Source organism: Psychrobacter okhotskensis, from assembly GCF_013248965.1.
Classification (GTDB): domain Bacteria; phylum Pseudomonadota; class Gammaproteobacteria; order Pseudomonadales; family Moraxellaceae; genus Psychrobacter; species Psychrobacter okhotskensis.
In genome coordinates, this window is the sequence record NZ_JABRVQ010000019.1 from 1 (window position 1) to 57,671 (window position 57,671).

General features: G+C 43.4%; 48 protein-coding genes (1 of these 48 running past the window's edge). 17 read left to right on the forward strand and 31 right to left on the reverse strand.

Annotation, left to right across the window (positions count from 1 at the left end; translation table 11 throughout):
• The first annotated feature begins 212 nt into the window (after positions 1–212).
• Both HQR03_RS09795 and HQR03_RS09800 read left to right on the forward strand, forming a co-directional pair.
• The gene (locus HQR03_RS09795; RefSeq protein WP_173240044.1) at positions 213–437 is read left to right on the forward strand and encodes a hypothetical protein; all 225 of its coding nucleotides are present in this window, start codon (positions 213–215) and stop codon (positions 435–437) included.
• Between the two features lie 347 nt (positions 438–784).
• The gene (locus HQR03_RS09800) at positions 785–1,228 is read left to right on the forward strand and encodes a PACE efflux transporter (protein ID WP_173240045.1); all 444 of its coding nucleotides are present in this window, start codon (positions 785–787) and stop codon (positions 1,226–1,228) included.
• A 116-nt stretch (positions 1,229–1,344) separates the two neighbouring features.
• On the opposite strand, the gene HQR03_RS09805 is transcribed toward HQR03_RS09800, so the two are convergent.
• The gene (locus HQR03_RS09805) at positions 1,345–2,142 is read right to left on the reverse strand and encodes an enoyl-CoA hydratase/isomerase family protein (protein ID WP_173240046.1); all 798 of its coding nucleotides are present in this window, start codon (positions 2,140–2,142) and stop codon (positions 1,345–1,347) included.
• 352 nt (positions 2,143–2,494) lie between these two features.
• Between HQR03_RS09805 and HQR03_RS09810 the strand changes: the two genes are divergently transcribed.
• Entirely contained in the window at positions 2,495–3,310 is an 816-nt protein-coding gene (locus tag HQR03_RS09810) for an alpha/beta fold hydrolase (protein ID WP_101211511.1), read from the forward strand.
• Positions 3,311–3,676: 366 nt separating this feature from the next.
• Here HQR03_RS09810 and HQR03_RS09815 read toward each other — a convergent pair whose 3' ends face one another.
• The 7 genes from HQR03_RS09815 to HQR03_RS09845 all read right to left on the reverse strand — a co-directional run bounded on the left by HQR03_RS09815 (position 3,677) and on the right by HQR03_RS09845 (position 12,199).
• On the reverse strand, positions 3,677–4,777 hold the full coding sequence (locus HQR03_RS09815; RefSeq protein ID WP_025650984.1) for an HpcH/HpaI aldolase/citrate lyase family protein: 1,101 nt from the start codon (positions 4,775–4,777) through the stop codon (positions 3,677–3,679).
• 84 nt (positions 4,778–4,861) lie between these two features.
• Positions 4,862–6,061 (reverse strand): cysteine protease StiP domain-containing protein, encoded by a 1,200-nt coding sequence (locus HQR03_RS09820; protein ID WP_173240047.1) that lies wholly within the window; start codon positions 6,059–6,061, stop codon positions 4,862–4,864.
• Positions 6,062–6,139: 78 nt separating this feature from the next.
• The gene (locus HQR03_RS09825; RefSeq protein WP_173240048.1) at positions 6,140–6,958 is read right to left on the reverse strand and encodes an HAD hydrolase family protein; all 819 of its coding nucleotides are present in this window, start codon (positions 6,956–6,958) and stop codon (positions 6,140–6,142) included.
• Positions 6,959–7,011: 53 nt separating this feature from the next.
• Entirely contained in the window at positions 7,012–8,277 is a 1,266-nt protein-coding gene (locus HQR03_RS09830) for a phosphoribosyltransferase domain-containing protein (RefSeq protein ID WP_173240078.1), read from the reverse strand.
• 28 nt (positions 8,278–8,305) lie between these two features.
• On the reverse strand, positions 8,306–9,670 hold the full coding sequence (locus tag HQR03_RS09835) for an NYN domain-containing protein (RefSeq protein ID WP_173240049.1): 1,365 nt from the start codon (positions 9,668–9,670) through the stop codon (positions 8,306–8,308).
• 81 nt (positions 9,671–9,751) lie between these two features.
• Positions 9,752–10,984 (reverse strand): S1 family peptidase, encoded by a 1,233-nt coding sequence (locus HQR03_RS09840; RefSeq protein WP_025650989.1) that lies wholly within the window; start codon positions 10,982–10,984, stop codon positions 9,752–9,754.
• A gap of 63 nt (positions 10,985–11,047) precedes the next feature.
• On the reverse strand, positions 11,048–12,199 hold the full coding sequence (locus HQR03_RS09845; protein WP_173240050.1) for an ATP-grasp domain-containing protein: 1,152 nt from the start codon (positions 12,197–12,199) through the stop codon (positions 11,048–11,050).
• A gap of 436 nt (positions 12,200–12,635) precedes the next feature.
• Here HQR03_RS09845 and HQR03_RS09850 point away from each other — a divergent pair, with 436 nt between their 5' ends.
• Positions 12,636–13,910, forward strand: a complete 1,275-nt coding sequence (locus HQR03_RS09850; RefSeq protein WP_101210981.1) for a TerD family protein — start codon at positions 12,636–12,638, stop codon at positions 13,908–13,910.
• 128 nt (positions 13,911–14,038) lie between these two features.
• Here HQR03_RS09850 and HQR03_RS09855 read toward each other — a convergent pair whose 3' ends face one another.
• From HQR03_RS09855 to queC, 12 genes are all read right to left on the reverse strand, one after another.
• Entirely contained in the window at positions 14,039–14,647 is a 609-nt protein-coding gene (locus HQR03_RS09855; RefSeq protein ID WP_025650992.1) for a TerD family protein, read from the reverse strand.
• Between the two features lie 189 nt (positions 14,648–14,836).
• A complete protein-coding gene (locus HQR03_RS09860) occupies positions 14,837–15,589 on the reverse strand; it encodes a TIGR00266 family protein (protein ID WP_173240051.1) in 753 nt (250 codons plus the stop codon).
• A 196-nt stretch (positions 15,590–15,785) separates the two neighbouring features.
• Positions 15,786–16,361, reverse strand: a complete 576-nt coding sequence (locus HQR03_RS09865) for a TerD family protein (RefSeq protein ID WP_025650995.1) — start codon at positions 16,359–16,361, stop codon at positions 15,786–15,788.
• A gap of 457 nt (positions 16,362–16,818) precedes the next feature.
• Positions 16,819–17,886 (reverse strand): DUF475 domain-containing protein, encoded by a 1,068-nt coding sequence (locus HQR03_RS09870; RefSeq protein ID WP_101210979.1) that lies wholly within the window; start codon positions 17,884–17,886, stop codon positions 16,819–16,821.
• A gap of 299 nt (positions 17,887–18,185) precedes the next feature.
• Positions 18,186–18,761: a TerD family protein gene (locus HQR03_RS09875; protein WP_025650997.1), complete on the reverse strand. Its 576-nt coding sequence runs from the start codon at positions 18,759–18,761 to the stop codon at positions 18,186–18,188.
• A gap of 526 nt (positions 18,762–19,287) precedes the next feature.
• Entirely contained in the window at positions 19,288–21,627 is a 2,340-nt protein-coding gene (gene rlmKL / locus HQR03_RS09880) for a bifunctional 23S rRNA (guanine(2069)-N(7))-methyltransferase RlmK/23S rRNA (guanine(2445)-N(2))-methyltransferase RlmL (protein WP_173240052.1), read from the reverse strand.
• 698 nt (positions 21,628–22,325) lie between these two features.
• Positions 22,326–22,853 carry a peroxiredoxin gene (locus tag HQR03_RS09885; RefSeq protein WP_173240053.1) on the reverse strand — a complete coding sequence of 176 codons (528 nt, stop codon included), beginning with the start codon at positions 22,851–22,853 and terminating at the stop codon, positions 22,326–22,328.
• Between the two features lie 256 nt (positions 22,854–23,109).
• Positions 23,110–24,297: a mechanosensitive ion channel family protein gene (locus tag HQR03_RS09890; protein ID WP_227674993.1), complete on the reverse strand. Its 1,188-nt coding sequence runs from the start codon at positions 24,295–24,297 to the stop codon at positions 23,110–23,112.
• A gap of 116 nt (positions 24,298–24,413) precedes the next feature.
• On the reverse strand, positions 24,414–25,910 hold the full coding sequence (locus HQR03_RS09895; protein ID WP_173240055.1) for a dihydrolipoyl dehydrogenase: 1,497 nt from the start codon (positions 25,908–25,910) through the stop codon (positions 24,414–24,416).
• Positions 25,911–26,040: 130 nt separating this feature from the next.
• Positions 26,041–26,538: a peroxiredoxin gene (locus HQR03_RS09900; RefSeq protein ID WP_173240056.1), complete on the reverse strand. Its 498-nt coding sequence runs from the start codon at positions 26,536–26,538 to the stop codon at positions 26,041–26,043.
• A 158-nt stretch (positions 26,539–26,696) separates the two neighbouring features.
• Complete coding sequence (locus tag HQR03_RS09905; protein WP_025651003.1) at positions 26,697–27,026, reverse strand: hypothetical protein; 330 nt, start codon at positions 27,024–27,026, stop codon at positions 26,697–26,699.
• Positions 27,027–27,531: 505 nt separating this feature from the next.
• Complete coding sequence (queC, locus tag HQR03_RS09910) at positions 27,532–28,248, reverse strand: 7-cyano-7-deazaguanine synthase QueC (protein ID WP_198015410.1); 717 nt, start codon at positions 28,246–28,248, stop codon at positions 27,532–27,534.
• Positions 28,249–28,735: 487 nt separating this feature from the next.
• On the opposite strand from queC, the gene ttcA reads away from it, so the two are divergent.
• Positions 28,736–29,827, forward strand: coding sequence for a tRNA 2-thiocytidine(32) synthetase TtcA (gene ttcA, locus HQR03_RS09915; protein WP_413772491.1), 1,092 nt, complete (start codon positions 28,736–28,738; stop codon positions 29,825–29,827).
• A gap of 287 nt (positions 29,828–30,114) precedes the next feature.
• On the opposite strand, the gene HQR03_RS09920 is transcribed toward ttcA, so the two are convergent.
• The 6 genes from HQR03_RS09920 to ccoN all read right to left on the reverse strand — a co-directional run bounded on the left by HQR03_RS09920 (position 30,115) and on the right by ccoN (position 36,236).
• Positions 30,115–30,696, reverse strand: a complete 582-nt coding sequence (locus tag HQR03_RS09920) for a FixH family protein (protein ID WP_173240058.1) — start codon at positions 30,694–30,696, stop codon at positions 30,115–30,117.
• A gap of 175 nt (positions 30,697–30,871) precedes the next feature.
• On the reverse strand, positions 30,872–32,281 hold the full coding sequence (gene ccoG / locus HQR03_RS09925; RefSeq protein ID WP_173240059.1) for a cytochrome c oxidase accessory protein CcoG: 1,410 nt from the start codon (positions 32,279–32,281) through the stop codon (positions 30,872–30,874).
• 507 nt (positions 32,282–32,788) lie between these two features.
• Positions 32,789–33,928, reverse strand: coding sequence for a cytochrome-c oxidase, cbb3-type subunit III (gene ccoP / locus HQR03_RS09930; protein ID WP_173240060.1), 1,140 nt, complete (start codon positions 33,926–33,928; stop codon positions 32,789–32,791).
• Positions 33,925–34,107: a cbb3-type cytochrome oxidase subunit 3 gene (locus tag HQR03_RS09935; RefSeq protein WP_173240061.1), complete on the reverse strand. Its 183-nt coding sequence runs from the start codon at positions 34,105–34,107 to the stop codon at positions 33,925–33,927. Before HQR03_RS09935 ends, ccoP begins: the two co-directional genes overlap by 4 nt.
• Positions 34,107–34,745: a cytochrome-c oxidase, cbb3-type subunit II gene (gene ccoO, locus HQR03_RS09940; protein WP_173240062.1), complete on the reverse strand. Its 639-nt coding sequence runs from the start codon at positions 34,743–34,745 to the stop codon at positions 34,107–34,109. Before ccoO ends, HQR03_RS09935 begins: the two co-directional genes overlap by 1 nt.
• A 9-nt stretch (positions 34,746–34,754) precedes the next feature.
• On the reverse strand, positions 34,755–36,236 hold the full coding sequence (gene ccoN / locus HQR03_RS09945; RefSeq protein WP_173240063.1) for a cytochrome-c oxidase, cbb3-type subunit I: 1,482 nt from the start codon (positions 36,234–36,236) through the stop codon (positions 34,755–34,757).
• Between the two features lie 863 nt (positions 36,237–37,099).
• On the opposite strand from ccoN, the gene HQR03_RS09950 reads away from it, so the two are divergent.
• Positions 37,100–37,489, forward strand: a complete 390-nt coding sequence (locus HQR03_RS09950) for an SCP2 sterol-binding domain-containing protein (RefSeq protein WP_173240064.1) — start codon at positions 37,100–37,102, stop codon at positions 37,487–37,489.
• A gap of 321 nt (positions 37,490–37,810) precedes the next feature.
• On the opposite strand, the gene HQR03_RS09955 is transcribed toward HQR03_RS09950, so the two are convergent.
• The gene (locus HQR03_RS09955; protein ID WP_173240065.1) at positions 37,811–38,791 is read right to left on the reverse strand and encodes a hypothetical protein; all 981 of its coding nucleotides are present in this window, start codon (positions 38,789–38,791) and stop codon (positions 37,811–37,813) included.
• Between the two features lie 448 nt (positions 38,792–39,239).
• Here HQR03_RS09955 and HQR03_RS09960 point away from each other — a divergent pair, with 448 nt between their 5' ends.
• The 3 genes from HQR03_RS09960 to HQR03_RS09970 all read left to right on the forward strand — a co-directional run bounded on the left by HQR03_RS09960 (position 39,240) and on the right by HQR03_RS09970 (position 41,882).
• Positions 39,240–40,475, forward strand: a complete 1,236-nt coding sequence (locus tag HQR03_RS09960; protein WP_025651290.1) for a lipoprotein-releasing ABC transporter permease subunit — start codon at positions 39,240–39,242, stop codon at positions 40,473–40,475.
• A 149-nt stretch (positions 40,476–40,624) separates the two neighbouring features.
• Complete coding sequence (lolD, locus tag HQR03_RS09965) at positions 40,625–41,305, forward strand: lipoprotein-releasing ABC transporter ATP-binding protein LolD (protein WP_101210967.1); 681 nt, start codon at positions 40,625–40,627, stop codon at positions 41,303–41,305.
• A 268-nt stretch (positions 41,306–41,573) separates the two neighbouring features.
• The gene (locus HQR03_RS09970) at positions 41,574–41,882 is read left to right on the forward strand and encodes a hypothetical protein (RefSeq protein WP_025651288.1); all 309 of its coding nucleotides are present in this window, start codon (positions 41,574–41,576) and stop codon (positions 41,880–41,882) included.
• A 34-nt stretch (positions 41,883–41,916) separates the two neighbouring features.
• Here the strand turns inward: HQR03_RS09970 and HQR03_RS09975 are convergent, their stop codons facing one another.
• A complete protein-coding gene (locus HQR03_RS09975; protein WP_025651287.1) occupies positions 41,917–42,492 on the reverse strand; it encodes a DUF2062 domain-containing protein in 576 nt (191 codons plus the stop codon).
• Between the two features lie 472 nt (positions 42,493–42,964).
• Between HQR03_RS09975 and HQR03_RS09980 the strand changes: the two genes are divergently transcribed.
• From HQR03_RS09980 to HQR03_RS09995, 4 genes are all read left to right on the forward strand, one after another.
• On the forward strand, positions 42,965–46,009 hold the full coding sequence (locus HQR03_RS09980) for a ComEC/Rec2 family competence protein (RefSeq protein WP_173240066.1): 3,045 nt from the start codon (positions 42,965–42,967) through the stop codon (positions 46,007–46,009).
• A gap of 199 nt (positions 46,010–46,208) precedes the next feature.
• Positions 46,209–47,264, forward strand: coding sequence for a signal peptide peptidase SppA (sppA, locus tag HQR03_RS09985; protein WP_025651285.1), 1,056 nt, complete (start codon positions 46,209–46,211; stop codon positions 47,262–47,264).
• 458 nt (positions 47,265–47,722) lie between these two features.
• The gene (locus tag HQR03_RS09990; protein ID WP_173240067.1) at positions 47,723–48,610 is read left to right on the forward strand and encodes an alpha/beta fold hydrolase; all 888 of its coding nucleotides are present in this window, start codon (positions 47,723–47,725) and stop codon (positions 48,608–48,610) included.
• Positions 48,611–48,713: 103 nt separating this feature from the next.
• The gene (locus HQR03_RS09995) at positions 48,714–49,505 is read left to right on the forward strand and encodes a CPBP family intramembrane glutamic endopeptidase (protein ID WP_173240068.1); all 792 of its coding nucleotides are present in this window, start codon (positions 48,714–48,716) and stop codon (positions 49,503–49,505) included.
• Positions 49,506–49,544: 39 nt separating this feature from the next.
• On the opposite strand, the gene dusA is transcribed toward HQR03_RS09995, so the two are convergent.
• The 3 genes from dusA to HQR03_RS10010 all read right to left on the reverse strand — a co-directional run bounded on the left by dusA (position 49,545) and on the right by HQR03_RS10010 (position 53,789).
• Positions 49,545–50,516: a tRNA dihydrouridine(20/20a) synthase DusA gene (gene dusA / locus HQR03_RS10000; RefSeq protein ID WP_173240069.1), complete on the reverse strand. Its 972-nt coding sequence runs from the start codon at positions 50,514–50,516 to the stop codon at positions 49,545–49,547.
• A gap of 99 nt (positions 50,517–50,615) precedes the next feature.
• Positions 50,616–51,917 (reverse strand): MFS transporter, encoded by a 1,302-nt coding sequence (locus HQR03_RS10005; protein ID WP_025651281.1) that lies wholly within the window; start codon positions 51,915–51,917, stop codon positions 50,616–50,618.
• A gap of 219 nt (positions 51,918–52,136) precedes the next feature.
• Entirely contained in the window at positions 52,137–53,789 is a 1,653-nt protein-coding gene (locus HQR03_RS10010; RefSeq protein ID WP_173240070.1) for a phospholipase D family protein, read from the reverse strand.
• 421 nt (positions 53,790–54,210) lie between these two features.
• On the opposite strand from HQR03_RS10010, the gene HQR03_RS10015 reads away from it, so the two are divergent.
• The 4 genes from HQR03_RS10015 to HQR03_RS10030 all read left to right on the forward strand — a co-directional run.
• Positions 54,211–55,500, forward strand: a complete 1,290-nt coding sequence (locus tag HQR03_RS10015) for an O-succinylhomoserine sulfhydrylase (protein WP_025651279.1) — start codon at positions 54,211–54,213, stop codon at positions 55,498–55,500.
• Positions 55,501–55,608: 108 nt separating this feature from the next.
• Positions 55,609–55,938 (forward strand): YbaB/EbfC family nucleoid-associated protein, encoded by a 330-nt coding sequence (locus tag HQR03_RS10020; protein WP_025651278.1) that lies wholly within the window; start codon positions 55,609–55,611, stop codon positions 55,936–55,938.
• A gap of 152 nt (positions 55,939–56,090) precedes the next feature.
• Entirely contained in the window at positions 56,091–56,684 is a 594-nt protein-coding gene (gene recR, locus HQR03_RS10025) for a recombination mediator RecR (protein ID WP_025651277.1), read from the forward strand.
• A 157-nt stretch (positions 56,685–56,841) separates the two neighbouring features.
• On the forward strand, positions 56,842–57,671 hold the 5' portion of the coding sequence (locus HQR03_RS10030; protein ID WP_173240071.1) for an HRDC domain-containing protein. The gene runs 493 nt beyond the window's last position; only the first 830 of its 1,323 coding nucleotides appear in the window; it begins with the start codon at positions 56,842–56,844; its stop codon lies beyond the right edge, outside the window.

A 57,671-nucleotide genomic window follows, 5' to 3' on the forward strand; every position in this document is an offset into this window, starting at 1 on the left:
GTTTACTGAGTATAGTTTGTTTACGTTCTTCACTATAACGTGGCATGTTGTGTCCTTGTTGCCCCCATTTGGATTATTCTTTAGGGGTGACAACTATCCTGCCATAGGGGGAAACTCTCAGAATCAAAACTTCAAAAGATCGTCCCATAAGTCGAGTCTACTTATTTGGATTGTCTAAGACTGCCGCAAGAATGAATGGATATGGTTATTATTTGAAATCTAACAAAATTGCTATAACAAACTGGTCTATGTTTGCAAGGTTAAGAGGTGAGTTAGGTCCAACTGAAAGAGTATTCCATGACTTGCATACTATAATTAAGAAAAAAGAAAATGAGGAATACAAGTCTATACCGATAGAAGTGAATGTTAAAACTAAAAACTACATATTTGAATTCAAAGATTTGTGGAGCAAACCAGAAATTGAAACTGGCATTTAACAATATAGCTATCATATTACAAGTAAAAATTTAATTTATAATAAAAGCAGGTACGCGCTTGCTAGTGCGAACACTATCATACGATATAAAGAGTGAGCATGGGTTAAATGAGTTTGGGTATGCATAATATGAGCCGCGTCGGTATTGCTGTATGTTCTCAGAAAGTTGAGACCCCGGCAACCACGAACACGAATCGGTTTAACCCTTTCTAATAACATTATCTTATGTATAATAGAAATGCAGGCGGAAACCGTGGCTCTGCACTTTTTTCTCCTTTTTTCTCTCGGGACGGACCGATACTTTGATAGGCACTTTTTTGTTTACGCTCAAGTGCTTTGGAGTCTTGGTTGATTACTTTATCCCCACTCAAACGTCGTATCCTCTATGTGACTGTCTTTGAGCTTATTGCTATTATTTCTTCTACTTTTATATTGATGAAACTAAGCGGTGGTGAAGCGGCAGAGTCTTTACCAGTCGCTGTCATGGTGTCATTTGCCGCTGTCGTCTGGAACTTTTTATACAATACTGTTTTTGAAGCGTGGGAACGTCGCAAGCAGGTGACAAAGCGCACGTTATTGATACGCAGTGTGCATGCATTTGTTTTTGAAGGCGGCTTGGTGCTGATTTGCTTACCAATTTATATGATTTGGTACGATGTTGGTCTAATAAAAGCCTTTATGCTGGAAGCCGCGCTGCTGTTATTCTTCTTGGTTTATACCTTCGTTTTTACCTTAGGTTTTGACAAGATATTTACCTTACCGCATCACTATAAAACAGCCTCTGCTCCTTAATGATTAATGCTATTAATAACAACGATATTGACGGTTATCTATGTGATTTTACCCAAAAAAAGCTGCCTAATGGCAGCCTTTTTGATGATAGTGCATAACAGAATATTATAAGGCTTTTATTTACCCTGATAAACGGGCTTACGTTTTTCCATAAAAGCGGTAATACCTTCTTTAAAGTCATCGGTAACAGCCATCATGTTTTGTTGTTCAACTTCCATATCAAGCGCTTCATTAAGACCAGAAAAGGCATGGACATTAATCATATGCTTCATTGAAGCAAGCGCTTTACCCGGTAAGTTGCTTAGGCGCGTCGCTAATGCCTGTACAGTGGCATCTAGCTCGTCCGCACTAACGACGTTATTTACTAGATTTAGACGTGCGACATCGTCCGCTTTGAGCTTATCACCAAGCATAACGAGCTCAGTGGTTTTGGCAGCACCAATCAATTGATTGAGTAAATAAATACCACCAGCATCGGGAATCAGACCAATATTAACAAAGGCTTGCACAAACTTTGCATTGTCAGCGGCGATACGGAAATCACAAGTCAGTGCTAGATTCATGCCTGCACCAGCGACTGCACCTTCCAATTTAGCAATAATTGGCTTATGGATATTACGTAGCTTTAAGCTCACTTCCGCGACTTCACGTAGCATAAAATCAAGCTTTGCGACCAATGCCTCAGACTCCATACCGTTCTCTAGCATTTCACCGATATGACCGCCACTAGAGAAATTTTGACCGCTGCCTTGCAAGACAATCGCACGTACGTCTGCATCGCTATCTGCTTTATCAAGCGCATCCATAATGGCGTTTTTTAATGGCGTGCTAAAGGCATTCAGCGTTTTTGGATCGTTCATAGTAATGGTGGCAATGTGGTTTTCGCTTTGGTACTCGACGAGAGACGGTGACATCTTGGCTTTCCTTAGTTAAATTAGTTAGGTAATAGGCGATTCAAAATAAAGGCTGAGCAGGTTTTGTAACAAATCATTCACTATTGATTACTATAGCAGCTTGCTATGATTATAAAAGCAAGTTTTGTGGGCGCTTAGGACAAATCGCCAGTGTGGTTTAATCTGTCTCGCTGTGTTAATTCCTTAGGATGCACCGATAAAAACGGCTCATTCAGAAATAAGACTGTCAACTGAGTGGCTGGTGAATTATGCTAAAAGATCAGTAGAAGAGGTAAAGCGTTAGAAAGACAGGGCTAAAAAGAAAAAGCAGTCATATGCTTGATTTTTTAATCGATTATACAAGGAAGTTGTTATGCCAACTATTGAAGTCAATAATGCTAATATCAATTACGAAGATAGCGCACCAAACGATACGCAGAAACCTGTCATGGTCTTTGCTCATGGGCTACTTTGGAATACGAGAATCTATGACAAACAAGTCGAGCACTTTCAGGACCGCTATCGCTGCATCGCTTTTGACTTTCGCGGACAAGGCCAGTCGCAAATTACTAAAGACGGCTACGACATGGACACCTTGGCAGATGATGCTATTGCTCTCCTAGCAGCGCTCGATATAGACAGCTGCCATTATGTCGGACTATCGATGGGCGGCTTCGTTGGACAACGCATCGCTATTAGAAGACCAGAGCTGCTAAAATCCTTGACCCTAATAGACACTTCGGCTGATGCGGAAGACCCTGACAATATTCCCGGCTACAAAAAGCTCATGACGGCTATTCGCTGGTTGGGGATGAAAAGGGTGAGTAAAAAAGTCATGCCTATTATGTTTGGTAGTACTTTTTTAGAAGATAAATCGCGTAAAGCGGATCAAAAAGAATGGTTGGCAATGCTCAATGGTAATCGCAAAGGTGGGGTCGTCAAAGCCACGATGGGAGTCATCGAACGCGACGCTATTTATGATCAAATCGATCGCATCACGACGCCTACTCTAATCATCGTGGGCGATGAGGATGTCGCCACTCCTTATGCCAAAGCTGAGCGTATGCACTTCGCCATCGATGGCTCTAAGCTTGCAATAATCAAAGGCTCTGGACATACTTCGACGGTAGAAGAGCCTGAACAGGTCAATAAAGTGCTGAGTCAATTTTTGACGAGCTGTGTATCATAAGTATGACTAGGGCGTGTCCTCAATTCAATTGATCATATCTAAACGGGCTAAAAATGGCTAAATTTTGCCAAACATCGTTAAATAGCTGGTTAATATCCCGATATTATCTGCGTTATTTTCCTTGTTTGACTGCAATTTATCTCATTTTTATCACCATTTTTAAAATGAGGACACGCCCTAATTAGGGCATGCCCCTATATAGTCATTCCACTATAAAAATATTACTGCGTTGACCTCGCTTGAAGTATCACCTATACATCTACACTCGGTTGCCTTGTACTACTTTTAAATTGAATCGACTATACTAAAAAGACGCCATTATCATTGCTATGATAACGGCGTCTTTGGTTTTGGTATAAGAGGTGCTTACAATCGTGATGTATAGTCACTATTGCCGTCATCGATAGTGCCAAAGGCATCGGCACGATTGACGATTTCGGTCGCCCATGCGCGATGTGTGGCAGGCTCTAGCATCGTATTATTATATTTAAATACCGCTTTGGCTTCGCTATGTAATATGGCTTGCGCCTCATCTAATGTGCTCATTGGCACGCAGTAGGCTTGCTGAACTAAAGCGATTTGGCTAGGATGAATAACTGTTTTGCCGACTAAGCCCAAACTGACGTCGCGAGTCAGCTCTTGCATAAACAGCGTTGGCTGATCTAAATACTCAAAGACCGGTGCGGTGAGATAAAAGCCGTGCGGCACAAAGCAGCCGAGCAGCTGATAAGCAAGCGTGCCGATAGGGGTATCATAGACGATACTGTTCTTCGGACGGCGCAGACGCAGCGCGGCAAACAGATCATTGCCGCCGATGCGCAGCGCAAAGACTGGCTGGCTAAAAGCTTCTTTAAAACCAATGGCCAGTTCTTGATTGTGATGTGGGTTAAATAATGCTGCGGTCTCAAGCGTCGGCATTAATAAATGATCGATGCTGAGATTCTGGCAGGCCATGCGCCAATTGGATAAGCTATACATATCGACTTTGGGCATGACGAAGCCGTCGATGAGATCGATATGAGCGTAGTCTGCCAGTTGTTGCAGCATCATCGGATTGCGCGGACGTATAAAGACCAAGGGCCGCGTGGGATGCTGGTTTTTTTGCTCTGATTGCTGATTCGATTGCTGATTCGATTGAAAGCCAGATTCTCTTGACGGATCATTGATACTATCGACGTGTATCGCCCAAGTATGAAGCAGGGTTTGCAGCCGTGTCAGCGCCAGCTCGACATCATTGTGGCTAACGGCATCTTCTAAGCAGATGATAATGCTATTAATCGTTGGTAATTTATCGCGCTTGATGACTTGCCAGATATCTTGGCGAGTAGCAGGCATATAAAGGCTTGCACCCAGCTGATACGGATGATGGGTATTGGGCCTAACCATCGCATGACGCTCAGTGATGAGATGCGCATAAGACTGGGTATGGCTATAAATGTTTGATTCGTTATTTGGCATATCTGGCATAATCGGCATCGTAAATAGTGATAAATTGAATGGTCGTAAAGGGTTATAAAAGACAGAACGTATGAATTGATCAGCAATAATAGCTTAGCTGTCTTTGCTACGCTGCTTGATCAGCGTGATGGCTTGATAGGGTAGTATTTTAGCACCTAATACCTTGATATTGATATTTCGTTCGGTACATAAATGGCGCAATAATACGGTATCGGGATGATCAGCAGTGGCCAGTAGAATGCGCTCGGGATCGCGGCGTAATATGGCGCGTGTCGCCTCTGCAATCGTCGGCTTAATGCGGTTACGATTGGTGATTTGATAGGTTTTTGCCAATTCATTAATTAAATCAGCAGTCTGATAGCGTGGTTGTTTAAAAGTTGGCAAACGTTGCAAAGGTATCGTTAATGCACGTCGTGCAGTATCGATGTGATCGATAAACGCCAAGCTATGATCTGCCTCTACTAAATTATCATAAAAAACACTGCGATGTAGACCTGATTGCGGCTCAGTATAAAGACTACGTGAAATCAGTCCCGACACCGTGCTATTTAATAAACCTGATGGGATCAACCAGTCTTCTTCACTAGCAGCTAGCCATGCTACGCCCGCTGGATCAGCAAGTGTCAGTAGCGGGATGGCGTCTTTTCCTTGATGAAAAATATTGGCAAAATTGGGATGGCTAGGGTCACTAAAGACTTCTAAGCTATGAGCAAGCTCTTGATAGATGGCACCTTTACCTGTCCAGCCATCAACGAATACGATGGGGCTGTCTGGGTAAGCGTCCAATATCATCTGTAAAGCGACTGGATCAAGACCGCGGTCACGAATGATACTAATACCGTAATGCACACTTGGCAAGTTATAGTCGCTATCGGTATCTGACCTTTCATTATCTGACCCTTTCTTATCTGATAAGGCACGCTGCAATAACACGCCAACTGGTAAACCTGCTCGTACTAAGCTGACCAATACTAATGGGCGCTCAGCACTAACCGTTTGCTCGAAAGTATGGTGTAACGTATGCGCTAAATTAGCGATATCAGTCGCGGTTCTATTTGTACCTTGCTCTAATGCCTGCGCGTATAATTGCTCGTGCATCGCCGTTGGTGCGGTCTCTAAGGTCAGCATGTCTGAATAATGCCGTTGACCGCTTTGAATCAGTGCTTCTTTTTGGCTGACTGGCACGTCTGCAACCGCGTCTTTATCAACGATATCGAGTAGCACTGTTACATCGCTGGCAAGGTAACTGCCTGAGCCGTATTTATCGAGTTTTTGAATATTGGGAGTGGTCATAGGAGGTTTTTTACTCGTATAAGCTGCTGTCGTTATTATAATTATTGATATTTAAGAGTTGTTAAGAGCTGAGAATTACTAAGAACTAAGATTGTCGTGCAGTTGACCATGATTGGGCATGCCATACCAGTCTAGCAGTTGCAGAAACGGCAAATCTGCCAGGCTGTCACCAAAGCCAAAACTTGGGCGCTGACTGTCTAAATGATGGTCTAATAAAAACTGTACCGCATGATGCTTATGAACCGCATGTGGCAGTATCGCTAGATTGTTAGCGTTAACATGGACATAGAAATCCTGATCAAAATCACGTATTAGATTAGGTAACTGTGCAGCTAATTCTGCCAATGCTTGATGATCTTTTTGCGCGTGTTTAATAGCCAGATAAATGGTCAATTCTTCATTAACAGAACCATTATTAAAACTATCAATATGCGGTGTAAATACTAGCTGACTGTTATCGTTTCTACTGTGACTCGCGAATAATTGGCTCAGTTGGTTAAGTTTGTCTTGCAAAGGACTCAACTGTTCATACATACGCTGTTGCCATGCGCTTAACAGCTCGCCATTAGCTGTCAAAATAATTGCACCGTGAGTCAAAACTTGCCAACTGTCAAAAGGCAGCTTTACACGTTTGATTTCGCTACGGTCGCGTGCCGTCACTACGATTAGATCAGTGCTTACAAGTAGCCAGTTAAAAAATGTGGCTTGGCGCTGACTCATAAAACTTAATGGCTCGCCTTGTTTGTTAACGGTTGCGCAAATCAAGTTTTTAGCTTCAGTAGTGGGTAATTTCCACGCATCAATTTTACGCTGGGTTTGAAATAGGGTATCGTCTAGATCCATTAGCGCGTAAGGTTTGATAATGTTGGAGTCGCTCTTGAAGAATGGGATGGTCATAAAAGTGTCCGTAGTAATAGATTTGAAAATCAAATAGTGGCTTAGAGGCTAAGTTAAATCGAAGGACTCACCACCAATACATTATCCAAACCTTTCCACATGTCATCAACGCTATCCGCTGATGTTTCAACGCACAAAACAATTAAGTCCCAATCGTTAGGCTCAACATTATAAGCAAAGTTGGTCATACCAAGCCCATAGTTATCGCTAAAACTTAGCATAGTGATAATTGCGCCACCAAGGGCGATCGGTGAACGTGTTAACGCACTAAAATTAACGGTAGCATTTTGAGTTTGCGTCTCAAGCCATTCCGCCAATAAAAACGGCAACCACACAAACTCATTACTACCCAATACTAAAATCCGCTCAGGTAATTGCTTTTTATCAAACGGTGCTTGCTCACTAAAACGCGTAAATGCGGATTGAAACTTCGCCAAATAATTACCAAATCCATCTGTGCTATCTAGCGTTGGGAAGCGTCCCCAATTACCAGTATTGCCTAGTGGTTGACTGCCAGCCTCAGTCGTATCGACCGACGGCATAGTAATCGGCTCAGGGTTGGGCGCATCCGCCCATTGCCACGCACCAGATAATAGGTGATGACGATGAAAGTCAATGTTAGGCAAACGTGCAGATATATTGTCGTCTACGTCAGATTGAGCTTGGTTCTGATTTAGAGACCAATCAACCAAAGTGGTCAGATGTACTTGCTCTAATTGATCAAGCCCTGCGTTACGTAAGGCCGTGACGACATTGACGCAAGTATTGCCCGTTGATGCTTCGTCATCAACCATAATCAATGTTTTGCTCGCTAGTAGCTGTGCTTGGATAGCTTTATCTGCACTTTGATAAATCAGATGCTGGCTAGCGTGACTGTGATCTTCGCTAAAAGTCGTTAGCAAGGTTTCAGAATTATCGTCGTTATGTTGTGCGTGACGGGTAGAGTTCAGTAGTAAGGCATTGGGATAACGCGTTTGTAGCGCTTGATGCACCCCAGCAGATAACCCAACGGCAGTCTCTGCCATACCGATGACCAAAATTGGCTCGGGCAAATCGCTCGGCACTAGGCTTGCCAAATCAGTAAAAGCATGTCGCATGGTGTTAGGGGCGACTGGAATATGGCGACCTAAGACTTTTGACACAAACAAAAATGCGCGTTTAGGATTAATGCGCTGCGCAAAGCCAAGCAAGTCTTCTAATTGATAACTGTCACTTTTTTCTAAGTCATTATTATGAGTTGCAGAATTAGTCTGATAGGTGAGATCAAGGGTACCGCGTGGTAGGGTGATGCTGCGTTTATACATAGTATTAGATATCATGGTATTAAGTATTGTGTTATTTTTAAGATCAGTCATCGCTTATTTCTATCCCATATTTTTCACAAAGATAACGTAGGTCGCCATCTATATTTTGATGCCTTGGCATAAATTGCCATTGTTTGCCTGCTCGGTTTAATGTAAATAGAATCAAACTTTTGCCTGACTTATCTTTTATGTCAAATTCACCTGAAAATAATAATGCATTCTGTTGCTTGTCAAGGATGCTCAGCTGAATAGGTGTTTGTGGAGGATCAGTCGCTAAGTTCTCAAGCTCACTTGATAAAGCAAAGTTAAGTTGTTCAATATTGGCAGGCTGAAGGTTTAGATCACAACTAAATTCAGATATGGATTTCTCAGATTCAAGTTGTTGATCCAGTTCGACTGCACCATCTTCACTATGGGTCTGTCCGTAAAATATCATGTCTTCATCGCCACGTACTTTTGCAGTGGCATCTACTCTAAACAATACAGCATTGATAGTAGGTGCCGTTGTTATTTTGACAATAATGAGTGCAGCGGCAAAGAGGTTGGATGCTGATTTAGAAATTTGTTTTTTATGAATGGTATTATTAGTTTGTAAGTCTAACGCTGATTTACTGTTAGTCATCACAGAAGATGGTGTAGTTTTTTTACTTTTTAATTTAATTAACATAACCTTATTTTCACGGCGCACATCGTATAGACGTAGTGTCGTAATAAGATCAGAGAATTTTTTATAGCCATATTTATCTAGTTTGATATTTTCATGGTTTTTATGAATTTGGCTAGCAATATAAGATAGGTTTGACCAACCATCTTTAGCATTAGGATTTTCATTGATTAGTTTATTTATTACGCCAATAAGATGATTTTGGGTATGTAATTGCTTAGTCGTCCAACGTTCTGATGCAATGTTTGAAGATGGGGTATCATTCTTATTCGGTGTAGGACTGACTGTAATGGAGTCGTTTTTAGCAGTTAATAAATCCTCTACATAAAAGAATTTATCACAAGCCTGTGAAAACGCGCTAACCGTATTACGCTTTCCAAAGCCAAATACTTTTACATGGTTTTTGCGGATACGTAGCGCTAATGAAGTAAAATCACTATCACTTGAGATCAAACAAAACCCATCGTAATTATCACTGTATAGCAAGTCCATTGCTTCTATAACCATGCCGATATCAGTGGCGTTTTTGCCTTTCACATAAGCGAAATGTTGCATAGGGTCGATGGCGTATTTAAGCAATGCTTCTTGCCAACTCTGGATATGCGCATTGCCCCAGTCGCCATAGATTTTTTTACAAGTGACATGTCCAATATTCTCTATCTCTTGCAGAATATGACCAATATTTTTTGCTGAGGCGTTATCGGCATCAATAAGTACGGCTATACTTTTGAGTTTAGCAGTCATCTATTTTCCTTAACACACTTTGTTAAAGTGGCTATTTTTATATTAACTTGATTTTATATTAACTTGCGTTGCTTAGATATTTTAACCCTGACAGCCGACCAGCCAAAGCGATCCGCGACTTTGTTTACTAAGCTGCGGGGTAGTCAGTGCAGCAGTTGTAGAGCTAGATGTGGTAGACGAGCTAGCCAAACTAATGCCAGCGCTCGCGAGTAGGGCAGATAATAACTGGAACTTCACCGCATAATTCATGTTTTGCGCATGCTCATGGACGAGGCTAGCAGTCACCATGCCGATGACTTCACCTGTCGGCAAGAGCAGCGGACTGCCACTAGAGCCGGGCTGAATCGGTGCGGTAAATTGCATATAACGAATATCATCACTTAAGCCTGTTAATCCTGAGATACAGCCTTGTGTGACTTGTAGCTGGCTACTGAGTCCTGATAGCGGAAAGCCCAAAGTGGTAATGGTCTCGCCCAAGATATCCGAACACTGCTGCGCTAATGGTAGGTGGCAAGCCAAAGGCTCGTTTACTCTGATAATGGCAGAATCGCTACCGATATCACTAAGTACCACTTGCGCCTCACGGTCAGGCTGGCCCTGCTGGCGCACACCAATCATCGCCGCCGACTCAATGACATGATAGCAAGTCAATAGATGATAAGGGTCAATAGCAAAAGCCGTGCCTGTCCATGTTTCACCAGCTTGGACTTGGCGGGGCGGGCGAGAGTCGCTATCTGGGTAACCACGCTGCTGCTGCTGCGCCGCTTGAATGAGTGCATGAGTATCTGGCGGACGAATATCAAGACTGACTTGCACTCGTTGCTCAAGGCTTGTCAGTCCTTGGGTCGAGCTTTCACCAAGAGCGCGACATTTAAACTGCCCATTACGCTTGTAAATCTCAAAAACAATAGCGGCTTTGACATGGCGCTCGCTTGCTATGAAGTCATAGTGAATAGCACCATTGTTTAAAGTTAGGCTTATATTTTTTAATTCGACAGCGGGCAAATTAAGTGTCGGCTCCTGATAAGTATAAGCGATTAGTTGTAAGAAGCTCACCCCTTGCGTGTCAAATAACGTGAGTAAATCCAGCTGCCATTCGCTGGGACTGTCATCATCGTCTAGCTTTGCCCAGTCTTTAGGCTCATGCAAATAGGCGGGGCTACAGACTGCCTTGCGCTGCTCATTTAAAGGTAGCCATAATAGTCCAAGCTGCTGCCCAAACCTAAGCGAATTTGAGGTCGTAAAAGCAACAATACAGCGCTCTTGAGTGATCACCGTGTTTGCGCCTAATACTAATGTGGTCTGTGCTGTCATCACCCGCCCCCTCATTGACTTTATAATGGCTCAGTATATTTTTATTATCCTAAGATATTTTACTTATTCAACGATGTCTTCTTCAATTTTTACACTTACCATCAGCGAGCGCACCTGACAAGGTTTAATTTTTTGAGCAATGTTTGCTAACTGTGGCTTGTCCGTTAAGCCCAGCCAATAGGCAAACCCCAGTTGTGTGAGATCGATCCCGCTATGCGCCGTATAACCGATGCCACCAGAAGGGCGACTGTTAATTTCAAGCACACGGTGCTGACCATCATCATCTGCTTTAGTTTGAACACTGACGATACCATCGCAGCCAAAGACTTTGATTAATGGTATCACCACCTCCATGACGTCCTGCTCGTAACCGACATGCTGGATTTTTCCCGTTTTATGACGAGTAACGGCTGCCAGTACTTCACCATATTCACAGACCACATCGATAGAGTATTCTTGTCCTGATAGATAAGGCATCAGCAGCATAGGAATAGGGCGCTCACGTATCATTTGGCTGTTTGTGTAAGCATTGACAAACTGCGCTGTATTAATTTTTTTCTCTTCGGTAAAGTATAAATGCTCAAAGCTATCGTACTGCTCGCCATTGTCTTTGGCCAAATCAAGCCGCCAAAAGCCTTGTGCAAAAATACCCGTGACCGGTTTGACACATAAAGGCTGATGACCATGCTCGCTAAGTAGGGCCTCAAGCTCAGCAGTATTGTCAAAGCGCCACGCGTCTGCCACTGGAATATCGTGGTGATGACACTGCTGCATAAAGGCAAATTTGTCATCGATACACTCTAGGGCTGCGACGCTGGTTGCTCCTGTTAATAAGCGAATACCAACAGCATCAAATGCTTCACGCTGTGCTTCATAATCGATACCATTACGACCAGTCAATAATACTTTTACATTGTGTTGCTTGGCTTGCTCCAGTACAAACTGCCAACGCGGTGTGACGGGTCCAGATATGACTTGCTCATCGCTGTCGAGCGCCGTTGCAGACGGCTCAATATATACGCTGTCGGCAAATTCAAAAATCTCGGGTCTGTCATGGCGGTGTGAGGCGATGATATTAAAGGGCGAGTGCGTTTGTGCTTTTAGGGCTTGCAAGCTGGCTAACATATCGCGTTGGCTAGACTGACCTTCGGCCAACCAAGCAGCTGGCGTTATAAGGTTGTCATTGGCAAGGCTATCGTTAGCAAGGTTACTCATAATTCTCTCAGCATTATTATCAATGTTATAGATAAGGGTTATAGGTATTGGATAACTGGGTGTGATTGTCGCACGTTTCATATCAAGATGGTCAATACTTATCTGTTGCCAAAAAAGCCACGCTGCGCCGCCGTTGATAGCAAAGTCTATTATATAGAAATGCTACGCTCTAGGGCGTGTCCGCATTTAAAAAATGGCGATAAAAATGAGATAAGTTGTAGTCAGACAAGGAAAACAGCGCAGATGATATCGAGATATTAGTCAACTATTTGATATTGTTTGGCAAGATTTAGCCATTTTTAACCCCTTTAGATGACCATCGATTGAGTTGAGAGCACGCCTTAGTGTGCTGATTAAAAGTCTGGCATTATCCATGCTACTATATAACGATAGTGAACATAAAAAACGCTAATATAATAAATTTAAAGGATATAAGATGAGCCAAACCGAACCACAAAAGCTGATTGCTGGTGCCAATGCGCCACTACCGACTGACAGTATCAGCATCCGAATTTTAAGTCAAAACGCCATCGATTGTGCCGCTTATCGTCTGACTACTGATGGTAAAGTGCGCGGTGATGGCGATATGATATTTTATGGGCAGACGCGTAGTGATGACGGCAATGTCAGCTTCCGAGGTCACGACAGTGATGGGTTTTTCGACATTAATTTAGCAGCGCAACCGGCGAATATTGATAAAATTGCCTTGGCATTTTCTAGTACGCAGACATTGGCGCAAGTTGGCGATGTAGATATCCAAGTATTGCAAGGCAGCCAAGTGCTGATGACTTGTCAGCTTAGTAGTGCTGGGCGTAATGAAAAAGCCATTATTTTAGCAGAATGCTATCGTCGGCAGGGCAGCTGGAAGTTTCGCTTTATTGCCCAAGGTTTTGAAGGTGGCTTAAAGCCTTTGTCCGAACATTTCGGTGTAGAGATTGCCGATGAAGCACCAGCGCAGCCCCCATCTCAAAATAGCAATCAGGCTCAACCTATCAATACTCAACGTCCAATCAATACGCAAAAGGCGGGCAGTGCCACTCAAGCAAGCGCGCCGCCACCGATTCCAGCCAGCCCTTCGATCAACTTGAGCAAAATTACCTTAACCAAAAACCAATCCAGTATCAATCTTAAGAAGCGTGATGACTTTGGCAAAATCTCGGTCAACCTAAACTGGAACCAACGTCCAGATATGGATAAGCAAGCACCGAAAAAAGGCTTGTTAGGTGACCTGTTCAAACAGCATAAAGCGGGCGGTATTGACCTTGACGTCGGGGCAATGATTCATCTAAAAAACGGCGAAAAAACTTTGATTCAAGCCTTGGGCAATCGCTTTGGTAGTTTGCAGTCAGCACCTTACGTCTGTCTGCGTGCTGATGATAGGACAGGACAAGTGAGTGGCGGGGAGTGGCTCGATATCAATGGTCAGCAGTGGTCGCAAATTGAGGAAGTATTTATCTTTGCTTTCATCTACGAAGGTGCGCCGAACTGGGCAAAAACGGATGGGGTAGTGACCATTCATGTGCCCGATCAGTCGCCGATTGAGACGCGTTTAACAGAAGGCACAGGCAACTTGCCAATGTGTGCCATTGCGCGTTTGGTCAACCAACAAGGCAGTATCAATGTTGAACGTATCAATCAATACTTTAAAGGCCATCAAGAAATGGATAAAGCCTTTAATTGGGGCTTTAGCTGGAAACGTGGTAGTAAGTAAGTGCTTGAATAGCATCCATTAATACAAAAAATCAGCCCGTCTATTATTAATAATAGACGGGCTGATTGCTTTTAAGTGTTAACGTTTTAAAGCGTTACAAGTAAAAACTGTTTAGACTTTATAGGCCTTTAAGCATGTGGCGTAATAGCAGGCATCAAATCATGGAAAGTACGACCTGAGGCAGTTTCGCCAATGGCATGCATTTTCCATTCATTGTTATGACGATAGACTTTTGCCATCACCATCGCTGTATGACTGCCTTGCGCTGATAGGTTATAGCGTGCGACCTCTTGGTTATTATTGGCGTTCACGATACGGCAAAAAGCGTTTTCTACTGTTTCAAACGTTTGACCAGTGAAGCTATTGACGGTAAATACCAGCGAGACGACATCAGCAGGGATTCTTGAAAGATCGACGTTGATAACTTCGTCATCGCCATCACCGTCGCCAGTACGGTTGTCGCCTGTGTGGACGATACTGCCATCTTTTGATTTAAGCTGGTTGAACCAAATGGCATCGACTGCTTGTTTATTGGCATCAAACATGATGCACGAAGCGTCTAAATCGATAGAATCGCCGCCGCTGCCACCTCCAAACAACTTGCCTAAGAAGCCCCCTTTTTTCTCTTGCGGTCCTTGTGCTACGTCCCAACCTAAACCCAATTTTACTTGAGTCAGATCGCCACCGGCTTCTTTGCTTAGGGATATCTTTTGTCCCTTTTGTAAACTAACTGCCATGATAAAATCCTTATATCACTCTCAAAAAATACGGTTAGTGGTGTCAAACTAGCTTAGTCTACAGAGCGTAGTACTTGCACTTGTTTTACTTGCTACTCGAATTTTCGTAAATGATATGATAATAATTGTGAGTGGAATACTGCAACGTTCAGTGATATTTTCAGTTGTTCATTTTGGTTAAAAATCGAGCTATAAAATATTATCTAAAAAGCCGCCACCGCCACCACGACCTCCGGAGCTACTGCCCAAGATGCTTTGTAGCCAGCCTTGATAGCTATCACGATTGCGCGAACAGATAATGACTTTACCAGTGCCAGAGAAGTTCAACACCATACCTTCGCCACTGGTGACCGAGTTAATGATGCTGCTCATGATACCTTTCTTCTTGCTGGTTGAGACCGACAGCTTGTACTCAAGATTTGAGTCCCAGCAGACCACATGACCATTATCGATGATGACGTCTTTGTCTGGGGTGACATCAATCTCAAACAACGAGCCAAAGCCAGATACCACGACCTGACCTTGACCTTGCGTCTGCATAACCATAAAGCCACCAGTATCACCAAACACCGCGCCGCCGAGGTTACGCTGAATATTGGCTCTGATATCGACACCCGTTTGTGCAGCGACGAAAGCGCCATCGCTCAAGGTATATTGCTGAGCGCCGCAATCGATAATTTGCATATCACCATCGAGCGTCGGTGCTAGCAAACAATCGCCTTCACCGCCCGTCGCCTCAATCTGCTGCTGAAACAGTGATTCGTCATTAGCAAAGCGGCGCATCAATGACTGCATAAGGCCACCTTGCAGCTTACCTTTTAGCTCAAGGTTAGATTCCATCATGACCATGGCATTGGCTTCACAATAGATCGAGTCACCCTTTTTGAGGTTGCAATGTAAAAAAGGCTCAATGGTACCGATTAAGCTAAATGTTGCGGACATGGGTGCAAATCCTTATTCTAATGCTTTGACATATACTTTGAAATTCGATAGATATTCTTTTGATAAGTTGTTTTTCGATTTTAGAGGAGCCATTAAATTTAAAGCCATCAAATGCTTTAAAAAGGCACACTTGATAGCTTATATAGCGGGCAATCAGCTAGCTGACTGCCACTGTTAACGATCTAAACGATCTAAATTAGACGTTTACGCCATAAGAGGCAGCTAATGGTCCAAGACCACCGCTGAAGCCTTGACCAACGGCGCGGAATTTCCAATCGCCGCTATGACGATACAATTCGCCAAAGATCATCGCTGTTTCAGTGCTACCGTCTTCTGATAGGTCATAACGAGCGATTTCAGTATCGCCATTGTCGTTTACGACACGGATATAAGCTTCGCCTACTTGACCGAAGTTTTGGTTACGGCTTTGACCTTCATAAATGATGGCGCAAATAGCAACTTTGCTGACGTCAGCTGGGATGCTAGCAAGGTTGATTTTGATTTTTTCATCATCGCCATCACCTTCACCAGTGCGGTTATCGCCAGTATGCTCGACCGCGCCATTGTCTGACTTTAGATTGTTAAAAAAGATAAAATCTTGATCGTTACGTACTTTGCCGGCTTCATTGACCAAAAAGCCAATCGCGTCTAAGTCAAACTCTTGACCGTCAGTGGCGCGTGGATCCCAGCCAAGACCGACCGTAATATTGGTTAAACCAGGCGCTTCTTTTGATAAGTTTACGTTGCCGCCTTTCGTTAAGCTAATAGCCATATAGATATCCTTTAGATTAATAATTAAGTGGATTGGGTTTTCGAAAGAATGAATTAAAAATTATGCAGTTGTGGTAGTGTTGGTATAAAAGTTAAATGAATATACCTGTATGCCACGTCCTGCATATCATTACGTTTTACTATACTAAGCGAGTGCTCACTAAGCAAGGTCTATTTTGTGCGCTTACTAGATGGTTACTAAGGGACATATCAGTGCTGTAACTCTGATACTTTTTAACAAACTGAGCAACAGTGGTTAAGATATTGTTATCGCAAAGTATTTTACCAATCGCCAGTAATTAACCAAAGAGCAGGGCGATAAACAGCTAAAATACTTTGTAAAAGTTGCATGCCGTAAATAAAAAATGCTCATAAACGAAAACAGGTTATACCAACTTTTTGGTATAACCTGTCATTAAAACAATATGATGCTTACTACGCTTCAAACTTGCAGTTTATCAGCTAATCGATTTTGCTTCTTGCTTGCGATAATTGAGTGAGGCCACGAACGCCCAACCAATAAAGGCAATACCAATCAGACCAGTGATAATTTCTGGCACATGGAATTTCACTGACAATAGCATGATAATCGCTAAAGCACCGATAGCATAATGCGCGCCATGCTCAAGGTAAACAAACTCATCAAGCGTGCCTTTATCGACTAAGAATATCGTCATCGAACGCACAAACATCGCACCGATTGCTAGACCCAGCATAATAACGATAACGTCATTGGTAATCGCAAATGCGCCAATCACGCCATCGAAACTGAATGAAGCATCAAGAACTTCTAGATATAAGAAGCCGATAATACCGCCTTTCATAATCGCGCTGGTCGCCGCAGCGCCCGAGCCATTTTCTTCATTTTCTAAATCTGCTTCAAGGTCACCTTCAAGCATACCCGAAACCACTTGTACGCCAAGGTATACCAAGATACCCCATACGCCTGCAATCAATACCGCTGCTGACTGCTCAGGGTTAGCAAATGATACCGCAATCATCAACACGATAAGCGCCACAAACACACTCATGGCATCGACTTTACCCAGTTTTGCCAAACGGCTCTCAAGCCAATCAAACCAATGTACTTCTTTATCGTCAAAGATAAAGTTCAAGAACACCAGTAATAAGAAGATACCACCAAATGCTGAGATTTCAGCATGATGCGCCAATAATCTGGCTGAATATTCTTTAGGATCGTTTAACGCTAGGTCGACCACTTGCATAATACCCAAGTCAGCAGTAACCGCAACGATAACGATAGGGAATACCAAGCGCATACCAAATACAGCAACTAAAATACCAACCGTTAAAAATATCTTTTTCCAAAACTCATCCCAGCCTTTGAGGACTGAGGCGTTGACCACCGCATTATCAAATGATAATGAAATCTCCATGACGGCCAAAATAGCAGTAATAGATAGGGTGGTTATCAAGCCGCCCATACCACCATGTGAATATCCCCACCACGCCGCGACCGCTAAGGCAATGGCCGTGAAGATAAAGTCTAAATAAAAATGTCTCATGACACATCCTGTCTGGTTGCGTAAAGCTAAGGTCGGTCTATTATAGACTCAAACCACAAAAAAAGTGGCTATTGCTAACCACTTCTTAGTGCATAATTTTAAACGAAACATAAAGCATTATTGGTCGTTTGGCTATCAATAATTGTGGCTATTTTGCAACTAAAAGTACGTTGTAAAGTTACTCGATAATTCGCCCATAAAATTATTTTGTATAACTGGCTAATAAAGCTGCTTTAAACGCTGGTTTTAGTCGTGCTAATCATCCCAACCATGATGACGATACCAACCTAAATACGGCTTTAGATATCAACGCCGTATTGCTGACACATGGCTTGCAAGCCACCAGAGTAGCCTTGACCAACGGCGCGGAATTTCCACTCACCGTTATGGCGATAGACTTCACCAAATACCATCGCGGTCTCAACAGAGTAATCTTCTGCCAAATCAAAACGTACCACCTCGGTGCCGGTTTCTTCATTAACGACGCGAATAAAAGCGTTGGCTACTTGACCAAAGTTTTGACTGCGAGCCGCTGCATCATGGATAGTGACAGTGACGACGATTTTGTCGACATCAGCAGGTACTTGGGTGAGGTTTACTTTAACGACTTCATCATCACCGTCGCCTTCGCCCGTACGGTTATCACCAGTATGCTCAACCGCGCCATTGTCAGATTTGAGTTGGTTGTAAAAGATAAAGTCATGATCGCCGCGCACTTTGCCTGCGGTGCTAAGCAAAAATACACTGGCATCAAGATCAAACTCAGCACCAGAGGTTGCGCGCTCATCCCAACCAAGACCAATAAGCAACTTGGTTAAATTTGGGTCAGTTTTCGTTAGCGATAAGTTACCGCCTTTATTAAGTGATAAAGCCATGGGGCTGTCCTTGTTATTAGAGTAAATTAAAGTTATTAGAGTAAATTAAACGTTTTTTTTAAAAGTTTGATATTAGGGTTTGTTGAACATTCAAATCTGGCACTGGCAGTGGCTATTTTTTAGACAATACGCAGTGAAATTTTTGACGCCTAGTCATTCTAGGTTAGACAATTTCGCCATGTATTGGCAAAAAATAGCCCTGCCCTGAAAGGCTGATACTGAAATCACCCCAAACGTTGTTGTAAACCTAGCTAAGGTCTCGACATTATCGTCGGTTTACGCCTAGTTTGATAAAGGGTTTGGGACGATTTTAGCAATCAGCAGTCCTAATATTTGAATGTTCAACAAACCCTAATTTTATAGAAGTAAAAGCGTTGCTAGAGTCAGAATTATCCCGAGACCAACGCTTAATCACGCTCTATCATAACAACAAAAAATGACCCAATCAAAGTAGATTGAGTCATTATTGTTTTTAAGTAAAATTTGGTCATTTTACTGAGCGTTAGAAGGGTTGCAAGGCTTTCATTTACCCTTGACGATGACGAATCTCAAAACTTTGATGAATCGGCTTTTTGATATTAAAATCGAAGCCAATGGTTTTTTGTGTGATATCAACGATGTCATAGCGCTCGATTAATTGCTCATCGAGCTCAAAACGGGTAAAGTTGTTTGAGAAATATAAGACGCCATCAGCGGTTAAGCGATTCATCGCGCGATTAATAATAGCAGCATGATCTCGCTGCACATCAAAAGTACCTTGGAACTTTTTCGAGTTTGAAAAGGTCGGTGGATCGATAAAGATAATATCGAATTGCTCGGTATTTTCCTTAATCCACTCAAAGATATCGGCAGCAACGAATTGATATTTATTGCGGCTGACGTCCAAACCGTTGAGCACAAAGTTTTGCTTGCCCCAATCGAGATAGTTCTGTGACAAGTCAACGCTGGTGACTTTTTTGGCACCCGCCAATGCCGCATGCACACTTGCCGTACAGGTATAAGCAAATAAATTCAGTACTGATTTATTACGACTGTTGTCTTTAATCCGTGCGCGCATATTACGATGGTCAATAAACAAACCGGTATCGAGATAATCGGTAAAGTTGACGTAGAAATATGCACCATCTTCGCGAGCGACATGAAACTTGCCGCGCTTTTCTGTGGTGTTCTGTTTGCTATATTGATCATTGCCAGATTGGCGTGCCCGAGTTTTGATAAAGATTTGTTCGCGGTTAATATCGAACACTTCACGAATACCCATCAAAGCTAGATTAAAGCGTTTTTTAGCGGTCTCGGGTGGTATGGTTTTCGGCGGTGCATATTCTTGCACGTGCGCGTAGTCACCATATAAGTCGATAGCCACTTTAAAATCTGGCAGGTCAGCGTCATAGACACGGATATTACTGACATTGTCTTTTTTAGCCAGTTTTTTTAGCTTGGCAAGATTTTTTTGTAGGCGGTTAATAAAGTCTTGACCGTCTTCTACTTCAATCTCACGCTTTTCAAAACGGCTCACAAGATTGCCTGTTTGCCCAGCAATCAACGTGCCATAGCGGAAATAAACGGTAATGGCACCATTATGACAGCGTAAGGTTTTTGGCTCTTTAATCGGCAAGATATCGACTTGCTCGACATGAGAGGCCAATATACCAAGCATCGGATCAATGCCGCTACCGGCAAAGCTGTCTTGCAGAATAAGCCCAATCGCTTGATACAATGGCTTAATCATCTCTTCATCACCCAAACGCTCACCATAAGGTGGGTTGGTGATAATTAGAGGATTGCTCAATCGACCATCATCGACCAACGGCTTTAGCACACTGCTTAGACGGTCAAGTGCGCGTGTTTCGATGTCGAGTAGCGGTAGCAAGTCTTGTAGGCCAGCGGCAATCAGGTTTTTTTCTGTGGCGAGAATCGCGCCACTATCCGCATCATAACCCAAGATTAGTGGTAGGGTATCTGGCTGCTCGTTAGCAATTGCTAAGGCTTCGCGGAAACGTGTTTGGGCATCATCAATCATCTGTTGCCATAACGCATCATCATGATGCTGCCATTGATAAAAGCCAAATTGATTGGCGGCTTTATCAATACCCACTGCGTAATCACAATGCATGAGTAGTGCTTCAATAATAAAGGTGCCTGAGCCACACATTGGATCGATTAACGCATTATAAAAAGGTGCATCGCCAGCGTCGTTCTTCTTATGCCAGCCTGCACTATAGAGCAAAGCTGCTGCCAAGTTTTCTTTGAGGGGCGCTTCGGTCATTGCCACGCGATAACCACGGCGATGCAAGCTAGTACCTGATAAATCTAAATACAATTCGGCTTGCTTGTCATTAACGGTCGCGAAAATAGCAAAATCTGGGTGCTTGCTATCGACGTTAGGGCGGCTGTCATAAACTTCATTAAAGGTATCAGCAATCGCATCTTTGATACGTAGCATGGCAAACTGCTGGCTGACAGCGACGCGTTTGTCGACAGACAGACGAATGGCAAAGGTTTGCTCAAGTTTAAACTGCTCCGTCCAATTGACCGACTTCGCTAAGCCATAAAGCTGCTCTGCCACATCATACTCGGCGTTGATATTTCTGCGTTTAATCAGCATCAATACCCGCGATGCCACTCGCGACCACAGACAAATCGTATAGAGATCACGCAATGTACCCGTAACGGTCAGACGGCCGGTACTTTTGATGTCACTTGCAATACCAAAACTCGTCAGCTCAGTCTGTAGCGGTGCCTCAAGCCCATCGGCACAAGTGATAATCAGCTCAAGTGACAACTCTGCTGAGAGCGCTGGTGAAAGTGCTTCTGACAACGCTGGTGAAGATGCGGCGGCAAGGGCTGGCGCGGTTGTTTCGGTCATACGGATACCTGTGGGCTAAATTGATAAATATTGATAAATAAGGCACATCATAAGATAAGATGTTTAACCGTCAATTTTACCATAATTACGCTATGGATGGTTTAAGTGGCTTTGATTAAAAGATGGTGTTTAAAATTTTGGCGTTAAGGCATTATTAAAATCAGTACTATAGTCAAGGAATTTTAGAATCGCTATAAGGCGACTGACCGCAGATAGTACATCGAGTACATCTAGGGCGGATAACACCGTAGCGGTTTAAAAGTGCTCTGACTATATCTATAGTGAGTGAAAAGTCACACAGATACATCATGCACTGCTGATATCCATTTTTCTTGCTTGCTGTGCCTGCGCCGACAGAGGCTACAAAAAATTGATATCAGCAATACCGTCGTGTTTTTAGGATATTTTGGCTATAGCGTCAGATTAAAAAAATGGCTCATTATTGGTTTTTAATCTAAAGCATGTCCTCATTTTAAAAATGGTAATAAATATGAGATAAATTGCAGTCAAATGAGGAAAATAACACCGCTCAGCAATAGAAATTCTGGTAAAAAATATAAAAAAACTGCATAGCCCTTATGTTCAAAGACTATGCAGTTTGGTAGTTTGGCAGTTCGACAGTATTCGAGCCTCAGTATTTGAGTATCTATCGACTTCTGACAATAGAAGTCAAGAGCCAATGTACTTAAGCATTGTGATTAAGCGTTACTTTTCAAATAATTTAACATAGTGTCTGCATCTGATACTTCAAATGGGTCTATTGGACAGTTGTCGCCGAAATCAGCTTCCTTAAACACTTTTTTGATGGCTTTGTTGTCGACAAGCATCGAATAACGCCATGAGCGCATACCAAAGCCAAGATTACTCTTATCAACCAGCATGCCCATTTTACGAGTGAACTCACCATTGCCATCAGGCAGCAAAAAAACGTTTTCACGGTTCTGCTTTAGGCCCCACTGGTACATGACAAAAGCATCGTTGACAGAAACGCAAACGACTTCATCTATACCTAACGCTTTGAACTCATCATAAAGCTCCTCATAACGAGGGAGATGGCTGGTCGAACACGTTGGCGTAAAGGCACCTGGTAGTGAGAACACGACCACTTTTTTATTGGCAAATAACTCATCTGTGGTGAGGTCATACCATGTGAATGGGTTGTCTCCTCCGATAGATTCATCACGAACACGAGTTTTAAAAGTCATATCAGGTACATGGGTAATCATTATTTACTCCGATTTAGGTTATTGTCTTTTGTTTTCAAAATGCTGCAGTTATATGATAATAGTTATAGTAATCCATAAGCAAATCTTTAGGCTTATATTCACAAGATAAGCTATCAAAATATATGAGATTTTTTTAGACTTTGCAAGCTACGCTAGCTGCTTTGGCCATATTCTAGAGAGCCATGTTTGGAGTGGTCTCTGTCGCTTAAAGCTTTTGAGCTTACGTTTCCAGATTAGGGACACCCCTTAATAAACGTTATTTATTACCCTTGGTTAGCGGTAGTTTTTCTGATACTACCTGCGTTGTAGTCGCAAAAGGTTTGGTCGCGATAGGATAATCCACGTCTTTTGGCATCAGCAGGCGCATATGCGGATAAGGGGTGGATATATTGGCCGCATCAAAGGCACGCTTGATATCTTCTCTTAGACCTTCTTTAATCTTGGGCATACGCGCAACAGCGGCCGGTTTTACCCAAAAACGCACGATAAAGAATACCCCATATTCGCCAATTTCATCGACGGTTGCTGAGGTTTCAGGACGATTAAGCACCACGTCATTGTCGGTAAGTACCTGCAAAATCTCTTTGCGGGCGTTATCAATGTCATCTTCAAACGCAATACGCACACGGACATCAAAGCGGATAAAGTTTTTTGAGGTTAGATTGGTTACCTCAGAGGAGGCGACGTTGGAGTTTGGAATAATGACAGTGATGTTGTCTCGAGTCAAAACGTGAGTGGTACGTAGGGCAATCACCACCACACGACCTTCATTATCATTGATATTAACCCAGTCGCCTACTTGAAAGGACTGCTCAAGCAAGATCGTAATGCCAGCGATAAAGTTGGCAAGCGTCGATTGGGCAGCAAAACCAACTGCTAAACCAGCGATACCGAGACCTGCTACTAAAGACACAATATCAAAGCCAAACTGCGCCATGACGCTGGCAAGCCCCAATACCAACAATAATACCGACAAGATGTTTTTAAGCAGCTGCTCAATAGAGGCATTGAGGCCGTAATGCTGCAATACTTTGTGAATGATTTGTCCAGAAGACGTCCACAGCACGTAATAGATGCCCGCCCAAGTACTGGCCTTAGCCGTGGCTTTGATCGTCTCTGGTTCAAAGCTAATCTGACTCATAATGGCAATCAAGCTGGCAACGATCCAAATATAACGCAAAACTGAGCGCACTATTTTTGACCGGCGTTCATTCAGACGGATTCGGGATTTGCTTTTTTTGACAATATAAATAGCCAACCAATAAAAAAACCCTAATACCGCAAGCAGTATCAGGATTTTAATACCCGTGCTGGTCAGCTCTACCGCTTGCGACGTCCAATCGAATGACTCCTCATCGATTGAGCCGCCGAGAGCAAGGTAAAGGCTAGTATGTAAGTCACGAATGATCTCTTGAAAAAACTCGGTAATACTAGCGATTGCCATTGTGTCGTCCATGCAAAGTGTTTTTAGATGACCTCAAGTCGTGACAATCAATACAACACGACATGAGCGAAGATTGGTACTAAGCATAATGTTTAAAAGCGCTACTATTTAGGTTATTAAGAAGTGCTTTCTTGAGTGTCCTGAGACTGAAAAGGTATCTTCATTTTGTGTTGGACATCGCGTAGCGCGGTACGCAAACCTTCTAGGATAGTCGGATGATAAAAAGGCGTGTCCAGTAATTGCTTAATACTTAAGTCATTGGTGATAGCAACCGCCAATATATGACCGATATATTCGGCATCGGGACCGACCATGCTCGCACCTAGGATTCTGTCTGTTTTTTTGCAGCCATAGATATGTAGCAGGCCACAGTTGACGCCCATGACTCTGCTGCGTCCTTGGTTGTCGAAACTCACGCTGCCAACCACGTGTTCTAGCTCTTCATCCTCTTCTATTTCGGGGAGAGACTTACCGACGTTGATGATTTGTGGCGAACAAAATACGATAGAGAAGGGTACAGCTGGTGGGCGAATATAAGCATTTTTTACATTGTCACAGACCATATTGCCCGCACTAAATCCTTCATCACTGGCCACATGCAGCAGTGGAATATGGGCATTGGCATCGCCAACGATAAAGACATTTAAATCACCAATTTGACCGGTCTTTTTACTCAGATTCTTTGGACGATTTTTGTCATCGAGCTCAACCCCTAGGTTTTCAACGCCTAACTGCTCAATACTATTACGGCGACCCGTCGCAACCAGTACATATTCACCTTGCCACTGCTGTGTCTCACCTGCGCTGTCTTCATAATCAATAAAGGCGAGCGCTCCTTGACTACCTTTAGCCGCTTGCGTGCCAATATCGTTGATTTTACTGCCCAAGTGCATCGTCAACTCACGGCTTAAGCAGTCGATGGCTTTATTACTAATGTCTGAGTCTTTCAGTCCGGCTACCTTTTTAACACGGTTAAATAGTGTCACATCTACACCCAAGCGATTAAATGCTTGTGCAAGCTCTAAACCAATAGCACCAGCGCCAACCACCGCCATAGATTTTGGTAAATCTGGTAGCTCAAAAACGGTATCAGACGTCAGTAAAGTCTCGCCCAGTTTATCGGCCCAACCTTCTGGAATAAAAGGAGAGCTGCCAGTGGCCACGATGATTTTATCTGCTTCAATCACCTCGTCATTGACCTCAATGAGACCTTGCTCATTGATATGAGCGCGACCCGCTATTTTTTTGTGGTCAGGCCAGCTATCGACTTGTTTTTCAATATAGCTTTCAAAATGACTGCGCTCAGTACGGACGCGTTCCATGACTTGTTTGCCATTTATCTGAGCGCTGCCATGAATCCCAAATTCCGCAGAGTGATTGGCATCATGAGCGCGGTCGGCTGCGGCAATGAGCAGTTTGCTGGGCATACAACCGACCGCAATACAGGTGGTCGTCCAAAAGCCATCATTAATAATGACGATATCATCTTTGGTTTTACTGGCTTGGCGAAAGGCATTCTGTCCTGCTGTCCCTGCGCCAATGACGGCAACCGATACCTTGCGCGTGACTTGATGGTATGTACTAGCGGCAGTGCTGTCTGACTGGTTATTCATATTATTCTCAAATAGTTATATTTTATATGATGTGAGTGACTGATAAGATGTTGGCTTTTAATCGTTTGTGCTTAGCGTCTCAATAAGCGCTATTCTATGACGATGTTAGTGCCAATAACCATAATAAAAGTTATGGCGCTAACATCGTCAGTAAGCGCTCAGTATAGTCTTTAGCACGTAGATTACGCTGCGCATGAGTAAGATTGCCGTCTTTGTCAAATACGAAGGCCGAGCGTACCAGACCTAACGTAATCTTACCGTACATGTTCTTTTCTTTAATGACGTCAAAGTACTGGCATAGCTTTTCGTCGTTATCACTGATCAGTGGAATCTGTAAATCATATTTTGCGATAAATTTTTCATGAGATTCGGCACTATCGCGGGACACCCCAACGATATCATAGCCTAAGCCATCGAACTCATTAATGTGCGCTGTGAACTCTGTCGCTTGTGTGGTGCAACCTGGAGTATTGTCTTTTGGATAAAAATAAAGGATCAGTCCTTTGTCAGTATGAGCAACCAAGTCTTTTAAGCTAATATCATCATGAATAAAGTGACCATCTAGCTCACGTACCATTGTCACTGGGAAGTCGGGCAGGGCAATAGTCTCTGTGGTTGGCTTAGCCATGGTAAAATCCTTAATTGTTTTATGGTTTTTTTAGATTATGGTGCTCTTATTATAGGCAGATTAGCAGAAATAAATACTCAGTTTTACACTTCACTTATTCATTCGCAACAAAAAAGACTGGCCATTGCCAGTCTTTTTTGTATTAACCCATTTATTGCTTATGCAGGTTTTTGTGGTTGCTTTAAGTCTAGGCCAACAGTGCATTGCTGCAAGTCTTTTTGCATTTTCTTTACATAGGGTAGGCCTGACGGGTCTTTTTTGTCTTGGGCATAGCTCTCAATTTCCCACATTTGACCGATTGTCATGTTGCTACGGACATCAATAGTGCAATTGCATAGCTTGGTCGCGTTGCTCTTGTCAGCGACTTTATACTTGACGGCACCGCTCACGCAAGTATTGATATTGTTTTGCTTAATATCGATAGCATTGGCTTGTGGCATGGCAAACAGCGCAGCGAGGGCTAGGGGTAATACGGGCAATAACTTCATAAATATCCTCTCAAAGGTGGCGGCAATTTTGTAGATTTTTACGCAGAGCAAAATAAAATGACGGTAGATAAAAAATGGAGATAAATAGCACTTTTTCTCTACCATTTGTCTATTTAATGACAAATATAATCGTTCATACCATAGCAAGTATCACAATTAAAATACAACGGCGGCGTGCTGTGTTAATGCAAGCGAATGTTTCGCTAATGTTTAGTCATGGCGTCCGCTGCTATAGTCGAGGCAATTTTGAGTCAGTACAAAGCAACTGAGCACAGATATGACAATAGTAAATCATGCGAGGTTATCACCGTACCAATTTACAAATGCTTTGGTTATATATAGTCGATACTAAATAGAGTAGAGACACAACATGAAGGTGTGTGACTGTTACAAATTTTTCTTGCTTGCTGTGCCTACGCAGACAGAGGCGGCAAAAAATTTATATCAGTCACGCTGTATCTTTTTTATATTGACCTGACTATAACCCATATAACCAATCCAAGCGCTAAGATTGATAATGGGTGGGATCAGCGACACCTGCTTGGGCAAACCCTTGACGACGTAAGGTGCAGCTGTCGCAAACGCCGCAGGCAAGACCGTTGGCATCGGCTTGGTAGCAAGAAATCGTCTGGCCATAATCGACACCCAATGACAGCCCAAGCTCAATGGTCTTCGCTTTGGATAACTGCTGCAATGGCGTCTGAATGGTTAGATGATGACCAGTCACACCCGCTTTAGTCGCTAGATTCGCCATGTGCTCGAAAGCGGCGATGTATTCAGGGCGACAATCTGGATAGCCAGAATAGTCGACTGAGCTGACGCCAATGACGATATGGTTGGCATCGATGACTTCAGCGACGGCTAGGGCATAAGATAAGAATATGGTATTGCGTGCAGGCACATAAGTGTTTGGAATGGCATCGTTATCAATCTCATCGCGTTTCTTATTAGGGAACTTCTCTGCATCTCCGTCAGGAACGATCATGCTGTGATCGGTCAATGATGAGCCGCCCAACTGAGCGATATCAATATCGATAATACGATGATTGACCGCGGCTGTTTCTGCGATACTTTTTGCGGCGACAAGCTCACTATTGTGACGCTGACCATAGTTGAAGCTGACCGCAGTAACCGACGCATAACGCGCCTTGGCCCAATATAAGCAAGTCACTGAATCGAGACCACCAGACAGTAGCACAACAGCATTTTGGCTTTTATGCAGTGTTGTTAAGCGCTCATCGGCTGTTTGATTTTGGGCGTTGGCTGGTGTGGTAGCGTTAGTCATAGTGTTGTCTATTATTGATTGGCGAAAAACGGCTATTTTAGCAAAAATACGGCTATTACAGAACCATAAAGGCGATAAGATTTTGTCCCTCGCATCGATTTTCACTACATTCTATGATTGTTTGCCCACAACGATAGCATTTATGCTAATAATTTAGCCTCATCTTTTCAATACCTTAGTGATTTTTGTTATAATCGCTGCGGCTTTTAGCGTCTCACTCGTGTGTCACTATTAATATTGAGACGCCTTCTGTTTTATAGCTTGCTTTATAGTCACATCATTATAGTCACATCATCCTTGCAAAGATATTGAGTAATTTATGACCGCAGCGACCTTGTTTACACCAACATTCCCTCCTCAATTTAACGAGTTGTCTACCAATGCTGACTTCGATAATCATTCTTTAGAGACTGATAGACATAGTATGGAATACGATGAGGTGAACGACGAGCTCAATGATGCTATGGACGTGGCAGCTGATAGTGAGCATGCTGGTGTTGACTATGGCAGTGCTGAGCAATTGGCTGACGAACAAGCACTGACAGAAACAGCGATATTTCGCAAACTACAAAAAAAGCTGCGCCGCCAAGTATCTTGGGCGATTCGTGACTTCAATATGATTGAAGATGGCGATGTGGTGATGGTTTGCGTGTCAGGTGGTAAGGACAGTTATACATTGCTTGATATTTTATTGCTGCTAAAACGTATTGCGCCGATCAACTTTGATATCGTCGCGGTCAACCTTGATCAAAAGCAGCCCGGTTATCCTGAGGATATTTTGCCAGCGTATCTGAACGAGCAGGGCATTGCTCATTATATTTTAGAAAAAGATACTTATAGTATCGTCAAAAGCGTGGTGCCAGAAGGCAAGACTTATTGCTCAGCATGTTCGCGTTTGCGTCGTGGCTCGTTATACGGTTTTGCCAAGCAGATTGGCGCGACCAAAATTGCCCTTGGTCATCACCGTGACGACATGCTCGCGACTTTCTTTTTGAACTTATTTCATGGCGGCGCGCTAAAATCGATGCCGCCAAAATTGCTCAGCGACGACAAGCAAAACATGCTCATTCGCCCTTTGGCATACGTTGAAGAAAAAGACATCATTGAATACGCACGCCTCAAAGCGTTTCCGATTATCCCGTGCAACTTATGTGGTAGCCAGACCAATCTACAGCGCGCTATTATTAATGACATGCTACGCGAATGGGATAATGCTCATCCGCAGCGTTTGGCCTCTATCTTTAAGGCCATGCAAAACGTTGCTCCTTCACAATTAGCAGACCGTGAGTTATTCGATTTTGAACACTTAAGTCTCGACCGTGACGACAATGAGCGCTTATTTGAAGGGGATAATATTCAAGCAGGGCAGACAGATAGCTTGGCTGACATCGGCCTACCAGTCGCGCCAAAAACGCAAACTTTTAATCCAAAGTTTGCTAGTAAGCAACAGACAGACAAAGCGATAGAAAGCAGTCGACCAACACAGAAGATTCCAACGATCAACCCTGTTATCTAGTGGTCTGTTTTATTGAAGGGAATTTGGAAAGATTGCTGACTATGGTCAAAATATCCTAAAAGCGCGAAGATATTGCTGATATCAGTGTTTCGTAGCCTCTATCTGCGCAGGCACAGCAAGTCAGAAAAATGGATATCAGCAGTGCGTTATGGTTCGATATTACTTTTCATTGACTATAGCTAAATGATAACAATAAAAAAACCAGCTCATTATTGATTAATGGCTGGTTTTTTTATGTCTTAATAAGTTGATTATTCGCTGAATATACGAAATCTAATTTATATAAATTAACTTTCTGCAAAGACCGGTAGCGGGTCAAAACTAACCTCTGAACGTGGTAATTTCGCCACATCTTGCATACGCCAATCGTCTTTGCCTTCATTACTCACTTGCAAATAATACTTGGCTTTTACCGGATCAATATCTGCTTTGGCAGTGTATTTATTGCCTTCTTGATGCTGTAGCACCACATCACGATCTTTTTTAATGTCGGTGGCATGCGAAATCGATAAATCCAAGGTATCTGGATAAGTAATTGGTGTGCCATTAAGCAACTTACCTGACTGCAGGCTCTGTTCAGGATAATTTAAATAAAACACAATATTGCCATTATCGGCAAATTGCATTTTGCCATGCAGGTCCAAATCATAAGTTAGCTTATCACGTGACACGTCATGATAGAGCGTCTTGCCATCCATATACCAGTCGTCACGAACCACACTGTCACGAATCTGGTAGGAGTAATAAACAAACCAGAGGCAAGCAATCACCACAAAGGCTGGCATGCCAATCACAAAGATAACCACCATATAGTTTTTATACCATGGCTGGCTATCTTGATGCTTAAAGTTCGGTGCTGGAGTAGACATAAAATACCTATTAATCAAATAGCTGTTCATAGACATCTGGTTATCAGATAGCTATACAGTGGTATCGACAGATAAATTGACGGCTAATGCCTGTCAGTTTAATGATAATGTACAACCCGCTTGCCGATGACGAACGGGTAAAATATATAAATCTAGACGTAACAGACTCAAGTGTTTACTGACCTTGGGTAGTAAAGACGTTTTGTTTGCTGACCATATACTTGCCATCATTACTATTCACATTTAGGGTAACCGGTGTTTGACCAGATTCAACGACATCAGGATCACCATAAATACTGACAGGCATGTCAAAGCTTTCACCCGCTTCTAATGGTACATCGTTAAAACGCAATTCTAAACTCAGGCCTTCTTGCGGGGCAAGGGTTATCTTATAGGTATGCGGTTCTTGGGTTTTATTGGTTAGCTTGACGATATAGCTGTTTTCAATCATACCTTGAGTGTTGATCGACGATAACTGGTTGCGGTCACGGCGAATGTCAATCTCTAGAGGTACGCGATCGGTCAAGGCATAAACAACACCACCACAAAGTACAGTCAGTAAGGTTAAATAGGCAAAAAAGCGTGGGCGTAGCACTCGACTTTTCTCTTTCTCTGCCAGTTGCCGTTCTGTGGTATAGCGAATCAAACCACGAGGATAACCGACCTTATCCATGACTTCATTACAGGCATCGACGCACGCAGCACACTGAATACAAGCCACTTGTAAGCCATCACGAATATCGATACCAGTCGGGCAGACCTGCACACACATGGTACATTCAATGCAGTCGCCCAGGTGCTCTGGATTTGTGCCTTTTTTACGGGCACCGCGAGGCTCACCGCGCTCATAATCATAGGAGACAATGAGTGTATCTTTATCAAACATGACGCTTTGAAAGCGACCATAAGGGCAGATCTGAACACACATCTGCTCACGCATGTAGCCAGCATTTACATAGGTAGAAAAGGCAAAGATAAAGACCGATACCCAAATCCACGTAGGCCAATCAGGGAAGGGAATGGCGCCTATCATCTGCCAGCTATGATATAAGCTGTCGGTGCCAGAGACGTAGCTGACGAAAGTAGTCGCCGTAATCATTGAAAAAACAAACCAAATAGAATATACCAAACCACGTTTAAAAGCTTTTTTTGCACTCATTGGTTCTTTATCGAACTTCATGCGCTTATTACGGTCACCAATCACCCATTTTTCAACATACTGATATAGATGTGTCCAGATCGTTTGGGGACACGCATAGCCACACCATACCCGACCAGCGTACACCGTTACCATAAACAAGGTAAAAGCGGCGATCAGCGCAAACGCAGCAATGAAATAAAAATCCTGAGTCAAAAAGGTCATACCAAAAATATAGTAATGCTGCGAGGGCACATCAAACCATATTGCCTGCCTATCATTATAACGCAGCCATGGCAGTAACAAAAACAGCGCCAAAAAGGCATACATACTAACGACGCGGATATTTTGATAAAAACCCGTGATAAATCGAGGATGAATACGATGCTTGGTGGCATCAAGATCAATCTGCTGTACAGGGATTTTATTGGGTTGTGGTGCTGACATAAACGTGCCTCTTTAAAAAAAGAATCAGTCTGCTGGCATGATGAACAAACACCTATAATAAAAAGATGTTGGAATGTGCGATGTTATCAATGTCAGTAAGTAGCTGAGTAGGATAATCACTGTAAAAAACAGCGAACCCTGCTACCAAATGAGCGATTGTAAATAGCCAATTACGATTGAACCACTCATACTAAAAATAGCGACAGATAAGTGGTGTTTAAGTTTTGCTATTTTAACATTCTCCCTACTATAAATGGGGTGATAATGTTAAAACACAATCATTATATAAGAATAATAAATGTCATGTAGTGATATAAAATAAACTGGTCGGCATAGAGGTGCAAGTGCAAGTAATTGGCCAAATAAAGCGAATATTATGACAAGGATAATGAGGTCATTAACTCAACACCTTTAGCACAACAGCCAAACAAAAGGGAGAACTGCAATAACAGTCCTCCCTTTTTTCTATCTTATCCATTTATCGTATCAAGAATGACTAAATCAATCTTAGTTAACAGTAGCTGCTGCTTCGTTCGGCGCAGTAGCAGTAACTGGTAGCGCTTGAGCGGCTTTAGCGGGCTTGTCTGATAAAGAGTAAATATAAGCAGCAAGTAGCATGATACGCTCATTACCTAGCTTGGTTTCCCACTGCGGCATAACACCAGCACGACCATAACGTAGTGTATTTCGTACCGTTTCGCGATCGCCGCCATACAGCCAGATATTATCAGTCAAGTTAGGTGCACCTGCTGAGATCATTCCTTTACCATCTTTATCATGGCACAAGGCACAATTTTGCTGAAAGATTGCACTGCCTTGAGCGACCAAAGTTTGATCGAGCTTGCCGTTATCTTTGCTACCGTTGTTAGCAGATAGTGATAGTACATACTCTGATGCCGCACGCACACCATCTTCACCAATCTGATCACGCCATGCTGGCATGCCACCAACGCGACCATTATGTAGTGTGGTCAAGATATTTTGTGCTTCACCACCGTACAGCCAGTCGTTATCAGTCAAGTTGGGATAACCTGTTGCTCCTTTCGCATTAGAGCCATGGCATACCGAGCAGTTCTGTAAAAACAAACGGCTACCGACCTTTAGAGCGTTCGGATTTTCAGATAGCTTTTCGACGTAAGGGGCAAGCTCTGCAATTTTTCCATCGATCTGCGTTTGCAAATCTGCAGGTGGCGTCTCACTACGGCGCATAGTTGCTTGCAATTCATTAAGCGTACCTAACGTTTGGGTAGCTTCAGCAGCGTTTGCTTTAACCAAAATACTTTTTTCAAAGTTATCCGTAAAGACTTTGTTATTCTTTTCAAGCTCACTAGCTAATTCAGTGTGTGAGGTCCAAGCAACGGTTTCGCCGTCAACTTCTACAGTCGCGATACCATCCCAATGCTTGGGGAACATTGCTGGAAAAAATATCCAATAGGCTATTGCCCAAACAATTGAGCCAAAGAATATTACTAACCACCATTTAGGCAGCGGTTTGTCGTATTCTGTGATACCGTCATACTCATGACCAGTGGTGCCGTCTTCCTCTACTTCTGGTTTAAACTTCAACACCATTAATAAGACACCTAGAATAAAAAGCCAACAGGCGAAACTTAGTATGGTAATCCAAGAACTCCAAAAAAATGTCATTTTTTATCCTTATTGCGCCACTCTTCAGATGAGGTGCGTTGCTCCTCATCATCAAGCGCAAGTTGTGCATCTTCTTCGAAGCGTTTTTTGTTTTTTGGCGAATACGCCCACCATGCAAGGGCTACAAAAGCCACAAAGGCAGAAACGGTTCCAAGTATCTGTAATTCAACAAGCCCCATTAGCGCTGTCCTTCCATTGCCGTACCTAACTGTTGCAGATAGGCAACCAGAGCATCAAGCTCAGTCGCCCCTAGAACAGCATCAGGAGCACCTTCGATGTCCTCTTCAGTGTAAGGAACACCAAACCGGTCACGGAATAAACGCATCTTAGTTTGAACGTTTGTACCGTTGACTTCGTTAGTCGCAAGCCAAGGGAATCCTGGCATAACTGACTCAGGAACTAATGAACGTGGATCAATAAGATGCTGTTTTTGCCAATCTTCTGAATAGCGACCACCAACACGTGCTAGATCAGGTCCAGTACGCTTAGAACCCCATAAGAACGGGTGATCCCATGTTGATTCAGCAGCACGTGAATACGGTCCATAACGTTCAACTTCTGCACGTAGCGGACGAACCATCTGAGTGTGACAGACGTGACAACCTTCACGGATATAGATATCACGACCTTCGAATTCAAGTGCAGTCCAAGGCTCCATAGCAGGCAGTGGAGCATTCACACCACCATCTTCAGAACTCTTATTATCATAAATCAGCGGTACAATCTCGACTAGGGTTGCGAAGCTAATAGCAATAACAATACCGATGACCAACAAACCTGTGTTTTTTTCAATAATCTCATGCGGTGTACCAGCCATGATCGCTCCTTATACGTTAGCTGTCGAGGTTTTATCGACACTAGGTTCGTGATCCGTGGGATCAGCGATATCTATAGGTTTACCTTCTGGCATCTTGATCGTACGATAGCAATTATAAGCCATTACGAACATGCCTGATACATACAGCAAACCACCAAAAGCACGACCCATATAGGGAAAATGTGAGAACTCAACCGTATCAACAAAACTATATACTAAAGTACCATCTGGATTAGTAGCCAACCACATCATGCCTTGGCCGATACCTGAAATCCACATTGAGACGATATAGAAGATAGTACCTGCAGTCGCTAGCCAGAAATGGGTGGTGATTAAGCTGATAGAGTACATTTTTGGCTTATTATAAATACGTGGTAGTAAAACGTATAATGAACCAATAGTTATCATACCTACCCAGCCAAGCGCACCTGAGTGTACGTGACCAATCGTCCAATCTGTATTATGTGATAATGCGTTTACCGTTTTAATAGCCATCATTGGGCCTTCAAATGTAGACATGGCATAGAATGACAAAGCTACAATCATAAAGCGAATAATCGGATCGGTACGCAATTTATCCCAGCTGCCTGACAAAGTCAGTACACCATTAATCATACCACCCCAAGAAGGTGCGAATAGAATAATAGAAAATACCATCCCTAATGACTGTGTCCAGTCTGGTAGCGCTGAATAATGTAAATGGTGAGCACCAGCCCACATATATGAAGCAATCAATGCCCAAAAGTGAACGATAGACAAGCGGTATGAATAAATAGGACGACCAATCTGCACAGGGACAAAGTAATACATCATTCCCAAGAACGCTACCGTGAGATAAAAGCCTACCGCACCATGTCCCCACCACCACTGCACCATGGCATCAGTTGCGCCACCAAATAGCGAATAAGACTTAAAGGCGCTAACTGGAATAGCCATACTGTTAACAATATGCAATAGTGCAATCGTAATAATAAAGGCTGCAAAGAACCAGTTGGCGACATAGATATGAGAGGTTTTACGCTTGACGAGAGTACCGAAGAAGACGATAGCATAGGATATCCATACCAAAGCAATCAAAATATCAATCGGCCACTCAAGCTCAGCATATTCCTTAGTCGAGGTCAAACCCAGTGGTAGAGTAATAACAGCGGATACGATAACCGCTTGCCATCCCCAAAAGGTAAACCACGCAAGGTAGGGGGCAAATAACCTCGTCTTACAAGTCTTTTGGACAATGTAATAAGAAGTTGCGAATAGGGCACAGCCGCCGAACGCAAAAATAACGGAATTGGTATGCAGTGGTCTTAAACGACTAAATGTTATCCATGGAATGTCAGCATTAAGAGCTGGCCAAACCAACTCTGACGCAATGAACACACCAAGGCTCATGCCGACGATGCCCCATACCAAGGTCATGATAGTAAAAAATCTTACGATAGTGATTTCATACTCACCATCAACTGGGGTGACTGCTGTTTTTTGTAAACTCATTGGATGATTCCTTTACAGCCTGAATGATCAACAGAATTAACTAACTCTCCGCGTTATCTGTAGCAACTAAACCGGTGCAGGCAGATAATCATTGCGGTACATGCTGTTCTTTGACTCATTTATTATCTTAGAGTTATTAACTATCAAGCTAAGCTTCCATTTAGTATCAGTTGATGCAAAGAGGAAGAGGGTAGCGCTAGAAACACGCAGCGCTTACAACCAGTTGATAGTAGGATTGTTAATAACTCGTTAAGGTAAATAAAGAGTGGCACCGTATATAAGCATCAAACATCTAGCGATGTTAAGGATTTATCTTAATTGTTACTAAAAACAACAGTACTAACGAAGATAAATACTGGTATCCATCTGGCAATAAAACGTCATTAACCATTGATGTATGCTAGCGGTGGCTGACAAAAAAACAGGTTAACGTAATGTTTAGTTAAAACTCCCGACTCTGTTTAAGGGTATTGTAACGCAATCCTAATGAAATATCATCAGAACTATGCGGCAAAATACAAACTCTTTGGTAAAACTCTGCGTAGACAACTTATTATTGCACTGCTATTGGCTCATTTTATACCCAATTTCAGAACTATTCTAGAGGCCGAAACAATACGATTTACAAGGTATACTTGTAAAGTACAGGAAAATTTTTGTAACAATTGCAACACTAGCCTTATAAATAGGTTTTACTTATCATCAAATCGCCCTTTATAATGAGATTGAAAAGTATCGATAGTAGATTTTCTACACATTGTTATCATAACGATGGCACAATAACGATTTTAATCACTTGAATACGATTGGGCGGCAGTAATTAATACGGTTAGCCTAGCACCCTATTCATTAAGGACAATAATATGGCAGTTTTTTTGACAGATGCATGGTTCGACGACGTTGAGAAGTTAGGTAGCGAAGCTGGTGAGCTAAATTTGCCACCTGCGCTGGCCAACATGATTATCAATCTAAAAGTGTCTGACACTGATAAGGATATCGAAGCTAACTTTGCTGATGGCCTATTGCATCGCGGCTTGAATGATAGTGCGACGACCACACTATTGCTTGACCGTAGTATTTTGCAGTCTATCATTACCGACTTTGACACCAATGAAATCATGGGTGCATTTATGAGTGGTAAAATTCGCGTCGAAGGCGATATGTCACAACTGATGGCGGTACAAACTGCACGCCCAAGTGCGGAGCAAAAAGAATTGTACAACCGTATTAAATCGATGACGACTATGGCTTAAGCCTAGCATTTCTTTAGTCGATTGTTTTTGATTGGGTTTAAGCTAAACAAAAAAAGCCTCTAATATAGAATTAGGGGCTTTTTTATGGGTGGTAAATAGCAATTGACGATTGTCGCGATAACGGGTTAGGGCATGTCTTCAATCTGAACGAAAGCGAATAAATAAGCCAAAAATAGCCAAATCTTGACAAACTGTGTCAAATAGCTGGTCAATATTTTGATATTATCTGCGCTATTTTCTTTGTTTGGCTACAATTTATTTTATTTTTATCATCATTTTCAAAATGAAGACACGCCCTAGTAATAAAAGCCTATTAACTCATTAGCTGGCTTTTGATTGTGATGTCGCATTTTGTGATTTTTGGTTCTCTTTATAAATGGCTGCTTGTAGCCAGACATTTGCTTGTACATAGTCATGTACTTTAATAGAAGCGGTCTGTGCCGTCTTGAGCGCACCAATACGCACCACGAATGGATCAGCATCTTGCTCGCGCAATATCACCACATCAAATAAAATGATAGGTTTGCTATTAAAGAGTGTCTCTTGCTTGCCAAGCACTTGACCTTGACACCATGCTTCATCTTCTTGTCCCAAAGTATCACCGAACAGATAAGCACACATATGACCCAAATTAATCTCTACAGGGGCCATTTGTTCTTTGGTTTTAGGCTTCCATTCTTTGATTTGCTCTTGTAGATCATCCGGTATTTGACCATCATTGGCGGCGACGATATCGTTAAAGGCACGATGGTAGCGAATGGCTTCTTGATCTTCTACCATAATAACTTCGTGCTGCTCGCTTAGCTTGATTTCATGTGCCCAAGCACTAAAATTCACGAAGTAAGACGTATCGCGTTGATACAAATGACGGTTGGCGGTATAAAGCTGATCAAAGGCATAAATAATACTGCCGTCAGCCGTGCGCAAACGCAGTACTGCGTCGTGTGAGTTGTCGTTGGCAATGATACGCTCGATTTTGCAATGTAGCCCATAAGGACTGTCGACACATGGATAGGCGTTGATAAAGCATTCGGGCTTACCGTCTTTCATCGCCAGCACTTGGTTGATGTGGCAAGGTTGGTCTTCAGATAGCAACAAGCAACTGTCTTTGGCGCTGACGTTGGGGTTGAGACCTTTCGGCATGGCCGCCTTTTCGATCATCTTTTGCAGCCACTCTGGCACATCATGACTCATATCATCGGTTAAAATACGCCAATGATCGGCATGACCGGCAGCTTGCTCGTCAGATAAGGTGATTTTGGTAGGAGATTGGATGTTTTTATATTGATAATTAATGGTCATGAAAATACTCAAACTTAAGTCAGCGATGAGGTTTGGACCTAACGCTGACATTGCTCATCTAGCATCCAATATTTATAATCATTGGTCTAAGATAGCTAGCAATGTCGGCAGTATAGGGTCAGCAAACAACAAGGAGGGGTTATTGACAATTGTCCTTAGCATACAATATATAGGTATAGACGCAAGTAATAGCAAGCCCCTCATAAAAAATAATAACAAAACCCGGTTTTTTGGCAAAAAATACGCGCAGTTTTTGCTAATGACTGGCACATATCCGCCAAATTGTGTCAAACTAGCTCCCTTTTGATGGCCAAATTTGGCCTGTTTTAAACCCTATTTTTGTGTTCAATTTATATGTTGGTATGGCAGGCGCACTCTATAGGGCGTTTGTCGCTGCTCGTTTTGGCGCATATAAAAGTCGCACGTAGATAAGATAAAGAGTTTGAATATGTTTCGTCCTTTAGCGTTATTTATCGGCTTACGATACACCCGAGCAGAGCGTAGTAATGGCTTTATCTCCTTTATATCGCTGATCTCGATGATAGGTTTGACCCTTGGGGTTGCCGTATTGATTACGGTTTTGTCGGTGATGAATGGTTTTGACCGTGAGTTAAAGACCCGTATTTTGGGCATGGTGCCGCAAGCAACCGTTATCTCAACCGAGGTGATTGGTGATTGGGAGCAATTGGCTGATCGTATTAAAGAAGATCCAGAAGTCGCTGCCGTCGCGCCCTTTATTCAGCTGCAAGGCATGCTGACCTCGAATGGTCAAGTGGCAGGTATCATGGTCACTGGTGTCGATCCTCAGTACGAAAAAAACGTCTCGATCATTAACGATCACATGACTGAAGGCAGTATCGATACTCTACAAGCGGGTGATTTCAGTATTGTGCTGGGTGAAGAGATGGTGCAATCGTTGGGCTTGAGCATCGGTGATAAGGTGACTTTGGTGTTGCCAGAAGCATCGCCATCACCGGCTGGTGTGATACCGCGCTTTAAGCGTTTTACCTTGACGGGTATTTTCAGTATCAGCCCAGAAGTGGACAGCCTCATGGCCTTTATCCCGATGAGTGATGCCGGTAAGTTGCTCCGCCTCCCCGATGGCGCTCAAGGTATCCGTATGAAGCTAAACGATATCTTTACCGCGCCCATTGCTGCCCAAAAAGCGGCTGCGATTGCTCCTGATCGCCTCTATCCAAATGACTGGACGCAAACGCACGGCAATCTATTTGGGGCGATCCAAATGGAAAAAGCCATGGTCGGGTTGCTACTGTTCTTAATTATCCTAGTGGCAGCATTTAATATTGTCTCAAGTCTGGTCATGCTGGTCACCGATAAAAAAGCTGATATTGCGATTCTAAAGACTTTTGGGGCATCTCCTCGTCTGATTACACAGGTCTTTATGGTACAAGGCGTGGTCATCGGCTTTATTGGTACGATTGCAGGTACGATTTTGGGTGTGATATTTGCGTTGACAGTGAGCGATATCTTAGGCTTCATTAATCAAGCCTTCGGTCTTAATCTCTTCGATGCTTACTTCGTTAATTATCTACCATCACAGCTGCGCTTAACGGATGTGATATTGATCACTGGTGCGTCATTTGTATTGAGCTTTTTGGCCACTATTTATCCAGCGCGCCGAGCGGCTAAAATTCAACCTGCGCAAACGTTGCGTTATGAGTAATTGATACTCAAGCGAGGCATAGTTATCATTAAAATGAGAAGCCATTAGAGTGAGAATAGCCTCGTTTTAAGCAACTATGCTGCAGGTGATAAGTGTTAGCCAGATTAAAAAATCATGAATATCGGTATCAATAAAATAAAGGAAGTGCTATGTCTGCCATTTTAAAGGCGACCAATATCAATAAGATATATGATGAAGGCGCGGTTAGTACCCAAGTATTGACAGGCTTGGATTTGACCGTCAATGCTGGCGAGCGCATCGCTATCGTTGGCACCAGTGGCTCAGGAAAAAGCACCTTGCTACACTTGCTGGGCGGATTGGATACGCCAACCAGTGGTGAAGTCTGGCTGCATGGTCAGTTGTTAAACAGCATGAATGAGACTGAACGCGGGGCGATGCGTAACAAGCACCTAGGGTTTATTTATCAATTTCATCATCTGTTAGCAGAGTTTACAGCGATTGAAAACGTCGCGATGCCACTGCTGCTGCGCCCTAAAGTATCGACGACTGAGGCAAGAGACCAAGCGATTGCCATCCTAGAAAGCGTTGGTCTGGAGCATCGTTTGGCGCACAGGCCAGGCGAGCTGTCAGGCGGTGAGCGTCAACGCGTGGCCATTGCCCGTGCCCTCGTCACCAAACCCTCGCTCATATTGGCAGATGAGCCAACAGGCAACTTGGATTATGACAATGCACAAAGTGTTTTTGGCTTGTTATCAGAGCTGCAAAGTACCATGCAAACAGCACTATTGATGGTGACCCATGACCGTAACTTGGCGGCGCTGGCAGATCGCCAAATGTTGCTACGTAATGGTCATTGGGAACAGTATTAATGCGTCGAAACTGTTTAACCGTACCATTTGCCTAGAGCGTGTCCTCAATTCAAACGCTTATATCTAAATGGACTAAAAATGGCTAAATTTTGCCAAACATTGTCAAATAGCTGATTAATATCTCGATATTATTTGCGCTATTTTCCTCGTTTGACGGCAATTTATCTTATTTTTATGACCATTTTTAAAATGAGGACACGCCCTAATGTAGTCGATTTATATAACATTGACGACAGTAGTCCTGTCTCACGTTACAAGGATAAATACAATGAACGAAGATGAAGATCCAATCGCTGCTTTCGGCAGTGCGGAAGAGGGCAATGAACCATTAAAACCCTATATGGATCCAACCCTATTTGACACCATTGATAGGCAGGCGCAGATTGAACTGCTTACCCCAGTTTTTGATGCTATTACGCTTGCGGGCGTTGATTACGATCTAAAAGCACAAGACAGCGCCACTGGCAAACGCTATACGCTGCTCAAAGATGAACAAGTGATCGATATATTTGAGATGGATAGCAGATTTACAGACAATGTCATTGCGGCAATAGAGAAAGAGAAAGAAGACGATTGATCAAAATGCCTAAGCGCTGTATTGAAAGCATCCATCAGCGTTTAGGTGTCTTGTCGATAGGTTTGTGTTGGCGTTTTTGCCAGCTGGTGACGGTTTTATAACGCCAAATTGCCTTAAATGCCAAGCCACAAACGATGCTAGTAATGACGGCAAGGATAGTGATACCCACACAGAATGCGGTTAACGATACAGTGCCTTGATATGTGATAAAGGGGTTGGCACCATCAGATAGTGCCCATAAGCTAAAGTCAGCAATCATTCTGCCAATAAGCCGTAAACTGATCATCGGCACGTCAAGAATTTTGGCACCGATGTAGTAACCAGCGTAAAAGATAGGTAGGCTAGTGACAGGGTTGGTAATCCAAGTTAAACCAAGCGCCATAGGGACATTGGCACGAAAAATTAGCGAGCCAATTAATGCTAATAACATCTGTCCGGGTAGCGGAAAAAATGCACTGAGCACGCCGATATAGACCGCTTTATTTAAGCTGTGCCGGTTAAAATGCCATAAGCGCGGATCAGCCAAATGCGGTGCAAATAATTTTAAAATGCGGCTTTCTAGAATTTTCTCTGGTGTGGGCAGCAAGTTTTTAAGACGTTTTTGGGACACAGCATCGCCTTTAATCGTTATCAACCGCTGGTTCAATCACATTGATGGGCTGATATAAAGAGATATTAGGAATAAAATACGGGTAGGAATAGTATCAGAAAAACAAAGTAATGGTATTGAATAATCAGTATTGCAATATGTCCCGTGAGTATAGGGTAATAAAAAAATAAATGCTATTGCTGGGCGAGGGCGTGGCCTCGATCTGAATGGTAGCGACTAAAGGGTTAAAAAATGGCCAAATCTTGCCAAATGGCGTTAAATAGCTGGACAATATCCTGATATTATCCGCGCTACTTTTCTTGTTTTGTTACCATTTATCTCATTTTTATCACTATTTTCAACATGAGTACACGCTCTAATGACAGTCTTTATTGCTAGCGTGAAGCTATAGATTCCCGCCCGTTTTTGACTGGCAACACTCAAGCAAAATTGGTCGTATTTTAACGTTCAGCTCATCAAGTAAGGAGCGCTGGTGTACTGGTTACTTGGCAGTTTAGTGATTATCGCTATGATGGGGGTGTTGGCAGTCGCAGATAGTATGGCGATACCATTTAACTCGTTAATAGCTATGAGCGGCGCCACTACGTTGTTACCGCTACTATTAGTCATCGTCGCTATTATTTTGATAGCTATTAACCAGCGTCAAGCTCTGTCTATAAGCTCAGTGGACGTCCATAAGCTTTCTTCTCAAGGCGACTTCTCTCAGCCTTCTGTTCCTCAAAATACCTCTCCATACGGTTCTTCTCTCTCTAAACTCCCCATTCGAATGATCAATTATTCGCTGATAATGATACTGGCAATAGGGTTAGTGATTGGTAGTGCATTACAAGCTTTGATGGGTTACCAGCGGGCAGAAGCAACAAAAATTATTGAGCCTATACGTGTGCAAGCGTTGGTTACTATCGAGGGTATTAGCGATAGCGTTTATGATGACGTCACCAATAGCGGCTATCGACAAATCGCTACCATTAGTCATATGTCGCCATTGATCTCTGAGCTAACGGCTCAGGAATTAGATAGCATTGCGGCCGATTATGTTACAAATATTGATAATAGCCTAAGCAATAATAGTTTAGCTGGCGCTGATTTGAACGAAAAAGCTGAAAACATTGCTAACGACATCAAATACCGCGTGCTACTCAATGCTTATCCAAAAAGCGGCTCTAAAAGCTCGCAGATGATTGACGTAAACCAGCTGCAGCCGGGTGATCAGTTATTTATGACGCTAACACTCGCAGCGCTTGCTACCTCTGAGCAAGCGATTAATAACCCTTCTGGTTTTGACAGTTATCGCTGGTTACGAGGTCGTCATATCGATGGGGTAGCCAATATAGTGGCGACTAGCACCTTGCCTTTTGCGCTCGATGAGTCGTCTGCACTGGACGCTAATTCTCATTCCTATCTTAAGCGTTTTCGTACTCGGATTGACCAAGGGCGCTGGCAATTGCGGCAGCATTTTTATCAAGATTGGGCGGGACAGACTACCGCTGCGCAGCAAGCAAAAGCGGTCACTTTAAGTTTGCTCACAGGTGATCGCAGCTTGATCAATCGTGATACCAAGGATCTGTATCAGTTGGCTGGTATTTCACATTTGCTGGCTATCTCTGGCACTCATGTGTTGTTTTTAGCGATTATGCTGGCAGGAGCAGTTGTATTATCGTTCAATCGTCTGTATCCAGCCCTATATCGTCGCATACCACGCTGGCAAGTGCGCTGGTGGGTGATGATCAGTGCCGCTTTTATTTATGCGCTATTTACTGGCTTTGATGTGCCGGCAGCGCGAACCGCATGGATGTTACTGGCGATAGGTCTGGTACGATTAACCTTACTACCGATTAGTACGATGCGAGTATTATTAGCGCTAGCAGTCTTGATGGCATGGCTTGATCCTTATGTGCTGTGGCAGGCTGGTTATTGGCTGTCTTTTATCGCTGTGGCGCTCTTGCTAAAGTACGATAGTGGCTCACAGGCGCAAAACAACTCAGCATTATCGCAATCAGATATACCTTTCTCTCATGATGATAGTAAATATAGCCGTATTTTACTTAGAAAGGCATGGCTCACAGGCAAGCGGGTCTTTAAACTGCAATGCTGGCTATTTATCGCCCTGCTGCCCATTACCTTGCTGTTGTTTGGCAAAGCCTCGCTATGGGGATTGGTCATTAATTTATTTGCGATTGGTTTATTTGGCTGGGTTATCGTACCGCTCAATCTATTAGCAGGGCTTTGTTATTTATTATGGCCTGCACTTGCCGATAGTATTTGGGCGCTGGTCAGTACCATTGTCGCTAGCTTACATGATTTGATTAGGTGGCTGACTTCATTACCAGCGCTGTCAGAGGCGTGGTTGTATACGCCAGTAAATATGGCGATATTATTGATGGTATTGCTGGCAATATTGCCTTGGTTATTACCGCGTGGATTTATCAGTCGTTGGCTGGCACTACCGCCTTTAACGCTATTAATGATGACGGTATATGCCAACCAGCAGTCATTATCTACGTCACCAACTTTATATGTCTTGCCCACTGGAGATCGCTATATAAGTGCTGCTGTGCTGCAATATCCTATAATGAATGAGGTTGGGGGCATTGGAGGCAAGTATAATAAGGCGCAGTCAGCAAAGGATAGCGTGAGTTGGTTATTTTTGGCAGACCATAGGCCTAATGCTACGCGTACCATGCCAAGTAATTTGACGGCAGAGAAGCTGTCCGCAACACTAGAACAGCAGTTGCGCACCTTATCGATTAAACGTTTAGAAGGGCTTATAGTGCAGACAGCCAGTGCAGGACTGACGGATACGCTCACGACTCATGAGGCAAGCAATACATTTAAACCTAATGCCTCTGAGCTGTTGCCGATGACGGTTGCTCAAATAAGTCAACGCCTACCGATTAGCCAGTATTGGCAGGCAGGGCGCAGTAATCGATGGTTCGATCGAGAGAAGTTTTATAGAAAAGCAAGCCAAGCTGATGATTCAGCTCAGATCACTAACAAAACGTATATCAGCCCGAAAGGCTGTGAGCAAGGTGACTCATGGCAGCTCGCCAACGGCGCTTTATCATTAGAGGCTATCACGGGCTGGAGTGAGATAGACGATGCCAGTGTGTGGGAGTGCACGCTTGTCATTGATAGCAAGTTACCTATTAATATACGGCAGTATAATGCAGCCGATCCCCTAAATTCACCGCTTGCTAGCGCGCAAATGATAAAGGCAATACCTTCTATATCAAAAAGTACGCAAACAGACAATCAACACCTTACTGCGCAAGATCAGTCACTGCCATCACGTATTATTGTTAATGCGGATACTCATAAGCGTCTTTGGCAACTGTGGGCATTGATCTGCCAAGCTGAGTCGTTTGAGGATAATAGAACCGACAGTCATGTTACTTGGCTTGGACACAGTACCTCGCAAATAACGACTGAGGTCATCAGCCGTCAGCAAATAAGTGAAGCAATAACCTATGATAATAACGCCTTAGAAGCAGCATTAGCTTTTGAGACCACTCCATAAAAATTGTCCTCATCCTAGCAGCGTTATAATAGGGTGATATTTCACGGTTACACTATTGAACCACAACCAAAATGGCACCATACTTAGTAACCTATTAATATAGATGACCGAGACAGTGAGAAAATTTGATTTCTTACTGACCTCATTTTCTATATCATCTCTTTTATCGTTTTAGATTGTTTCTGACTTAGGAAGTTATATGCCCAACTGGCCACCAGACCCTAACAAACGTCCTGACAATTCGGCAAATCAGCCAGCGCCGATGCCGCAGTCAAGCCAGCCGAGCGGACAAGAATGGCGCTTGATTGAAAATACCTTGCTCGCTAGTGTGGTAGAGCAACGCCGTGCGCGCCGCTGGGGTATCTTTTTCAAACTCTTGACCTTTGGTTATATCCTATTGATATTTTTGACCCTTGGCCGTGGCTGTAGCAGTAAAGCGCCATCAGCTCTTGACGGTATGGATACCAGCAAGCCACATTTGGCCGTGGTTGAGTTGCAAGGCACTATCAGTAGTGGTGATGTCGCCAATGCTTATGATGTCAACGAAGCATTGACGCGTGCTTTTGAAAATAATAACTCAAAAGCAGTGGCGCTAGATATCAACTCACCTGGTGGCTCACCTGTACAGTCTGATGAGATTTGGCAGACAATGAGGGATCTACGCCAAGAGTATCCAGATAAAAAACTCTATGCGGTGATCGGTGATATCGGCGCTTCTGGTGCTTATTATATTGCCTCAGCGGCAGACGAGATTTATGTGAACCCATCAAGTTTGGTTGGTTCTATTGGCGTGATTATGCCAAGCTACAATGTCGAAGGCTTGATGGATAAAGTCGGTGTTGAAGATCGCACTATCACTGCTGGTGAATATAAAGACATTTTAAGCTTATCGCGCCCGCTTACCGATTATGAAGAAAAGCATGTCGAAAAAGTGCTGGCCAATACTCATAAGCACTTTATCAATGCGGTAAAAGAAGGACGCGGCGCTCGTCTAAAAAACCCAGAAGAGAATAAACTGTTCTCAGGATTGTTCTGGACTGGTGAGCAATCGATTGCCTTAGGTCTCGCTGATAAAAAAGGCAGTATTTCTAGCTTAGAAAAGCAGTTAAAGCTCGATAATGTCGTCAATTATACCCCAACCGATCCGTTCAGTTTATTTATGGATCGCTTTGCAGTTAAGTTGGGCGCGGGTATCGGCTCAAGCGTCAAGCTTGATGTTTTGCCACAAACCGATGGTAATGCAGAAATGCGCTAAGCCTATGGTGTTAGGTTTACTGTGACCAATAATTAAGGCTGAGCGTATTATTATGCTCAGCCTTAATTATTGGTCAGTACAAATTTATGGATAATGGGCATTCCAACGGAATAGCGTATTCGAAAAACATTAAGTCCACAAAATACCAAGTCCAAAAAATACCGAGGCCAACAATACCTTTGGTTGGTCAAAATTGCTTTAACCAAGCAGTGCTTTATTTACGTCAGTAATTGGTCTGGTTTTCTTTCGCCATGCTCATTTTTTGAATGCTATAATCTTTGATGACTATTAATGGCACAGCGACTATTAATGGCACAGCGACTATTAATGGCATTCTTACTATTAAAGTAACTACTATTTAGGGCGTATCTTTATTTTGAGAATGTGTTCATTTTGAAAATGACCATAAAATACACGCCTTAATATCCCATAATGATAAAAATCAATGAGAGCTTGTTATGAGTGACATCAATTTGCAAACTTTTGCAGCGCTACCCGTCTCTAAAAAAACAAGGAAGCCCGTGATACATTTTGCCCATGCCAATGGTATGCCAAGCGCGGTTTATGAAGCATTTTTTGCAGGTCTTAGTGAGTTTTTTACGATCGAATATATTGCGATGTTAGGTACTAATCCTGACTATCCAGTTGATGATCACTGGCGCAGTCTGACTCAGCAAATTATCGATAGTGTGAAAAGTACTTGTGAGAAGCATGGTGTCGCGCAAGTCGTGGCCGTTGGACATTCGCTGGGCGCTATGTGTACCATGCAGGCATTGTACCGTGAGCCTCAGCACTTTGCTCAAGCAGTATTAATGGATCCCCCTTGGATTTATGGTAAAGTCAGCTTTTTTTGGCATTTGGCAAAGACGGCTGATAGGCTGCCATTGATGAACAACCGCTTGATGGATAAGCTATCTCCAGCTGGGGTATCTAAGCACCGCCGCGATGTTTGGGATAGCCGCGAAGATGCCTACGATAAAATGCGTCACAAAGGTTTTTTTAAAAACTTTGATGAGCGTAGCTTTCAGGGTTACATTGAGCACGGTTTACATGAGTGTGCGGATGGCAAAGTGACCTTAGCGATTCCAAAGTCCGTTGAGGTAGATGTCTTTCGAACCAATCCCTCATGGTATTGGCTAACGCCAAACCGCGCCCCAAAGCCGCCAGTTACCCTCATTATTGGGGAAGAAAGCTTGTTTTTAAAACGCCGTTTCCCGCAGCAAATAAAATCACGACTTGGTATTCCTTATACGACCCATACGGGTGGTCATATGTTCCCGCTTGAGTATCCAGAGTCTGTGTCACGGCAAGTATTGGACTTAATCAAGCAACAACTACCAAAATAAATCATGCGCGCTACTTATTTGACTGCTCAGATTAGGGCGTGTCCTAGTCCTAATATAAAGTTGTCGTCAGCATTGATACTCTATATCACTGAGTCACCATTTTATGCCAAATCATTTTAGTGCTGCCAAGCAACGGCTGATAAACTCGCCTAAGCGTTTGCCGTTATTTTCACGCTTGGAAGTGTTTTTACTGACCATAGGTATGGTCGTCGCATTCTTTATCAGTCAACTGCTAGGAGTCTATATCGCAGGCAAGCTGCTGCTACCGGCTGCTAAAAGCGCAAACGTGGCTGATGTGTTTTTCTATGGCAGCAGTAATGGCACGGTCGTGAGTATGTCCATTATGATTGGCGGTGTATTGCTGGTCGCCCTCATCGTTATGTTGATTCGGTTAAAAGGCGGTAATTGGCAGCGCTATCTTGCGCTCAAACCATTTTCAGTCGCGTTTGGCGTTGGGATGCTAGGTATATTATTGATATTTATGATTGGCAGTCAGGCGCTGACTTACTGGCTTGATAAATCGCCACTGGTGTTTGTCGATCCGTTATATCAGTCCGTCAGCTCAGTGTGGCTGCTAGTATTTGCGATGGTGATAGTCGCGCCATTATACGAAGAGCTGGTCTTTCGCGGCATCCTATGGTCGGCCATTACTGAGCAATTCGTCGCCTCACCAAGTCAAGAGCTGCGCGGGGCGATCATTGCTAGTATCGTCACCAGTGTAATATTTGCGGTGATTCACTTGCAGTATGGCGTTTATGAAATCAGCACTATCGTGGTGCTGGCATTGATATTTTGCTATGCCCGTATCAAATCTGGCTCGCTGCTACTGCCCATGCTGCTTCACATTGTCAATAATGGCGCAGCGATGGGGCAGTATTTAGCGCAAACCGCTTAATCAAAATTTTCTTAAGAGAATTTGCTTAATCAAAAAGAGCTATGCATCAGGGTTTAATGCCAAGACTTCAGCGGCTGCTTGTTTAACGTCATCTATCGTCAGTTTAGGTTTGCCACTCAATGCCTGTCGCCATTTGCGAGCTCCCGTCAGCCCTTGAAATAATCCTAAATAATGCCGAGTCATCGTTGGCAGCGCTTCACCTTTGGCCAGTTGCTCTTCTAGATAAGGATAAAGCTGCGCCAATATATCTGAGCGCTTAGGTGCAGGCTCACCCCATAAGCTATTGGCTTCTGCTAGCAGATAAGGGTTATGATAAAAGGCGCGGCCAATCATCACACCGTCTATATGCTGCAAGTGCGCTTGAATATCTGCGACGGTCTCGATACCACCGTTTATCTCGACATCAAGGTCTGGAAAGTCTTGTTTGAGGCGGTAGACATCATCGTAACGTAATGGTGGAATTTCGCGATTTTGCTTGGGGCTAAGACCTTGTAGCCATGCGGTGCGAGCGTGGACGATAAAGCGCGTACAACCAGCAGCAGCGACCATCTGCACAAAATCTGCCATAAACTCATAGCTATCAAAATCATCTATACCAATACGATGCTTGACGGTTACTGGGATATCGACCGCCGTTTGCATGTGTTTGACCAAGTCAGCGACAATATTTGGCTCGGCCATGAGACAAGCGCCAATTTTATTATGTTGGACGCGATCCGATGGGCAACCAACATTGATATTAACCTCATCATAACCATGCTGTTGCGCGAACTCGGCACACTGGGTCATCTCATCAATATCTGCACCGCCAAGTTGCAGCACGATAGGCTGCTCGAGCGCGTCAAAGCGTAGATGCCGTGCTCGATTACCATGTATCAGCGCCCCTGTACTGATCATTTCAGTATATAAGTAGACGTGCGGATTAAAAAGTCGCGCAAAATAACGATAATCCGTCGTCGTCCAATCGATCATGGGGGCAACTGAGAGTCGTTTATTGGTCATATCAACCATGGATAATAAGCCTTAATATTTTATTCTTTGAGTGTGAGTGTTTTGCATAGAGACAACAGGTGTCGTAAGCACAATGGGCGAATATTCAATACGCCCTTGCTAGACCACCTGATCAATTCTTTTGAACTGGGGTAAGTTGTAAAAATACAGTCCCATGATAATGCCAATAAAGCCGATAAAGGCGATATAGAGAGCGGGTGAAAAACTGATAAATAACGTGGCATAGCCCAGCCCAAAAGGTATAAGTACGCCCACGATGCCATAGGTGATATTATAACAAAAAGCCATTCCGGTAAGGCGCACATTGGTTGGAAACAGTTGCACAAGAATAGCCGGTACCATACCGACAATGCCAGCACAGAAGCCCAGTAGCGCATACATAATCAAGATATAGTCGCCGCCTGCTTGCAAGTGATAAAAGAAAGCAAGCATTTGAGCGATTAACAAGGCAGAACCAACAACCAAAATTTTGCCAAAATTCTCATGATTAGACACTAAGCCATAAAATATGCAGCCAAAAATCATAAAAACAATACCCAAACTGTGCGAAAATCCAAACAAATCAGTATCTAAAGTAAAGCGTAATTCGATTAACTCTGGTAATAAAAGAATGACGACAGTCGTAATGCTAGAAATAATCAACGTCAGCATCATGCCGACAAATACTGAGTGTTTGTGATTTTTAAAGAGCAGGGTAAGCGGCTTGGCAAAATAGCTCTTGGGTTTCGATTTTTCCATCGCGATAAAAAACGGTGATTCACCAATCAATCGCCACGCAAGTAACGGCAAAAAGCTCAGTATTGAGGCGATAAAAAATGGCAGCCGCCAGCCATAATCTGTCAACTGCTCAGGGGTCATTGCTCCGGTAAGCCAACTAAAAAAGGCATTAGAAAATAATACACCGACGAAGAAACTGGCAGTTACATAGCTACAACCTACAGAAAGATACTGCCGCGGCACATGTTCCGCCACAAAAACCCATGCTAAAGGTACATATAGGCCATAAGCCATCCCCTGTACCAGCCTGAGTAAAATAAATAAAGCGGGCGCAACCAAGCCCCACTGCGCATACGTCGGCAGACATGCCATCGCTAATAAACTGGCAGCAGTGACGAGCAAGCTTATAAATAATATGGGCTTTCGACCTTTGATATCCCCATAACGACCAAAAATAATGCCGCCAAGTGGCCGTGCCAAATAACCGACCGTAAAGAGGCCAAGCCCTTGTAGCTTGGCGACGGTAGGACTGGTACTAGCCGGAAAAAAAGCAAGCGAGACGATATCTGCGATGTACAGATAAATCAAAAAGTCAAAAAATGTCACCGCGCTGCTAAAGCTGATAAGCATCACGATATTTTTGTCTTTAGCAGACATCAAAGCATATTGAGAACGAGACGGCATAATAGATCACGCATTCACACAGTAAACTGATTGTTAAGACGGTCATCATCTAGATAACCGACCATAATAAAAACCGGCAAATCAATATAGATAGATAATGATTTGCCGGCATAATAAAAATAAGGCTTTTTGAATACGAAGGCTAATTGAGCCACTGACTCTTAAAATAAGTGACAGACATTCAGTACGCTATAAATTTGGTTAAAAGGAACCTATAATCTATAGCAGCCAATCGATTGGCAGCCATGACATGATGGTCAGCCAAACGTGATCACCCATATCAACGCGCGGCTCTGTATCGTAAATCACTTTTTTACCATTTTCCATGGTATGCCACTGTAAAGCACCGCTCTCCAGCAACTTGACTTCATACGCCTGATTTAACAAATCATTGCTGAGTGCACCGTGTAGCTGGCTTGCCAGTTCTTCATCATTAATAATGACGCCCATTTCAGTATTGATATTGGCAGAGCGCGGATCGACATTGTATGAGCCAATAAACACCTGATAATCATCCACAGCAAAGGTTTTGGCATGTAAGCTGGTTGAGGATTGGCTGCGAGCTTTCCACAGTTTGTTTTCGCGTTTTTCTTCCGCAGCGGTGGACTTAAGCTCGTAGATTTTCACCCCTGAGCGCAGCAAATTGGGACGCCATTGACTGTAGCCAGAATGCACCGCCGTCACATCGGTTGCATCAAATGAATTGGTCAAAATTTTGATTTCAATACCTGCTTCGGCCAATTGTACCAGCGTCTTGACGCCATCTTTGGTTGGTACGAAGTAGGATGAAATAATAGTCAAGCGCTTGGTGGGCGTGCCCAGCAAGGTACGCAGCTGATGTACCAAATTGGTATTGGCAGGAACGGTTTTGGTCAGTTTGCCGACATCATCACTCAAAAACTGCATATCCGTCCAGCGAAAGGGCACCTGCTTATTAATTAAATCAGTATCGATAGAGGAGTCTTCGATGGCGGTCTTATAAACAGCCAAACTACTGCGAGTATTATTTTTTTCATCTTGATCGAGCTTGTCTAACGACGCTAAGAAATCTTTACTTGTCCCTTTATCAGCGGTTACCAGCGTTTCGATGTCAAATGAGATGGGCGAGGACCAGTAGCTAGCAAAGCTATTATCGATATCAGCCACTACTTTACCGATCAGTAACACATCTAAATCAGCAAATTGGCTATTTTGATTATTACTTAGATATTCATCACCGATATTTCGACCGCCAATAATGGTAATTTGCTTATCAAAGGTCATGCTCTTATTGTGCATACGCCGATTGATACGCGGTAAGCCCGTGACAAAATTTAAGGTCTGAAATTTACGATGCATTAACGGATTGATAATGCGCACCGCGATGTTTGGGTGGCTGGCAAAACGTAATAAACGCTGATCAAACTTGGCGTTATTATTAAAATCATCGAGCAATAAGCGCACGATAACGCCGCGCTCAGCTGCTTCCCATAAGTCTTTTAAAAGTAGCTGACCGGCCTGATCATCGTGCCAAATATAATATTGCACATCGATATTGCGCGTGGCCATACCGGTCAGGATACTGCGCGAAGCAAAAGCATTGGCGCCAGTCACAATCGGATGATAGCCGGACAAATCAGGGTGAACGTTGTTCTGTTCACTAATGGCCGCGACCAGATCCGTATTTTCACCGCCATTATTCTTATTGTTAGTACTGTCATTATTTTTAGGTTTGCTGTCTTGCTGATATAAAGCATTAACACGCGCTGATAACGCTTGGCTCTCAGGCAAATGTGGCTTCTCAGGCAAACTCTGGCAGCCAGTAAGACCTAAGGTTAATCCGAGTGTTAGACTGAGCGATAAATTGCTTGGTTCTATACTTAGCATCGACATAACTGATTAACCCTAATGAGCCTTGATTTATTGGAATGCTGCTAAAATTTTAATGAATATGTTCATTTTTATAAAATAATAGCACTGATGATGACGCTTATAAAAATAACGTCCTAGGCCAAGCTTAAATAGTCGCTAAGCTTAGCAGTTGTTGTCTTATCTGCCTATTATAAATACGTTATTTTTTGGCTTAAGCGCTTGACTAAGCTCGCATTTAACTCTAATTTCGGGTTTTAGTATTCTGCGAAAGCGTATTCAAAAATAATATTTAGTAGTGCTCTGAAACCAGATGTTTGGAATAAGTTGACATGATATGATAACGCTGATGAATGGTGTCGATAATTAGAGAATAAGCCGTCATTTTATGCTCAACCATTTTACTAAGAATTATTTTACTACCAACAAGAGTAACGGAAGATTTATGAGTCAGTCGCAAGCGCATGATGATAACCATTTAAATAAATTAGATCCTAACTGGCGCAGTGACGCGCTCAATTTAGACCTTGATTATGGCATGCAGACCATCGCTGTGCGTGCAGGGCAACATCGCACCGATGAAGGCGAGCATTCAGAGGCTATCTTTACCACCAGCTCCTATGTTTATGAGTCGGCGGCGGACGCGGCAGCGCATTTTAATGGTGACAAGACGGGCAACGTTTACTCACGCCACACCAATCCAAGCGTGCGTACCTTTGAACGTCGTTTGGCAGCGCTTGAAAATGGTGAGCGTGCGGTGGCGACAGCCTCAGGCATGGGGGCGATTTTGACCATGTGCTTGGCGTATTTAAAAGCAGGCGATCATCTGCTTGCTGCCAATCAATTGTTTGGCTCATCCATTGGTCTATTTAATAATTATATGGCAAAGTTCGGTGTGGAAGTCAGCTATGTCGATTGCTTCGATAATGACGCGTGGGCTAAGGCTGTACAGCCAAATACCAAGGTTATTTATTGTGAGAGTCCTAGTAATCCATTAGCGCAGATTTGTGATATCGACTATTTAAGCAAGCTATGCAAGGCCAACGATATCTTATTGGTGGTGGATAATTGCTTTGCCACGCCAGCGCTGCAGCGTCCACTCGACTTGGGTGCCGATGTGGTGATACATTCTGCGACCAAGTATTTAGACGGGCAAGGTCGTGTATTGGGCGGTGCCTTGGTCGGTAGCGATGCGCTGATGCAAGAGGCCTTTACCGTGGTGCGCTCAGGCGGTATCAGCATGAGCCCGTTCAACGCGTGGGTCTTTACTAAGGGGCTTGAGACGCTGAAATTGCGTATGCAAGCGCACTGCAACAATGCCAATCAAGTGGCGGATTTTTTGGTCAATCATCCCAATGTCAGCACGGTGCACTTTTCAGGTTTGAGCGATCATCCTGCGCATGAACTGGCGACGCGTCAACATCATATGAAAGGCGGCTATGGTGCTATTATGGGTTTTGAAGTCAAACCATCTGCTAGCACTGATTCAAATAGTCAGGATTCAAAAGCCGCTGCATGGCATGTGATAGATTCCACGCAAATGGTCTCTATCACCAATAATTTGGGCGACGCCAAAACCACGATTACCCATCCGGCGACCACTACCCATTTTCGCCTGACGCCTGAAGCACGAGCAGAAGCAGGCGTCAAAGACGGCCTTATTCGTCTGTCGGTCGGCTTGGAAGATGTAGAAGACATCATTAAAGATTTGGCGCGTGGTTTAGACAGTTTGTAAAGATAACGGTATAATCACTGTTAACGCATAAAATTTACGTTATGATCTACGTTAATAAAAATTACTCATTACTATATTACTCATTACTATAAAGACAAAGAGGCAACTATGAATATCCAAGCATTGATGCAACAAGCACAAACGATGCAAAAGAAAGTCGAAGCAAACGTTGAAAATGCTAAAAAAGAGCTGGCCAATAAAGAAGTGCAAGCTGAAGCGGGCAGTGGTTTGGTAAAAGTCACTATGACGGGTCGACATGTGGTTAAGCGTTTGACCATCGATCCAAGCTTGCTTGAAGATGAGCCGGATATGATCGAAGACTTAATCGCTGCGGCTATCAATGACGCGGTGCGTCAAGCGGATGAGCTGTACGAAGAAACGATGGCAGGCGCGACCTCAGGTATGGGTCTGCCACCAGGTATGCAAGGTATGTTCTAAGCAACTGCCTTTTAACTACTAAGTTTGTAAAGGTTAAGTTTTTAGGTGCCAAATACTGCATATTGAAGACAAAAATGGGGTTGTTATCGACACGATACGACCCCATTTTTATAGCTACGGTTTATAAATTAAGTTAAATAAAGGAAGTTACTTTGCTGACAGCCAAATTTGATCAACTGGTCAAACAACTGCGCATTTTGCCGGGTGTGGGTCAAAAAAGTGCCCAACGTATGGCGCTGCATCTGCTCACCAAAAAACGTCCACAAGGCATGGCACTGGCGCAAGCGCTTGATGAGGCGATGCGTGATATCGTTGAGTGCGAGCGCTGTCACAGTTTTAGTGACGAGGCCGTTTGTCCACTATGCCAAGACCCAAGGCGTGATGATGGCCTATTATGCGTGGTCGAAACCGCAGCAGATGTGATGGCTATCGAGCAAACGGCAGGTTATCGTGGTCGCTACTTTGTTTTAGGCGGTCATTTATCACCGATTGATGGTATTAGCGCTGATGATTTAAATATCGATCAACTGGTCTGGCGGGTTAAGCAAGAGCCTGTTGAGGAATTGATCTTGGCAACGGGTACGACTGTCGAAGGGCAGACCACCGCCCACTTTATCAGCGAAGCCGTCGGCCGTCATGTCAATAAAGTGACGCGTTTGGCACAAGGTGTCCCGATGGGTGGCGAGCTGGAGTACCTTGATAGTATGACCCTTGGACAAGCGATGCAAAATCGTTCCTTCTTATAGTATTTTCTATAGCAATTTCATAAGTTCTCTATAAAACCCAAATCTTGCCCATTTTATTTTATGAACTTGTTATAATTGCTTAATTGCTACTATTGTTATCTTTCATTAAGACGCAGTTTGGCGTTTTATTTTCTCCTATTTATGCAGGTATCTGCCCGTGTCCAACAATGCTTCATTAGCTTCAACCGCTTCTACCCAATCAAACCGTGCAGACAACACTGCTGCTACTGACGATGCATCAAAGCAATCAATTAATACTGATATAGCGTCAACAGCTGTGCCGCCTGAACCAGATATCGATGCATTATTGGATATTGCGGATGAAGTTGCCATCACGTGGGTGCGTGAGCAAGATGGTTTGGCTGAAGTCATCGATGCATTGGCGACTTGCGGGCGAGTGGCGTTAGATACCGAGTTTATCAAGCGCGATACTTATTATCCACGCTTGGCATTGGTACAGCTAAATACCGGCAATCATGTATATTTATTGGATGCGCCGCAATTGCAGTTGGCTGATTTTTGGCAAGCGCTTAGCGAAGTTGACGTAGCGATTTGGCATGCTTGTGGTGAAGATTTGGGGATTTTTTATCTGTTGTCTGGTTGCCCGCCATTGACCAATATCTTTGATACCCAAATTGCCCTGTCATATTTAACTGGCCAATTGCAAATGGGCTATCAGCAGGCGCTTGATGATCAGTTAGATATGCACATCGATAAAGAACAAAGTCAGTCGGACTGGCTACAGCGTCCGCTCTCAGATGAGCAAGAGCAATATGCGATTGATGACGTACGCTTCTTGCCAGCGCTTTATTTGAGCCTCGAATACGAGCTAAAAAAGCAAGGACTGTTTGAATATGTCTGGGCGGATTGTCAGCTTTATGCCAGCGATTTGTACGACGCTCAGCATGTTGAGGACGAAGCGATGTACTTAACGATGGCTGATTATCGCTATAACTCGCAGCAAATGGCGATATTAAAAGCGGTGGC

What these genes read in the sequence shown, in the direction of transcription:
- HQR03_RS09830 (WP_173240078.1), bottom strand. Translation starts at nt 8,277, where the DNA reads ATGATATCTAATACTATGTATAAACGCAGCATCACCCTACCACGCGGT.
- sppA (WP_025651285.1), top strand. Translation starts at nt 46,209, where the DNA reads ATGCCCAACTGGCCACCAGACCCTAACAAACGTCCTGACAATTCGGCA.
- HQR03_RS09890 (WP_227674993.1), bottom strand. Translation starts at nt 24,297, where the DNA reads ATGGCAATCGCTAGTATTACCGAGTTTTTTCAAGAGATCATTCGTGAC.
- dusA (WP_173240069.1), bottom strand. Translation starts at nt 50,516, where the DNA reads ATGGTTGATATGACCAATAAACGACTCTCAGTTGCCCCCATGATCGAT.
- rlmKL (WP_173240052.1), bottom strand. Translation starts at nt 21,627, where the DNA reads ATGACCGAAACAACCGCGCCAGCCCTTGCCGCCGCATCTTCACCAGCG.
- HQR03_RS09835 (WP_173240049.1), bottom strand. Translation starts at nt 9,670, where the DNA reads ATGACTGCTAAACTCAAAAGTATAGCCGTACTTATTGATGCCGATAAC.
- HQR03_RS09885 (WP_173240053.1), bottom strand. Translation starts at nt 22,853, where the DNA reads ATGATTACCCATGTACCTGATATGACTTTTAAAACTCGTGTTCGTGAT.
- HQR03_RS09815 (WP_025650984.1), bottom strand. Translation starts at nt 4,777, where the DNA reads ATGCCAGATATGCCAAATAACGAATCAAACATTTATAGCCATACCCAG.
- HQR03_RS09840 (WP_025650989.1), bottom strand. Translation starts at nt 10,984, where the DNA reads ATGACAGCACAGACCACATTAGTATTAGGCGCAAACACGGTGATCACT.
- lolD (WP_101210967.1), top strand. Translation starts at nt 40,625, where the DNA reads ATGTCTGCCATTTTAAAGGCGACCAATATCAATAAGATATATGATGAA.
- HQR03_RS09970 (WP_025651288.1), top strand. Translation starts at nt 41,574, where the DNA reads ATGAACGAAGATGAAGATCCAATCGCTGCTTTCGGCAGTGCGGAAGAG.
- HQR03_RS09990 (WP_173240067.1), top strand. Translation starts at nt 47,723, where the DNA reads ATGAGTGACATCAATTTGCAAACTTTTGCAGCGCTACCCGTCTCTAAA.
- HQR03_RS09935 (WP_173240061.1), bottom strand. Translation starts at nt 34,107, where the DNA reads ATGGGGCTTGTTGAATTACAGATACTTGGAACCGTTTCTGCCTTTGTG.
- HQR03_RS09870 (WP_101210979.1), bottom strand. Translation starts at nt 17,886, where the DNA reads ATGAGACATTTTTATTTAGACTTTATCTTCACGGCCATTGCCTTAGCG.
- HQR03_RS09805 (WP_173240046.1), bottom strand. Translation starts at nt 2,142, where the DNA reads ATGTCACCGTCTCTCGTCGAGTACCAAAGCGAAAACCACATTGCCACC.
- HQR03_RS10020 (WP_025651278.1), top strand. Translation starts at nt 55,609, where the DNA reads ATGAATATCCAAGCATTGATGCAACAAGCACAAACGATGCAAAAGAAA.
- ccoO (WP_173240062.1), bottom strand. Translation starts at nt 34,745, where the DNA reads ATGGCTGGTACACCGCATGAGATTATTGAAAAAAACACAGGTTTGTTG.
- HQR03_RS09875 (WP_025650997.1), bottom strand. Translation starts at nt 18,761, where the DNA reads ATGGCTTTATCACTTAATAAAGGCGGTAACTTATCGCTAACGAAAACT.
- HQR03_RS09905 (WP_025651003.1), bottom strand. Translation starts at nt 27,026, where the DNA reads ATGAAGTTATTGCCCGTATTACCCCTAGCCCTCGCTGCGCTGTTTGCC.
- HQR03_RS10015 (WP_025651279.1), top strand. Translation starts at nt 54,211, where the DNA reads ATGAGTCAGTCGCAAGCGCATGATGATAACCATTTAAATAAATTAGAT.
- HQR03_RS09895 (WP_173240055.1), bottom strand. Translation starts at nt 25,910, where the DNA reads ATGAATAACCAGTCAGACAGCACTGCCGCTAGTACATACCATCAAGTC.
- HQR03_RS09820 (WP_173240047.1), bottom strand. Translation starts at nt 6,061, where the DNA reads ATGACCACTCCCAATATTCAAAAACTCGATAAATACGGCTCAGGCAGT.
- ccoN (WP_173240063.1), bottom strand. Translation starts at nt 36,236, where the DNA reads ATGAGTTTACAAAAAACAGCAGTCACCCCAGTTGATGGTGAGTATGAA.
- HQR03_RS09825 (WP_173240048.1), bottom strand. Translation starts at nt 6,958, where the DNA reads ATGACCATCCCATTCTTCAAGAGCGACTCCAACATTATCAAACCTTAC.
- HQR03_RS09955 (WP_173240065.1), bottom strand. Translation starts at nt 38,791, where the DNA reads ATGACCATTAATTATCAATATAAAAACATCCAATCTCCTACCAAAATC.
- ccoP (WP_173240060.1), bottom strand. Translation starts at nt 33,928, where the DNA reads ATGACATTTTTTTGGAGTTCTTGGATTACCATACTAAGTTTCGCCTGT.
- HQR03_RS10005 (WP_025651281.1), bottom strand. Translation starts at nt 51,917, where the DNA reads ATGCCGTCTCGTTCTCAATATGCTTTGATGTCTGCTAAAGACAAAAAT.
- HQR03_RS09855 (WP_025650992.1), bottom strand. Translation starts at nt 14,647, where the DNA reads ATGGCAGTTAGTTTACAAAAGGGACAAAAGATATCCCTAAGCAAAGAA.
- ccoG (WP_173240059.1), bottom strand. Translation starts at nt 32,281, where the DNA reads ATGTCAGCACCACAACCCAATAAAATCCCTGTACAGCAGATTGATCTT.
- HQR03_RS09810 (WP_101211511.1), top strand. Translation starts at nt 2,495, where the DNA reads ATGCCAACTATTGAAGTCAATAATGCTAATATCAATTACGAAGATAGC.
- HQR03_RS10010 (WP_173240070.1), bottom strand. Translation starts at nt 53,789, where the DNA reads ATGTCGATGCTAAGTATAGAACCAAGCAATTTATCGCTCAGTCTAACA.
- HQR03_RS09860 (WP_173240051.1), bottom strand. Translation starts at nt 15,589, where the DNA reads ATGTCCGCAACATTTAGCTTAATCGGTACCATTGAGCCTTTTTTACAT.
- HQR03_RS09995 (WP_173240068.1), top strand. Translation starts at nt 48,714, where the DNA reads ATGCCAAATCATTTTAGTGCTGCCAAGCAACGGCTGATAAACTCGCCT.
- HQR03_RS09865 (WP_025650995.1), bottom strand. Translation starts at nt 16,361, where the DNA reads ATGGCTATTAGCTTAACGAAAGGCGGCAACGTAAACTTATCAAAAGAA.
- ttcA (WP_413772491.1), top strand. Translation starts at nt 28,736, where the DNA reads ATGGAATACGATGAGGTGAACGACGAGCTCAATGATGCTATGGACGTG.
- HQR03_RS09850 (WP_101210981.1), top strand. Translation starts at nt 12,636, where the DNA reads ATGAGCCAAACCGAACCACAAAAGCTGATTGCTGGTGCCAATGCGCCA.
- HQR03_RS09920 (WP_173240058.1), bottom strand. Translation starts at nt 30,696, where the DNA reads ATGTCTACTCCAGCACCGAACTTTAAGCATCAAGATAGCCAGCCATGG.
- HQR03_RS09900 (WP_173240056.1), bottom strand. Translation starts at nt 26,538, where the DNA reads ATGGCTAAGCCAACCACAGAGACTATTGCCCTGCCCGACTTCCCAGTG.
- HQR03_RS09950 (WP_173240064.1), top strand. Translation starts at nt 37,100, where the DNA reads ATGGCAGTTTTTTTGACAGATGCATGGTTCGACGACGTTGAGAAGTTA.
- HQR03_RS09960 (WP_025651290.1), top strand. Translation starts at nt 39,240, where the DNA reads ATGTTTCGTCCTTTAGCGTTATTTATCGGCTTACGATACACCCGAGCA.
- HQR03_RS09845 (WP_173240050.1), bottom strand. Translation starts at nt 12,199, where the DNA reads ATGAGTAACCTTGCTAACGATAGCCTTGCCAATGACAACCTTATAACG.